This is a genomic window from Bacteroides sp. 3_1_13 (genome assembly GCF_001185845.1).
Lineage (GTDB): Bacteria > Bacteroidota > Bacteroidia > Bacteroidales > Bacteroidaceae > Bacteroides > Bacteroides xylanisolvens.
Window position 1 is genome coordinate 1,548,406 of sequence record NZ_KQ236955.1, and the last position, 57,671, is coordinate 1,606,076.

The 57,671-nt window shown below is 41.6% G+C and carries 33 protein-coding genes and 1 pseudogene (2 of these 34 only partly in view); 29 read left to right on the top strand and 5 right to left on the bottom strand.

Annotated features, from left to right (window positions below; translation table 11 throughout):
- The 10 genes and pseudogenes from HMPREF9009_RS05595 to HMPREF9009_RS05640 form a co-directional block, all read left to right on the top strand.
- Positions 1–643, top strand: the 3' portion of a protein-coding gene (locus tag HMPREF9009_RS05595; protein ID WP_049702264.1) for a type IV toxin-antitoxin system AbiEi family antitoxin domain-containing protein. Its footprint begins 164 nt before the window's first position; the window shows 643 of its 807 coding nt (coding positions 165–807); its start codon lies off the left edge, out of view; its stop codon occupies positions 641–643.
- Entirely contained in the window at positions 640–1,440 is an 801-nt protein-coding gene (locus HMPREF9009_RS05600; RefSeq protein WP_004298164.1) for a nucleotidyl transferase AbiEii/AbiGii toxin family protein, read from the top strand. The genes HMPREF9009_RS05595 and HMPREF9009_RS05600 overlap by 4 nt, the downstream gene beginning before the upstream one ends.
- Positions 1,441–1,681: 241 nt before the next feature.
- Positions 1,682–2,293 (top strand): annotated as a pseudogene (locus HMPREF9009_RS05605) (glutaminase domain-containing protein); the annotation flags it as partial.
- A gap of 17 nt (positions 2,294–2,310) precedes the next feature.
- A complete protein-coding gene (locus tag HMPREF9009_RS05610) occupies positions 2,311–3,855 on the top strand; it encodes an IPT/TIG domain-containing protein (protein ID WP_049701669.1) in 1,545 nt (514 codons plus the stop codon).
- 32 nt (positions 3,856–3,887) lie between these two features.
- On the top strand, positions 3,888–7,013 hold the full coding sequence (locus HMPREF9009_RS05615; RefSeq protein WP_049701670.1) for a SusC/RagA family TonB-linked outer membrane protein: 3,126 nt from the start codon (positions 3,888–3,890) through the stop codon (positions 7,011–7,013).
- A 14-nt stretch (positions 7,014–7,027) separates the two neighbouring features.
- A complete protein-coding gene (locus tag HMPREF9009_RS05620) occupies positions 7,028–9,079 on the top strand; it encodes a RagB/SusD family nutrient uptake outer membrane protein (RefSeq protein WP_049701671.1) in 2,052 nt (683 codons plus the stop codon).
- A 21-nt stretch (positions 9,080–9,100) separates the two neighbouring features.
- Positions 9,101–10,120, top strand: a complete 1,020-nt coding sequence (locus HMPREF9009_RS05625) for a DUF4973 domain-containing protein (protein WP_049701672.1) — start codon at positions 9,101–9,103, stop codon at positions 10,118–10,120.
- A gap of 220 nt (positions 10,121–10,340) precedes the next feature.
- On the top strand, positions 10,341–11,693 hold the full coding sequence (locus HMPREF9009_RS05630; protein ID WP_049701673.1) for a sulfatase family protein: 1,353 nt from the start codon (positions 10,341–10,343) through the stop codon (positions 11,691–11,693).
- Positions 11,694–11,730: 37 nt separating this feature from the next.
- Positions 11,731–13,416 carry an arylsulfatase gene (locus HMPREF9009_RS05635; RefSeq protein WP_004322425.1) on the top strand — a complete coding sequence of 562 codons (1,686 nt, stop codon included), beginning with the start codon at positions 11,731–11,733 and terminating at the stop codon, positions 13,414–13,416.
- 135 nt (positions 13,417–13,551) lie between these two features.
- On the top strand, positions 13,552–14,970 hold the full coding sequence (locus HMPREF9009_RS05640; protein WP_008024188.1) for a glycoside hydrolase family 28 protein: 1,419 nt from the start codon (positions 13,552–13,554) through the stop codon (positions 14,968–14,970).
- A gap of 193 nt (positions 14,971–15,163) precedes the next feature.
- On the opposite strand, the gene HMPREF9009_RS05645 is transcribed toward HMPREF9009_RS05640, so the two are convergent.
- Positions 15,164–17,725 (bottom strand): hypothetical protein, encoded by a 2,562-nt coding sequence (locus HMPREF9009_RS05645; RefSeq protein WP_049701674.1) that lies wholly within the window; start codon positions 17,723–17,725, stop codon positions 15,164–15,166.
- Between the two features lie 9 nt (positions 17,726–17,734).
- On the bottom strand, positions 17,735–19,519 hold the full coding sequence (locus HMPREF9009_RS05650; RefSeq protein ID WP_049701675.1) for a glycoside hydrolase family 2 protein: 1,785 nt from the start codon (positions 19,517–19,519) through the stop codon (positions 17,735–17,737).
- Positions 19,520–19,820: 301 nt separating this feature from the next.
- On the opposite strand from HMPREF9009_RS05650, the gene HMPREF9009_RS05660 reads away from it, so the two are divergent.
- From HMPREF9009_RS05660 to HMPREF9009_RS05680, 5 genes are all read left to right on the top strand, one after another.
- Positions 19,821–21,413, top strand: a complete 1,593-nt coding sequence (locus HMPREF9009_RS05660; RefSeq protein WP_049701677.1) for an arylsulfatase — start codon at positions 19,821–19,823, stop codon at positions 21,411–21,413.
- A gap of 18 nt (positions 21,414–21,431) precedes the next feature.
- A complete protein-coding gene (locus HMPREF9009_RS05665) occupies positions 21,432–22,802 on the top strand; it encodes a sulfatase family protein (protein ID WP_049701678.1) in 1,371 nt (456 codons plus the stop codon).
- 55 nt (positions 22,803–22,857) lie between these two features.
- Positions 22,858–24,234 carry an arylsulfatase B gene (locus HMPREF9009_RS05670; RefSeq protein ID WP_004305236.1) on the top strand — a complete coding sequence of 459 codons (1,377 nt, stop codon included), beginning with the start codon at positions 22,858–22,860 and terminating at the stop codon, positions 24,232–24,234.
- 34 nt (positions 24,235–24,268) lie between these two features.
- Positions 24,269–25,648 (top strand): sulfatase family protein, encoded by a 1,380-nt coding sequence (locus HMPREF9009_RS05675; RefSeq protein WP_049701679.1) that lies wholly within the window; start codon positions 24,269–24,271, stop codon positions 25,646–25,648.
- Positions 25,649–26,209: 561 nt separating this feature from the next.
- Positions 26,210–27,736 (top strand): sulfatase-like hydrolase/transferase, encoded by a 1,527-nt coding sequence (locus HMPREF9009_RS05680; protein ID WP_008024201.1) that lies wholly within the window; start codon positions 26,210–26,212, stop codon positions 27,734–27,736.
- Positions 27,737–27,838: 102 nt separating this feature from the next.
- Here HMPREF9009_RS05680 and HMPREF9009_RS05685 read toward each other — a convergent pair whose 3' ends face one another.
- Positions 27,839–29,395 carry a sulfatase family protein gene (locus HMPREF9009_RS05685; protein WP_049701680.1) on the bottom strand — a complete coding sequence of 519 codons (1,557 nt, stop codon included), beginning with the start codon at positions 29,393–29,395 and terminating at the stop codon, positions 27,839–27,841.
- A 131-nt stretch (positions 29,396–29,526) separates the two neighbouring features.
- Positions 29,527–31,341, bottom strand: a complete 1,815-nt coding sequence (locus tag HMPREF9009_RS05690; protein WP_049702265.1) for a glycoside hydrolase family 2 protein — start codon at positions 31,339–31,341, stop codon at positions 29,527–29,529.
- Between the two features lie 413 nt (positions 31,342–31,754).
- On the opposite strand from HMPREF9009_RS05690, the gene HMPREF9009_RS05695 reads away from it, so the two are divergent.
- The 10 genes from HMPREF9009_RS05695 to HMPREF9009_RS05740 all read left to right on the top strand — a co-directional run bounded on the left by HMPREF9009_RS05695 (position 31,755) and on the right by HMPREF9009_RS05740 (position 53,243).
- Positions 31,755–33,311, top strand: coding sequence for a DUF6377 domain-containing protein (locus HMPREF9009_RS05695; RefSeq protein ID WP_232313570.1), 1,557 nt, complete (start codon positions 31,755–31,757; stop codon positions 33,309–33,311).
- Positions 33,312–33,662: 351 nt separating this feature from the next.
- Positions 33,663–35,600 (top strand): glycosyl hydrolase 115 family protein, encoded by a 1,938-nt coding sequence (locus HMPREF9009_RS05700; protein WP_317129552.1) that lies wholly within the window; start codon positions 33,663–33,665, stop codon positions 35,598–35,600.
- Between the two features lie 149 nt (positions 35,601–35,749).
- The gene (locus HMPREF9009_RS05705) at positions 35,750–38,914 is read left to right on the top strand and encodes a SusC/RagA family TonB-linked outer membrane protein (protein ID WP_049701683.1); all 3,165 of its coding nucleotides are present in this window, start codon (positions 35,750–35,752) and stop codon (positions 38,912–38,914) included.
- Positions 38,915–38,935: 21 nt separating this feature from the next.
- Entirely contained in the window at positions 38,936–40,834 is a 1,899-nt protein-coding gene (locus tag HMPREF9009_RS05710; protein ID WP_049701684.1) for a RagB/SusD family nutrient uptake outer membrane protein, read from the top strand.
- A gap of 24 nt (positions 40,835–40,858) precedes the next feature.
- Complete coding sequence (locus HMPREF9009_RS05715; RefSeq protein ID WP_032852725.1) at positions 40,859–43,630, top strand: SusC/RagA family TonB-linked outer membrane protein; 2,772 nt, start codon at positions 40,859–40,861, stop codon at positions 43,628–43,630.
- Positions 43,631–43,642: 12 nt separating this feature from the next.
- Positions 43,643–45,424 carry a RagB/SusD family nutrient uptake outer membrane protein gene (locus HMPREF9009_RS05720; protein ID WP_008024214.1) on the top strand — a complete coding sequence of 594 codons (1,782 nt, stop codon included), beginning with the start codon at positions 43,643–43,645 and terminating at the stop codon, positions 45,422–45,424.
- Between the two features lie 28 nt (positions 45,425–45,452).
- Positions 45,453–46,373, top strand: a complete 921-nt coding sequence (locus HMPREF9009_RS05725) for a DUF1735 domain-containing protein (protein ID WP_008024216.1) — start codon at positions 45,453–45,455, stop codon at positions 46,371–46,373.
- Positions 46,374–46,532: 159 nt separating this feature from the next.
- On the top strand, positions 46,533–48,545 hold the full coding sequence (locus HMPREF9009_RS05730) for an alpha-glucuronidase family glycosyl hydrolase (protein WP_225450215.1): 2,013 nt from the start codon (positions 46,533–46,535) through the stop codon (positions 48,543–48,545).
- Between the two features lie 156 nt (positions 48,546–48,701).
- Positions 48,702–50,267: a sulfatase family protein gene (locus tag HMPREF9009_RS05735; RefSeq protein WP_053095300.1), complete on the top strand. Its 1,566-nt coding sequence runs from the start codon at positions 48,702–48,704 to the stop codon at positions 50,265–50,267.
- 27 nt (positions 50,268–50,294) lie between these two features.
- Positions 50,295–53,243: a glycosyl hydrolase 115 family protein gene (locus HMPREF9009_RS05740; protein ID WP_049701685.1), complete on the top strand. Its 2,949-nt coding sequence runs from the start codon at positions 50,295–50,297 to the stop codon at positions 53,241–53,243.
- Between the two features lies 1 nt (position 53,244).
- Here HMPREF9009_RS05740 and HMPREF9009_RS05745 read toward each other — a convergent pair whose 3' ends face one another.
- A complete protein-coding gene (locus HMPREF9009_RS05745; protein WP_008024224.1) occupies positions 53,245–54,348 on the bottom strand; it encodes a glycoside hydrolase family 43 protein in 1,104 nt (367 codons plus the stop codon).
- Between the two features lie 164 nt (positions 54,349–54,512).
- Between HMPREF9009_RS05745 and HMPREF9009_RS05750 the strand changes: the two genes are divergently transcribed.
- The 4 genes from HMPREF9009_RS05750 to HMPREF9009_RS05765 all read left to right on the top strand — a co-directional run.
- A complete protein-coding gene (locus HMPREF9009_RS05750) occupies positions 54,513–55,502 on the top strand; it encodes a glycoside hydrolase family 43 protein (RefSeq protein ID WP_049701686.1) in 990 nt (329 codons plus the stop codon).
- Positions 55,503–55,607: 105 nt separating this feature from the next.
- Complete coding sequence (locus tag HMPREF9009_RS05755; RefSeq protein ID WP_004299529.1) at positions 55,608–56,180, top strand: RNA polymerase sigma factor; 573 nt, start codon at positions 55,608–55,610, stop codon at positions 56,178–56,180.
- A gap of 113 nt (positions 56,181–56,293) precedes the next feature.
- Entirely contained in the window at positions 56,294–57,496 is a 1,203-nt protein-coding gene (locus tag HMPREF9009_RS05760) for a FecR family protein (protein ID WP_049702267.1), read from the top strand.
- A 158-nt stretch (positions 57,497–57,654) separates the two neighbouring features.
- Positions 57,655–57,671, top strand: the beginning of a protein-coding gene (locus HMPREF9009_RS05765; protein WP_049702268.1) for a TonB-dependent receptor. Its footprint extends 3,415 nt past the window's final position; 17 of the gene's 3,432 nt are visible here — the first part of the coding sequence; the start codon lies at positions 57,655–57,657; its stop codon lies beyond the right edge, outside the window.

A 57,671-nucleotide genomic window follows, 5' to 3' on the forward strand; every position in this document is an offset into this window, starting at 1 on the left:
TTATGTAATTGTTCCCATACAATATGCTGCCAAACGTATTGTACCGCCAATATATTACATTGAACAGCTAATGAGTTTTCTGAAAAAACCCTATTACATTTGCCTGTTAAATGCTGCTGAATTATTAGGTGCTGCCCATCAACGTCCACAAAAGTTTTCAGTAATGACTATTCTTCCCAAATCGTCTGTTTCAGAAAATAAAAATAGTTTTTTGAGTTGGATATATCGCAAACAGATTCCTGATAGACTTTTACAAGAAAAGAATTCAGAAACAGGAACTATTCTTTTTTCTAATCCAGAGTTAACAGCTATTGACCTTGTACAATATGAGCAATATGTAGGTGGATTATCACGAGTGTCTACTGTATTAGCTGAACTTGTTGAAAAGACAGATTTCTCTAACGCAGTGGAAGATTATTTGTTTGATAATACATCCGTAGCAACTATTCAGAGACTAGGTTATATTTTGGATTGTATTCTCAATGAATCAGAACAGGCAGATACACTATATGAACAGTTACGGATTTATGATAAACGTTTGAATTATATACCTTTGAGTTCACGCCATCCTCGAATTTTGAAGGGTGCGAATAGACGTTGGAAAATAAATATAAATATTGATATAGAAATAGACGAACTATGATAAACAGAGCTGCTATAATGCAATGGAGAACACATGTTCCATGGAATGCAAACGAACAAGTTGAGCAAGATCTTATTATTAGTCGGGCATTAGTTGCCATCTTCAGTGATGATTTTTTAGCTTCCAAACTTGCTTTTAGGGGTGGAACTGCATTACACAAATTATATCTTTCTCCGCAGCCTAGATATAGTGAGGATATTGATCTTGTACAAATCGATGCAGAACCAATTAAATCTACTATGTATAGACTAGGTGAAGTCTTGAATTTCTTGCCAGACCGAGTCACAAAACAGAAAAGATTTAATAACACAATGCTTTTTCGTATGGAATCGGAGATACCACCGACTGTGCAAATTCGATTGAAAGTGGAGATTAACTGTTTTGAACACTTCAACGAATTAGGGCTAGTCAAGATTCCTTTTTCTGTAGACAATAGTTGGTTTACAGGACAATGTGAATTAACGACTTATAGACTGAATGAACTGTTAGGCACTAAGTTACGCGCATTATATCAGCGTAAAAAAGGTCGTGACTTATTTGATTTATACAAAGCTCTCACTTTACATGAAGTAAATCCGGATGAAATTATTCGCTGCTATAAACGATATATGGACTTTGTTGCCGGACAACCACCTACTTACAAACAGTTCATTTTGAACATGGAAGAAAAGATGAACGATATGGATTTCTTAGGGGATATCCAAAATCTAATACGTCCTAATGAGATGTTCAATCCTCAAGAAGGGTATGAGCTTATTAAAGAAGTATTGATTGAGCGTTTGAAAAAAGACTTTTAAATTCATATACTTTATTACATACACTTATCTATTTTTGATTTTGTTTTTTGGGGGAGGGAAAGACAAAATAATTCATAATTCAAGCACATTATTCATTAATATACCTGATAAAAAATAAAAGCTATTTTTTATCAGGCAAAATCTCTGGTTTTTACCTGATACATCTTCTTATAACAATACAAAAACAACACAATAATGAATAATACACTAAATTACAGCAGGTTACATACTTATATCTTAGTTTGGACAGGACCCGGAAAACCAACTTTGCACGGATGACTTCGCCGGACATTGGGCTCATAATGCCAATCTTTCCGTGAAAGCAATTATGGGTGTAGCCGGATACAGCGAAATGGCTCGTATGCTCGGTTTGAATGATGTGGCAGATAAATATGCAGCGACAGCCAAACAAATGGCAACAAAATGGGAAGAAATGGCCAATGAAGGCGATCATTACCGTTTGGCTTTTGACCGTAAAAACACTTGGAGCCAAAAATATAATATGGTTTGGGATAAGTTGTGGGATTTGAATTTATTCCCTAACAATGTAATCGGAAAAGAAATTAGCTATTATTTAACAAAACAGAATCCTTACGGACTACCATTGGACTCCCGCAAAGAATACACCAAATCCGACTGGATCATGTGGACGGCAGCTATGTCTCCGGATCAAGTAACCTTTGAAAAATTCTCTGATCCTGTCTATAAATATATCAATGAAACAGTATCTCGTGTACCTATCAGTGACTGGCATCATACTGACAGTGGTAGGTGGGTCGGTTTTAGAGCCCGTTCGGTGATCGGAGGATACTGGATGAAAGTATTAATGGATAAAGTTCAGAATAATCAATAATTTAAATCTAATTTATTATGAATGGTAGAACAATGAGACATGGAAGCATGGAACTTCTATGGAGGATGCTATTTGTGCTCTTTATAATCTGTTTGGGCAGTTGTAAAGACGACAAAGACGCAACAGTAGCACCTTATGATCCGAATCAGCCGATAGAGGTGACGGATTTCACACCTAAGTCGGGAGGTGGAAAAAAGAAGATGATTATCTATGGTAGTAATTTTGGGACAGATCGCTCCATTATATCTGTAAAAGTAGGAGGAAAAGAAGCACTAGTCATTAGTTCTAAGGGGAATAGTATATACTGTCAAACTCCTGAACGATGTTTCGAAGGAACTGTTGAAGTGAAAATTGGAGAACAAGCAGTCGTAGTATCAGAAAAATACCAATATGAGCCTCAGACAGTAGTAACGGATTTGTGTGGGGAGGTAAATGAATTAGGTCAGGGAAATATTGAGACCGAACCACGTCCGTTCAATGATTGTGGAAAGATAGAATATCCTTATTGGTTCTCTTTTGATCCTCAACATCATCATATCCTTTATTTGTCTCAAACGGGTACTGATAAGGAAAAGAATAGACCTTTACGAGTTCTGGACTTAGAAAAAGAGATGATCTATACAAAGAAAGTTAATAATATAGTTCGTATGACTTCCATAACATGGACTGATGAAGGTAATATGGTAATAGCATGTCCACAGGGTGGTGGCAGTTCCAATAGGAGTAATATTATATTAAAGCGTGGTAGTAGTGCGGACGGTCAGGACTTTAAAGATGCTAGTTGGACGATACTGACACGCGGTAATGCTTGTAACGGTTCGATGATTCTTCCGGAAACCGGTGATATTTATTTTAATCATCGTGCCACAGGGCTCGTATACAGATACAATATAAGTAATGAAGAAAATTGGAATGCTAATCCACCAGTTCCCGGTGGAGACGGATTATCTGAAATTCTGGCGTTCAGCGTTCCGAATAGTGGTGTTGATTTTAGTTTTGTGCCTCATCCTACAGGCAAATATGTCTACATTATCATGCATGAATCGCATTATATACTTCGTTCTAATTATGATAAAGAGACAGGAAAACTGGTTACTCCATACATTGTATGCGGACAATCCGGACAAGCTGACTATAAAGATTTAGTGGGTATTAATGCCCGTCTGAATAAACCGGGACAAGGCGTATTCGTATATAATAAAGAATATGAAGATGCGGGAAAAGAGGATCATTATGATTTCTATTTTACAGATACCAAAAATCATTGTATTCGTAAACTGACTCCAGATGGAGTTGTCTCTACTTTTGCAGGACGTGGTTCCGCTTCAACCAGTGCCTATAAATGGGGAAAGCAAAATGGCGAAATACGTGAAAGAGCTCGTTTTAATGAACCGGTTGCTTTGGCTTATGATGAAGAGACAAAAACTTTTTATGTAGGAGATACGGGAAACTTTAAGATTCGAAAGATTGCAAAAGAGCAAGAAGCGGATGAACAAGGAGAAGGAGGATCAGATGATGAACAGACTGGTGAAAACCAAATGGATGAGATTTTTCCAGAATAACGAGAACAAATAATCGAATAAAAAACAAACACATGAGAAGAAAAAGTTTTATCACTATTTGTCTATTATGGATCTTTATGTCCCTTTCTGCTCAGGAAAAGAAAATAGAGGTTACGGGAGTAGTGACAGATATGAACAATGAACCGTTAATCGGTGTTAATGTGACCGTAAAAGATCAGGCTGGTTTAGGGGCTATTACAGATATTAACGGACGTTATAAAATTAATATTGAAGAGTTCTCTAGACTGGTGTTTTCATATATCGGATTTGACAGGCAAGAAGTGTTGGTGAAGAGGCAGCGTGTGATCAATGTCACTATGAAAGAATCAGAAGCCAGCGAGCTTGATGAAGTTGTTATAACGGGAACTGGGGCGCAGAAAAAATTGATAGTGACTGGTGCTGTAACTACTGTGAATGTAGATGACTTGAAATCTAATCCTTCAGCAAATCTGTCGAATGCTTTGGCTGGTAATGTGGCAGGTGTACTTGCCATGCAAACTTCCGGTCAGCCAGGTGTAAACACTTCCGAATTCTGGATTCGTGGTATTTCTACTTTTGGTGCCAATAGTGCTGCACTAGTGTTAGTGGATGGATTTGAACGTGATTTGAATGATATTAATATTGAGGATATTGAGACGTTCACGGTATTGAAGGATGCTTCCACTACGGCTATCTATGGTCCCCGTGGTGCTAACGGAGTAATACTTATTACTACAAAACGGGGTAAAGAAGGTAAAATTAATATCAATGCAAAGGTGGAAAGCTCTTATAATACACGCACTATCACACCTGAATTTGCAGATGGTTATAGTTATGCGATGTTGATGAATGAAGCACGTATTACTCGCAACCAGGAACGGATCTATCGCGATGATGAAATGGAAATTTTACGATTAGGTCTTGATCCGGATCTCTATCCGAATGTAGATTGGATGGATACATTGTTGAAAGACGGAGCCATGACTTACCGTGCTAACTTAAATATGAATGGTGGAGGTAGTACCGCACGATATTTTGTATCTCTTAGCTATATTAATGAGGAAGGGATGTATAAGACAGATGAAGCGATGCGTAAAGATTATAATACTAATCCCAGTAGTCAACGTTGGAATTATCGTTTGAATACGGATATTGATGTTACGAAAACAACACTTGTGAAAGTCGGTGTGTCCGGTTCATTGAAAAAACGGAATGCTCCGGGACAAGGTGATAATGTATGGTATTCTTTGTTAGGACAAAATCCGATTAGTATTCCTATTATGTATTCTGATGGTTCCATACCTGCATTCGGTGAGGGTGAGAATCGGAAGAATCCTTGGACGCTTGCCACACAGACCGGTTATAAGGAGATTTGGAATAACAAGATACAAACGAACATCTCATTGGAACAGAAATTAGATTTTGTTACTAAGGGACTGCGTTTTGAAGGTCGATTCGGTTTTGACACTGACAACCAGAGCTCGATTACTCGTAAGAGAATGCCGGAGACATGGCGTGCCCAACGTGAGCGCGATGACAACGGAGATATTATATTAAAACAGCAAAGTATCGAGAAACCGATGGAACAAACAAGCTCGTCAACTGGTGATCGCCGTGAGTTTTTTGAGGCTATTCTGCAATACAATCGTGCATTCAAAGCACATCATTTAGGCGGAACGTTGAAATATAGTCAAGATGCATACCGGACTACAGTGGATATCGGTACTGATGTAAAGAATGGTATTGCCAAGCGTCATATGGGTGTGGCAGGACGTTTCAGTTATAACTGGAATTACCGCTATTTTGCAGATTTCAATTTCGGCTATAACGGTTCGGAAAACTTTGCAGACGGGCATCGATTCGGCTTCTTCCCTGCCTTTTCCGTAGCTTGGAATGTTGCTGAAGAGAAATACATCAAGAAGCATCTGAAATGGATGAATATGTTTAAGCTGCGTTATTCTTACGGAAAAGTGGGTAATGATAAACTAGGTGAGCGTTTCCCTTATTTATACACTCTTGCTAATGAATATACGGAAAAGGTAGATGGTAAAGATGTGGTGAAATATTATCCGGGATGGACCTGGAGTGACTATGACTCTGAAGACAATAAATACAACGGCATGTTGTATACCCAGTTGGCTTCGGAAAGTGTTACTTGGGAGATTGCAACCAAACATGATGCGGGTGTAGATATGTCTTTATTTAATGATAAGTTTACTGCTTCTGTTGATTATTTTCACGAACAGCGTGACGGCATTTATATGGAGAGAAAATACCTCCCCAGTATAGTCGGTGTAAGAAGCAATCCGAAAGCTAATGTGGGAAGTGTTTTATCACAAGGCTTTGATGGAAATTTTGCTTATAAACAAAAAATAGGCAAAGTAAACTTAACCGTCCGAGGAAATATGACTTATAGCAAGAACGAGATATTAGAAAAGGATGAAGAAAATGCTGTTTATCCTTATCAGACAGAAGCCGGTTATCGAGTGAACCAGGCAAAAGGTTTGATTGCGCTCGGCTTGTTCAAAGATTATGATGATATCCGTAACAGTCCGAAACAAGCTTGGAATAAAGTACAACCGGGTGATATTAAGTACAAAGATGTCAATGGAGACGGTATTGTAAATGATGCTGATATGGTAGCTATCGGCGCAACTACTAAACCAAATCTGATTTATGGTTTTGGTGTTTCAGCACAATGGAACGGATTTGATTTTAATGTTCATTTCCAAGGTTCGGGTAAATCTTCTTTCTTTATCAACGGTACCAGTGTGCATGCCTTTAGTGACAGCCAATGGGGTAATGTTTTTACTAATCTTGTAAAAGATCGCTGGGTAGATCCGGAAACGGCAAAGATTCTAGGCATTCCTGTCAACGAAAATCCGAATGCTTCTTATCCGAGGCTTACTTACGGAGGGAATGAAAACAACTATAAAAAATCCACATTCTGGTTGCGTGATGGTTCTTACTTACGTCTGAAGACATTAGAAGTTGGCTATACTTTACCTAAATCAATTGTAAATAAGATGAGATTCAATAAAATCCGCATATTTTTCATCGGAACCAATTTATTGACATTTGCCAAGTTCAAAGAATGGGATCCGGAAATGGGTAGTTCGAATGGAGAACAATATCCGCTGGCTAAAGTCTTTACTTTGGGATTGACTGTTAACATCTAATAAATGAATGTGAAATGAAAAAGATATATAAACTATATATTGGTGTTTTATTAAGTGTGATTGCCGTTTCTTGTACGGATAGTCTGGATTCGGACAAATATTTCACTGACCGGAGGTCGTTGGAAGATGTGTTTACTGATAAAACATATACGGAAGAATGGCTGGTACATGCTTATTCTTTCTTAGGAGGCAATAATATGGAAGTCTCTACCAGAGATAATATTCTCTGGAATTTTGCCGATGATATTTATTTCGGCGGCAATAGTCTCGGTGATTATAAGAAATTCAAAACCGGAACTTATGATGAAAATTGGTATCAATCATGGGGGGCTAGTTATAAAGGTATTCGTCAGGCATCCATCTTCATCAAAAATATTGACATGAATACAAAGTTTACGGAAGAAGAAAGAGCCGATTTGAAAGCCCAGGCTCGTTTCGTACGTGCATACTATTATTGGTTGTTGTTACGCAGGTATGGACCTGTGCCTTTGTTGCCTGACGAGGGACTTGATTACACAAGTAGTTATGACGATTTGGCTGTTCAACGCAACTCGTATGATGAATGTGTAGAATATATAGAGACCGAAATGCGTTTGGCAGCTCAAGATCTGCCTTTGACCAGAGCGGTGAACCAAATTTCACGTCCAACGAGAGGTGCAGCATTAGCCGCACGTGCCAGAGCATTACTTTATGCGGCGAGTCCGATTAATAATCCTCGTCCGGAAGATACAGATAAGTTTTCGGATTTGGTAGATTATGATGGAAGATGCCTGATCTCACAGGAATATAATGAATATAAATGGGCTAGAGCTGCAGCTGCTGCAAAAGATGTAATGGAGCTTCCTGGAAGTAACAGTGGACATCGTTACGAACTATACCATAAAAAAGCAGTCACTACATCGGAGCCGGGATATCCTGCCACTGTCGCTCCTTGTCAAGACGGTGATTTTTCGGAGAAGACATGGGATCAAGGTGGTTATAATGATATAGATCCTTACGCATCCTATCGTGAAGTTTTCAATGGCTCATTGGCCATGTACCAAAATCCGGAACTGATTTTTAGTCGTGGACGTAATCAGGGAGACAACAGTCTCGTTGCAATGGTGAGGCTCCAAATGCCCAAGGTATTTGGTGGTGGGAGCAATGCTTATGGCATGACAATGAAAATGTGTGATGCTTATTATATGGATAATGGAGAGGAATTCAATAGAGAACAGTTTAAAGAAACATATCCTGCAGATAAGCGTTTTGTGACCAAAGAGGAAGCCGAAGCTGAAACCTACCCTCATTTGAAAGAGGGAGTATATAAGGAATATGCTAATCGTGAACCGCGTTTCTATGCTTCCGTTTCGTTTAATGGTTGTGTGTGGTCCTTGTTAAAAAATGCAGAAACGGTAGATTATAAAAAAGATGTTGAGAAACAAGTTAATTATTATTATGGTATCAACACAGATGGTTTCTCGGGGACAGGTGTCTATTTGCGTTCCGGTATTGGCATCATGAAGTATGTGCATCCGGATGATACTAATCGTAAGGAGATTAAACCGAAAGCAGAACCTGCTATTCGTTTTGCTGAAATCCTGTTGATTTATGCTGAAGCGTTAAATGAACTTGAAGAAGGAGCCAACTATGATGTCTCTTCATGGGATGGTTCTACTACTTATTCTATTAAGCGTGATATTGATGAAATGAAAAAAGGAATCCGCCCGATTCGTCGTCGTGCGGGTGTACCAGACTATGATCTTGAGACTGTATACAAGAGTCAGGATGAATTCCGTAAAAAAATGAAAAAAGAACGTCAAATAGAATTGATGGCAGAAGGACAGCGTTATTTCGATTTGCGTAGATGGAAAGATGCAGAAGTGGAAGAGTCGAAAAAGAATTATGGTTGCAATTTCTATATGTCGGATTCTAAGGACCAAAAAGAACAGTTCTATACTCCGATAGAGATTACAGATCTACCGACTGCATTTTCTCGTAAATTGTATTTTTGGCCGATTAGTCATGAAGAATTGAAGCGGAACAAAAGGTTGACACAAAATCCAGGATGGACATATAATGATTAGTTCAAAACAACAGAATATGATATGAAAAATATATATGCTTATTTAATGATATTGGCTACTGTCACATTGAGTGCTGCCTGTAATAATGAATGGGAAGACGAACAGTATGAACAATACGTATCTTTCAAAGCTCCTATAGCTGCAGGAGGCGATGGTGTGACTACTATTTATGTCAGATATAAGGACAATGGAAAAGTGACCTATCAGTTACCTGTCATTGTCAGTGGATCTACGGTGAATACACAGGACAGAGATATTCATATAGCAGTGGATGCAGATACGCTAAGAACGTTGAACATCGAGCGCTTTAGTCTTTATCGTCCGGAGTTGTGGTATACTGAAATGGAGGAAGACAAATATGAATTTCCCGAAACGGTACATATCCCTGCCGGTTCGTGTGTAGAGCAATTGAACATCGATTTCAATTTACAAGGCATTGATATGTTGGAAAAATGGGTTTTGCCTTTAAGTATTGTTGATGATGCATCATCTAACTATCAAAGTCATCCGCGCAAGAATTATGCAAAAGCTTTATTGAGAGTGGTTCCTTTTAACGATTATTCCGGTTCGTACACGGCTTCTTCCATGAAAGTGTACACCTATATAAATGGCAAGCCTGACAACAACGCGAGAACGACGAACAAGCGTACAGGATATGTGATAGATAACAATTCCGTATTCTTTTATGCAGGCCTGATTAATGAGGATATGGATAAAGACATACGTAAGAAGTATAAAATTAATGTACATTTTAAAGAGGATGGAACATTGGATATGGAGCCGGACGATCCAACAAACGAGATGGAATTCAAACTGATAGGAACACCTATCTACAGTAGTACATCGATTATGGACGCTACCCGTCCTTACTTGGAACGCCGTTATGTTCAAATTATGTTTGAATACGATTTTCAAGATTTTACCTATGGTGGAAGTGGTACGGAAGTTATTCCTATCAAGTATAGAGTAGAAGGAAGCATGACGCTTCAACGGAATATCAATACGCAGATTCCGGATGAAGATCAACAGATTGAATGGTAATCTTATAAATGAGTAGAGGTAGGGAAGATATTAGGAATAGTGTCTTCCCTATTTTGTTTATATATGGGGTTAGATTAGCTGTTCCTCATCTCTGTTTACCTGTTTTTTTCCTTTATTGATTTGTATTTTTCCCTTTCTCTTAAAAAACTTCTCTACTTTTGCTACATAAGTCAGTCACACGAAACCGACAAAAAGCATAGTTAATTAAATCAGAATAATTATGAACATCAAAAAACATTTGCCTTGGTTGGGAGCTTTATTACCCGTGGCCAGTATGCAGGCAGAGACAAAACCCAATGTGGTCGTCATCTATGTAGATGATATGGGAATCGGAGATATCGGTTGTTATGGAGGTAAGTTTGTTCCTACTCCCAATATTGATAAGATAGCGCAGGACGGATTGTTATTCAATCAGTATTATTCATCCGCACCGGTCAGCTCACCTTCACGTTGCGGATTGACAACAGGCAAATTCCCGATTGAAGTAGGAATTAATACCTTTTTAAATAATAAAGCCAGCAATAAGAAGTGTGAACAGCGTAACTTTTTGAGTGACAAGAATCCTTCCATGGCACGTGCTTTCCAAAGTGCAGGTTATGCCACCGGACACATAGGTAAATGGCACATGGGAGGCGGGCGCGACGTGCACAATGCACCTTCTATTAAAAATTATGGTTTTGACGAATATATATCGACGTATGAAAGTCCGGACCCGGACCCGGCAATCACTGCTACGAACTGGATATGGTCGGCCAAAGACAGCGTAAAACGCTGGAGACGTACCGAGTACTTTGTAAATAAGAGCATCGACTTTGTCAAACGTCATAAAGACCAGCCTTTCTTTTTGAATCTCTGGCCGGATGATATGCATACTCCTTGGGTACCGGAATTTAAGCAAAAGGATAATAAAAGCTGGAATACGGAAGAAGCCTTCATCCCTGTTCTTGCTGAAATGGACAAACAGATCGGACGTTTTATCAAAGCATTGGATGAGTTGGGATTGTCGGAAAATACAATCGTGATTTTCACTAGTGATAATGGACCGGCGCCCAGTTTCCAATCCGTTCGTGCTGCTTATTTAAGAGGAACGAAGAACAGCCTTTATGAAGGTGGAATTCGTATGCCGTTCCTTATAAAATACCCCAAGAAAATAAAGGCTGGACAAGTGAATAATGAGAGCGTACTGTGTGCAGTCGATTTATATCCCTCTTTATGTGCGATAGCCGGAATTGAAACAGAGAAAGGTTATCAGGGAGACGGACAAAATTATGATAAAGTTCTTTTGGGTAAATCGAAAGCTAAACGTAAAACGGATTTGATGTGGGATTTCGGTAGAAACCAATTCTTTAAGAAACCGGGAAATGCAAACGACAGAAGTCCTCATCTGGCTATACGCAGTGGCAACTGGAAGCTATTGATAAATAGCGATGGAAGCGATGCACAGCTGTACGATATTGAAAAAGACAAATTCGAGAAGAACGATGTGGCGCAGTCGCATCCGGAAGTCGTAGCTAAGTTGAGCAAAAAAGTATGTAAATGGTTTGAGGAAAACAAAGACAAAGGAAAAGAGTAATACAGTGAAAAACAAATTATAAACCAATATTAAACTTATGAATTCTAAATTATTACTATTACCGACCGCCTTGATGGTTGCTGGCCATTCTGCAGCAGAGGCGAAAGGCAAGAAATCGGACAAACGTCCTAATATCTTGGTAATTCTTGCAGATGACCTTGGCTATTCCGATCTGGGATGCTATGGTAGCGAGATTCATACTCCTAATTTGGATAAACTGGCACAAGAAGGAGTACGCTTTAATCATTTCTATAATGCAAGTCGTAGTTGCCCGACTCGTGCTTCCCTGTTGACGGGACTTTACCAGCACCAAGCCGGAATCGGACGAATGACCTTTGATGCTCACTTGCCGGGCTATCGCGGAACACTCTCACGCAATGCCGTTACCATTGCCGAGGTGTTGAAAGAAGCAGGATATACCACCAGTATGGTTGGAAAATGGCATGTTGCAGAGACTCCACTCCGTAAAGACCAACGCGAATGGTTGGCACACCGTGTCTTCCATGATACATTCTCTGATTTATGTCATTATCCCGTCAATCGTGGGTTTGATTCTCACTATGGAGTAATTTATGGAGTGGTGGATTACTTTGATCCGTTCAGTCTGGTAGAAGGTGAAGTGCCTATAAAGGAAGTACCCAAAGGATATTATATAACCCAAGCTCTTTCTGACCGCGCTGTGCAGGAAGTGGAAGAATATGCAAAGGATGACAAACCATTTTTTATGTACTTGGCTTATACTGCACCGCATTGGCCGCTGCATGCACTTCCTGAAGATATTGAGAAATATAAGGATACTTATAAAGTAGGTTGGGAAGCTATCCGTAATGCCCGCTACGAACGTCAGAAGCAGTTGGGTATTTTCCCGGGAATGGATAACTTTTTGTCCGAACGTCAGTTTCATGACAAATGGGAAGACAATCCACATGCAGAATGGGATGCCCGTGCGATGGCCGTTCACGCTGCAATGATCGACCGTGTAGATCAGGGTATTGGACAAATTATCGAGGCTTTGAAAAAGACCGGACAGCTTGATAATACACTGATTCTTTTCTTGTCTGATAATGGTTGCAGTAACGAAGACTGCCAGAACATGTCTGGTGGAGAGAACGACCGTCCGGATATGACTCGTGATGGAAAGAAAATCATTTACCCGCGTAATAAACAAGTATTGCCTGGACCACAGACTACATACGCTTCATTGGGAGCCCGTTGGTCTAATGTAGCGAATACTCCATTCCGCTTTTGGAAAGCTAAATCTTATGAGGGAGGTATTTGTACTCCGATGATTGCTCACTGGCCGAAAGGAATTAAAAAGAACGTGGGTGGCATGACATCTGAAATAGGGCACGTGATGGACATCATGGCTACTTGTGTCGATTTAGCGGATGCTGAATATCCAACTACCTATAAAGGACATGATATTCTTCCAATGGAAGGAAAGAGCTTGCTTCCTATCTTCAAGACCGGACATCGCAAGGGACACGACTATCTGGGCTTTGAACACTTCAACGAACGTGCTTTTCTTTCCAATGATGGCTGGAAATTGGTTCGCCCGAAAAATAACTCTCAATGGGAATTGTACAACCTGAATGAAGACCGGAGCGAGCAACATGATCTGGCTGCTAAATATCCGGAGAAAGTGGCAGAAATGTCAAAAGCATACGAAGCATGGGCGAAGCGTTGCATGGTAGAACCTTACCCGGGACAGAAAAAGAAATAACTGTCATTCCATTTAAAACGGAATGAATAGAACATTGAAAGAATAATGGGGATGAGGTTGTTCTTGATTAAGAATCATTCATCCTCATTGATATATCTAAAGATCTTATTCTTTTGGGAATAAAAATAAGTACAAATGAAAGTTCCATATAATAATTTGGATATGCAGATGCAGAAGAGTTTCTTAATAGTGTTTATTTTAATAGTGACAAATACAGCAAATCTTGCAGCAAAAAGTTCACCTTGGGATATAGCGGACAAAATAGTAGCAGAACTTAATCCGGTGACTTTTCCTGATAAGACATACAACATTGCTGATTTTGGTGCTGTAGCAGATGGGAGAATGCCTTGCAAAGGTGCTTTTGATAAGGCTATAACACAATGTAGTGATCAAGGCGGCGGTAGAATAATTGTACCTGCAGGAACTTATTATATGAATGGACCGCTGGTATTTAAGAGTAATGTCAATATCCATTTGGAAGATGGTGCTATATTGAATTTTAGTAGTAACCAGGAAGATTATTTGCCCGCGGTAATTACACGATGGGAAGGTACGGAATTGTTTAATTATTCTCCGCTGATTTACGCTTATCATGTACAGAATATCGCTTTGACTGGAAAAGGCACGATAAATGGCAATGGTTCCAAGAAATTTTCTGCCTGGGCTGATAATCAGAATATAGACAAGGAAATACTAAGACGAATGGGACGTGAAAACCTGCCTATTTACAGGCGTATATTTGGAGAGGGTTTCAGATTACGTCCAGGGTTTATCGAACCGTATGGTTGTGTAAATGTGCGTATTGAAGGTATCACAATCAAAGATTCACCGTTCTGGGTGATCCATCCGATATTTTGCAATAATGTTATTGTTCGTGATGTAACGGTTGACAGTCATAATCGGAATAACGATGGTTGTGATCCTGAATCATGCAGCAACGTTTTGATTGAAGGTTGTACTTTCTCCACGGGCGATGATGCTATTGCTATTAAGTCGGGACGGGATAATGATGCTTGGCGTATTGGACAGCCTACTGAAAATGTCGTCATTCGCAATTGCACCTTTTGGTCAAAAATAAACGGGGTATGTATCGGAAGCGAAATATCGGGAGGTGTACGTAATGTATTTATAGAAAATATTAGTATCCTTAAATCATCGAATGCCATCTATTTCAAATCGAATCTTGACAGAGGGGGATATATCGAAAATATTTATGTTCGCAACATACAGGCTGACTCGGTGCGCACAGCTTTGGTTCGCGTAGAACCGAATTATAAGGGAGAGCGATCGGGATTTCATCCTACCTTGTTCAACAAGATTACGGTCGAAAACGTAACTTGTGGGCAAACGAATGAGTGTGCTATATCCATGGCTGGATTCCCGGAACTACCTATAAGAAACATTACGTTGAAGAATATCACCGTAGATAAGGCTGTGTCGGACTATCGCTTGGAGCATGGTGAGAATATTATTTTCGAGAATGTGAGAGTAAATGGTGAAAAATTACCGGAAAAACCAGAAGCGAAAAAGATTAAGAAACTTCGTGTTTTATAAGATATACTGTCATTATTAAGTGCCAAACATACTTGTAATGGGATATTCTTTGAATTAAAAAAATATATAAGGCAACTGACTCGCAATGAGCTAGTTGCCTTTTTGAAAGTGAAAATTACTCTTGTTAGGATAGAAAAGTGAAAATTTTCAGAATGTTCTTGTTCGTATACTTACTCTTTTGTAGTAAGGAATATTATTCTATTTGTCCAATGGTAGAATACCTCATACTTCCTATCTGTCCATCTTTTCCCAGCGTTTCCGCTTGAATAATCAATGGAGTGGAATATTGATTATTATAGCATTCAATCACCGCTTTTCCATTTTCATCAGCTTGTACGGATGGATTCCAGTATAACGTCCGTCTTTTATCAACTTTGTCCATATACAGTTCCTTGGTCGGGTAGGCAGGAGAATAATATTCCAAAGGACGGGTATATCCCTGGATAACGGTTTGTCGGGTACCAAGTACGGCACTCTGACTTTTATTCAACACATCGCGTCTGGGTAGGGGAATCAGGTAGAAAACACTATATTTATCCAGTTTGCTTATATCGACTCCCGTGCTATCGGTCACCTCGGACATCTTTGTATTTTGGATAATGTCGTCATCGATACCTCCAGTGCCTTTGCTAATAATGATAGAGGCCAATCCATCCACCTCGGTCAACATCATTTGAGTTTCTGTTTCGGACAAAATGTGATTATCCATAATATAGCAGATCGGTTTCTGCCGATAAGTAAGCTTGTCATTGCTACGATCCCAATCGAATTGCGGACTCAACTTTTCCATTAATTCCGGAATAGTTGTGACAATCTTCCCATTGTCACGTAATAAATCTACAGAACGGCGTACGTCGTAATAAGCGTCGATGCTTTTCTCATTGATTTTAGTAGCCATATTACTTCCTTGCCGGCGTTTACTTTTTATTTCCACCTCATCCAATACATAAAGTCCTTCTACCTTTCGGATAGAATCCATGTATAGAGAATCAAAACTCTCGGCTTTCTGTTGCCAGTAGGCCAAGTCTTTCCATTCTGGATGAAGCTCCTTGTAGCCGTAAGCCCGCGGAGCGGGGGAGAAATTACGGTCGATCAGGATAGAAGCATCCTTATTACGTTCTTTACCGACTTTCCGGGTTTGGATCACTGCCTCCGTCGTTCCTTCAAAATCTTCCACCGGAATGGTGAAACGGCCGTTTTCATCGGTCACGGTTCCTCCGGTTATGAATTGATCGTCCTTCTTTACGATCACGCTAAGCGCAATATCTTTCAGTTTATTTTTGAGAATGGTTGATTTCACCTGCCCGTTCAGTGCTAATTGTGTTTCCGGCAATTGAAGCGGAGTGAAAGGAGCGGTAGAGATGGCCTGGCTCATGTCGTATTTACGCCATCCGTGCACCATCAATAAAACATCCAGTTCGGTTTGCTTCCGCGGAGACGGAGACGCAAAGTAATAACCGGGTTGATGGATATATCCTTTTAAATCGGAGGTTAATAGCAGGTCAGTGAAAATATTGTTGTCATACTCCAAATAATCCGACCGGACACCATCCCGGATGCTGACCGACAATTCTCCGGACACAGGTTCCCCCTTAGCATTCTTTATTTGCAATTCACAACGGATGGGAGCGTAGGGAGCATACACCTCTTTCAATTTTTTTGTCGATATTTGCAGGGGAGCACGCGGATTGGCAAAGACAAAACGTTCGCACAATGTATTGCCTGCCCGGTTGATGAGGCTGACTTGCAGTACGCCTGCCGGTAGCTTACGGGTGGGTAGAATAAACTCCTGCAGAGCATCCGACCGGCAACTAATCAATTGATGAACATACGGGCGTCCCTGATGACTGATAAATACAGCCAGTGTATCTTGAGGAGTAGCGGCATTACAGAAAACTCTCACCAAAAGGGCACCGGCATTACTGACAGTGCTCAAAACATACCCGTTAGGCAATGCCTGTGGAAGGGTAAATTCATACTTCTTCCCTTGAAAATCGACTTTAGCAACAGCCGGTTGTGCGGAAGGTGTATATTCAAAATGCCCCATTCCATCGTGCAAAGTCTCGAAAGAAGTGATTTCTGCCCCTTCTTTGGTATAGATCGTTCCCGATAATTCGATATTCCCTTCATTTTTACTCTCCGCCTTGAAAGCCACTTGCGAAGTCACCCCCTCCACTAATTGTCCTCCTTCAGGGAAAAAGCGTACATTTAACTTCTCCTCTGTTTCCGACGGACGGTTCTCCATCGACGAACTAAGTTCGTAAGTCGTGATACTACGTTCCAGCTTATCACTATTTGTCAGTTGATAAATAGGAAAAGTGCGCGAAAAGTACTGTGGTTCATTAAAAGCAAGCATCCAGCGGGTATAGGCACGTACCTCGTAATAGCCGGATAACATGGAAGGGGGAAGAATGAATTGTCCGTTTCCTTCTCCCTGTGTCAGTTTGATGATTTGTTTATCTGCTATATGCCCTGTCTGGTCTACCAACTCTACATATAGAGGACGACTGATCTGACTGAAAGTCTGTTGTTCAGCAAGAGTGACATAAGCCTTGAACCAGATCGTATCTCCGACGTAATAACTCGTATTGTCAAAATGCAAATACGCCTTCTCCCGTGGAAAGTTGTTGGCAAATGTTTGTGCCTGGTTCATGTATTGTTGGAATACAACCTTGGCGGGAGGTACTTCTCCTGACACATACGCGGTCAGGAGATTACATACAATGAGTATCAGTATGAATAGTTTGTTCTTCATGATAGCTTACTATTTTATCTTTTTCGGTCTGCTTGGAATCTTTTCGAAGATAGTCTTAATACGCTGCATATCCAGCTTGGGACGTCGGTCATAATAATAAATTCCATTTTTCTCTAAATCAATGTCGGTCAATTGCGTGTAGCAAAATCCTGTAACGTCCGGTGAGGAAGCTATTGTCTGTATCAACCCTTCCAGCCGTTCGTAGAATCCTTCTTCGTTGGTGAGCATACCTCCATACCCCCATGAGTTATCCCGTTTGGTAGATTCTGTCCAAAGTATACCTCCGAATTCTCCGATGAAAAAAGGCTGGTTGTTGTAAAATGCCATTCTGTTGTTAGGCTTCAAGTGCTGTGCAAAACGCATGGCATCAGATTCGTAGTTTCGGATGCTCCATATATCACTCATGAAATGCACATCTCCTGCAATACCGTTCACAGGACGTGAAGGGTCTATGGCTTTGGTCAGTTGATAGGTACCGATGCACAGGCGCATCATTGTACCCGTCAGGAGGGTTAATGCGTCTTCAAGCGGCTGATTGAAGGGAACCCAGGTGATGATTGACGGGTGGTTGCGATCCCGTGTGATAACTTCTGCCCATTCGCTAAGGAAGTTGCGTGATGCTACTTCGTTCTTGATATTCATCCCCCAGTTGGGAGATTCTCCCCAAGTTATAAATCCCAATTTGTCGGCCCAGTAATGGAATCTTTCTTCAAATACCTTCTGATGAAGACGTGCTCCGTTGAATCCGGCAGCTTTGCTTAATAGAATATCATTTTTCAGAGCTTCGTCGTTTGGAGCAGTCCAGAGTCCATCCGGATAATATCCCTGATTTAAGACGAGGCGTTGAAAGTAAGGTTCATTGTTTAAATAGATCATTCCATCTGCCGTATGCACCTTACGCATACCTATATAAGATTTTACCTCATCTACGGTTTCTCCGGTCGGACTTTTGATACTGTAGACAATATCATAAAGGTGTGGATCTTCGGGACTCCAGAGTTTCATGTTTTTAATGGGAAGGATGACAGGAGTTCCGTTGTTACATTTTACAGTTTTTTGAACCACCTTTTTCTGATTGTCATACAAGGTGATTTGAAGCGTCCTATCATTGGATGCCTGATAAAATTCGGGTGTGATGATTAACTGCTCTTCATCAATATCCGGAGTGGTTACGGCTGATTTCAGACCATAGTGAGAAACAGCTTCCATCCATACGGTTTGCCAAATACCTGTGACACGGGAGTAGAAACATCCATAAGGAGATATCCGGGTAGATTGCTTACCGATAGTTTGAAGCCCTGAACGGGCATCATCCGTGACATAAACAACTAGGTTGTGCTTTTGTCCCGCTTTGACAGCAGGAGTTACATCCATTGAAAAAGAAGAACTTCCTCCATAATGACTGCCTACATAATGCCCGTCAATGAAGACTTCTGCATAATAATCGACCGCTCCGAAGTGCAGTATGATTTTCTTTCCCTCCCAGTCGGAAGGTATGGATATGGGACGTTGGTACCACATCTGATTGATAAAATCGGTATAATTCACTCCTGACAGTTTACTTTCAGGACAGAAAGGGACGGTAATCGTATTACTGAATTGCTTGGCTGTTGTTAACCGCCGGCTTTTCCCCGAATTGGAGAAATCGAACTCGTATGACCATTCACCGTTGAGATTAATCCATTCGGATCTTTCAAATTGAGGTCTTGGATATTCCGGACGAGGAATATCATTGGCTGCGTTTAATGTAAAGGATAACAATAAGCCGGCCAAAATCAGATGTGCCTTTTTCATTATTTATTTTTTTTGTTTTGCGTTTTGTGCGCAAAGTGTATTAGTTTATACAAAGATAGGACATTTGACATACAAAAGAGGAAACATATTGTTCAATAAAAGAAAAAAGCTGTTCATTCTAAAAAACATTGGTGGTAACATTGAATCAAATGTTGAAAATAGAAGGGAACTATTGTCTTTTAAATAGGGAATTTTCTTTTCGGGTATCACATATACCTGATTTTGTTCTTTATTGATTAGCATTTTTCCTTCCTTTTCCTTAAACTTCTCTACTTTTGTTTTCCAGATAATTGATAATACTATGGTAAAGAAGAATTTCTTAATGACTGCCCCCTTACTGATGGCATCGTTTTGTTCGGCACAAGAGAAGCCGAATGTCGTACTGATTATGGTAGATGATATGGGTTATTCCGATATCGGCTGCTATGGTGGAGAAATACTGACCCCTAATATTGATGCATTGGCATTTAAAGGAGTACGTTTCACACAATTCTACAACACTTCACGTTCTTGCCCCGCCCGGGCCAGTTTAATGACAGGACTATATCAACATCAGGCAGGTATCGGTCAGATGTCCGAAGACCCGTTTAAAAATCCCGGCCAGAAGAGTCCGAATGATTGGGGTGTACCCGGATACAAAGGATTCCTCAACCGCAATTGTGTCACAATAGCCGAAGTTCTGAAAGAAGGCGGCTACCATACCTATATGGCAGGTAAATGGCATTTGGGAATGCATGGAGAAGAAAAGTGGCCCTTACAACGGGGATTTGAACGCTTCTACGGAATTTTGGCAGGAGCTTGCAGTTATCTCCGTCCATCGGGAGGACGCGGCTTAACCCTTGACAACACAAAACTTCCGGAGCCGGAAGCACCCTATTATACAACAGATGCATTTACCGATTACGCGATTCGCTTTGTTGATGAGCAGAAAGATGATAAACCTTTCTTCCTATATCTGGCATTTAACGCTCCTCACTGGCCGTTGCAGGCAAAAGAAGAAGACATTCAAAAATTCACGAAGATCTATCGTGAGAAAGGATGGGATGAAATTCGTGAAGCAAGACGGAAGCGGATGGCTAAGTTGGGAATTATCGACTCGAATACAGAGTTTGCCGAATGGGAAAATCGGAAATGGGACGAACTGACAGAGAAGGAAAAAGATGAAGTAGCCTACCGGATGGCCGTTTATGCAGCGCAGGTGCATTGTGTAGATTATAATGTAGGAAAACTGCTGGACTACCTGAAGAAGAACCGTAAGTTGGATAATACGCTTGTCATGTTCTTGTCCGATAACGGTGCTTGTGCCGAGCCATACGCTGAATTGGGAGGCGGGAAAGTGTCTGAAATCAACAATCCGGCTTGTAGCGTGTTCCCTTCTTACGGAAGAGCATGGGCACAGGTTTCCAATACTCCGTTCCGTAAATACAAATGCCGTTCTTATGAAGGAGGTATTTCTACCCCTCTCATCGTGTCGTGGAAAAGCAATCTGAAGAATAAGAAAGGTGAATGGTGCCGTGTTCCCGGTTATCTGCCGGACATTATGCCGACCATCCTGGAAGCAACAGGAGCCGCCTATCCGGAAACTTATCACGGTGGAAACAAAATATATCCATTGGTAGGCAGCAGCCTTTTCCCTGCTATTCAAAAGAAAGCAGACTCTATCCATGAATATATGTATTGGGAACATCAGAACAATAGAGCGATCCGCTGGGGAAACTGGAAAGCAATCCGCGACGAAAAAGGAAAAGAGTGGGAATTGTACGATGTGGTTAAAGACCGTACCGAACGTAACAATCTGGCAGAACAGCACCCTGAAGTGCTTACCAAGTTAGTTGCCGAATGGGAGAAATGGGCGAATTCAAACTTTGTATTACCGAAACATCCGAAGAAATAAATAAAGGAGGAACACAAAATGAATAAATTACTAGTAAGTGCATCCGTAGCCTTGGGAGCTACCAGCCTGTCTTTCGCCCAGCAAACGGAAAAACCGAACTTCCTATTGTTCATAGCCGACGATTGTTCTCATTATGATTTGGGCTGTTATGGCAGTGTTGATTCGAAGACTCCGAATATCGACCACTTTGCCACACAGGGAGTACGCTTCACACAAGCCTATCAGGCTGTTCCGATGTCATCGCCTACCCGCCATAATCTATATACAGGTGTATGGCCTGTACGCAGCGGAGCTTACCCCAATCACACTTGTGCCAATGAAGGAACATTGAGCGTTGTACATCATCTGCAACCGTTGGGTTATAAAGTCGCGTTGATCGGGAAATCGCATATTGCCCCGAAATCAGTATTTCCTTTCGACCTTTATGTACCTCCTTTGAAAGGTGGGGACTTGAATTTTGAAGCAATTCAGAAATTTATTTCCGATTGCAAGGCGAAAGGCGAACCTTTCTGTCTGTTTGTAGCCTCCAATCAACCGCATACTCCCTGGAATAAAGGCGATGCCTCTCAATTTAATGCGGACAAACTGACACTGCCTCCTATGTATGTAGATATTCCCCAGACTCGCGAGTTGTTTACCCATTATCTGGCAGAGATCAATTATATGGATCAGGAATTTGGTAATGTCCTTTCTATCCTGGATCAGGAAAAAATGACGGATAAATCTGTTGTCGTATATTTGAGCGAACAAGGCAACAGCCTGCCTTTTGCCAAATGGACTTGTTATGATGCGGGGGTACACTCTGCCTGTATCGTTCGTTGGCCGGGAGTGGTTAAGCCGGGAAGCGTAAGTGACGCATTGGTGGAATATGTAGATATTGTCCCAACTTTTGTCGACATAATAGGAGGAAAGCCGCAGGCAAAAGTAGATGGCGAAAGCTTTAAACCGGTATTGACAGGCAAGAAGAAAGCACACAAGAAATATTCTTTCTCCCTTCAGACCACGAGAGGCATCAATGCCGGATCGCCTTATTATGGCATCCGTTCGGTATACGACGGCCGATACAGATATATTGTCAATCTCACCCCGGAAGCTACTTTCCAGAATGTTGAAACAAAATCTCCTTTGTTTAAGGAGTGGCAAAGTCTGGCAGAAACGGATAGTCATGCAAAAGCGATGACGACTAAATACCAGCATCGTCCGGCTATCGAATTGTATGATGTGAAGAACGACCCGTATTGTATGAAAAATCTGGCGGAGGACGCGAAACAAGCTTCTACCATCAGCCGCTTGGATAAAGAGTTGAAACGCTGGATGAAGGATTGTGGAGACGAAGGACAACCTACCGAGATGCGTGCCTTCGAACACATGCCGGGAAAGAGAAAATGAACCGTCACACATCAAAACGAATAAAACACAGAATGTTATTTATAAATCGTATATCATGAAAAAAGAATTTTTTGGTTTGCTTTGTGGATGTACTCTGCTTCCGGCATTTCTTCATGCGCAGACAGAGCGTCCTAATATTGTGATTGTATTGGCCGACGATTTAGGTTGGGGAGATGTAGGATTTCATGGTAGTGAAATCAAGACTCCCTGTCTGGATGCTCTGGTAGGCGAAGGAGTGGAACTCGAACGCTTTTACACTTCTCCCATCAGTACGCCCACCCGTGCGGGACTGATGACGGGACGTTACCCGAACCGGTTTGGTGTCCGTTCGGCTGTTATTCCGCCCTGGCGTGAGGACGGACTGGATGAGAATGAAGAAACGATGGCCGATATGCTGGCACGTAACGGATATAAGAACAGAGCCATTATTGGTAAGTGGCATCTGGGACATACCAAGAAAGTGCATTATCCGATGAATAGGGGCTTTTCGCATTTCTATGGTCATCTGAACGGTGCGATAGATTATTTCGACCTGACGCGTGAAGGTGAACTGGACTGGCACAACGACTGGGAAACCTGCCACGACAAAGGATATTCTACCGAATTGATAACCAAAGAAGCCATCCGCTGTATCGATGCATACGAGAAAGAAGGTCCGTTTATGTTGTATGTGGCCTATAATGCACCTCATACACCTTTGCAGGCACAGGAAAAAGATATAAAACTCTATACAGACAATTTCGACAGCCTGACACCGAAAGAACAGAAAAAAGCGACTTACAGTGCAATGGTTTCTTGTATGGACAGGGGAATCGGTGCTATTGTAGATGCCTTGAAGAAGAAAGGAATTATGGACAACACTTTCTTTATCTTCTTTAGTGATAACGGCACTGCCGGTGTTCCGGGATCCTCATCAGGACCTTTGCGTGGACATAAATTTGACGAGTGGGATGGAGGCGTACATGCACCTGCTGTTCTTTATTGGAAGAAGGCAGAGAAACAATATAAGAACTTGAGTTCACAGGTGACAGGTTTTGTTGATCTTGTTCCCACATTGAAAGATTTGGTAGGAGATCACAGCCGTCCGAAACGTGAATATGACGGTATCAGCATCCTCCCTGTATTAAACGGTAAAAAGGCCTGTATCGACCGCGATTTTTATCTGGGACACGGAGCAGTAGTCAATAAAGACTATAAACTGATAAGAAAAGGTATGAAACCGGGACTGGATTTGAAACAGGACTTCCTGGTTGATTATAAAACAGATCCTTACGAAAAGAAAAATGCCAGCGCAGGAAACGAGAAAATTGTGAAAGCTTTGTATGAGGTTGCCCTGAAATATGACACGATCACTCCTTGTATACCGGAAGTACCTTACGGTAAAGGTCGTGACGGATTCAAAGCTCCTAAAGAATGGAAAGTAGTACGTTGAATCTGTTAACCCTATGAATTGAAAATAATACAAGATGGAAAAATCAATGATTAGTTTATGCCTCTTAGGCGGATTGGCGATAGGGAATGGGTTTGCCCAAACTCCTTCGAAGCCTAATATATTATTAATCATAGCCGATGACTGCTCTTATTACGATATAGGCTGTTTCGGAGCGGTCAACAACAAGACTCCCCATATAGATGCATTGGCTCGACAGGGGATAAAGTTCAACAGTGCGTATAATTCTGTTTCGATGAGTACGCCTACCCGGCATTGTGTTTATACAGGTATGTATCCGATGCATCATGGCGGTTACGCCAACCATAGCTCGGTTAATACCGATGTAAAATCTCTCCCTACTTATCTGGGAAATCTGGGTTATCGAGTTGGATTGGCCGGGAAGTGGCATATCAAACCTTTGGCTAACTTCCCGTTCGAAGATGTACCGGGATTCCCCAAAGGATGTACAAGCCCAAACACTGACTATCATACCAAAGGTATCGAGAAGTTTATGGAACGTGATGCTTCCCAACCTTTCTGCCTTGTCTTGGCATCTATTAATTCGCACGCTCCCTGGACAGGTGGTGACGCTTCCGTCTTCGACCGGAAGAAACTTCAGTTGCCGCCACAGTTTATCGACACGGAAGTAACACGTGAATACTATGCCAGATATTTGGCAGAAGTCGGCTTGCTTGATCAACAGGTGGGTGACGCTATGCAGATTCTGAAAGAAAAGAATCTGCTGCAGAACACTCTTGTCATTTTCATATCCGAGCAAGGTACGCAATTTGCCGGAGCCAAATGGACCAATTGGAGTGCCGGTGTCAAGTCGGCGATGGTGGCTTCCTGGCCGGGTGTCATTAAACCCGGTACGGAGACTTCCGCTATTGTGCAATATGAAGACCTTCTTCCTACATTTATCGATGTTGCAGGCGGAAAGGTGCCTGACGTAATAGATGGAAAGAGTCTGGTAGATGTATTTCAAGGGAAAACAAAGACACACCATAAGTATGCTTATCATGTTCACAACAATGTTCCGGAAGGTCCGGCATATCCAATCCGTTCTATTTCAGACGGACGCTATCGTCTCATCTGGAACTTGACTCCGAAGGAAACATACGTAGAAAAGCATATTGAAAAGGCAGAATGGTATCTCTCGTGGAAAGCACAGGACACGGATCAGGCACATAAAATCATGAATCGCTATAAGAATCGTCCCGAGTTCGAACTATATGATATCAAGAAAGATCCGTTCGAAATGAATAATCTGGCGGATGTGAAGAAATATAGTAAGAAGAAGGCAGAACTGACGATGGAACTGCAAAAATGGATGAAACAGCAAAATGATACTGGAGCTGATAAAGACCGGCCGCGTGCTCCTAAGAATAGGCAGAAGAAAGCAGCCAATGTATAATATTCGTAATGCTACCGCTTGTTGCTCTCTGAAAGAGATTTATCTTTTTTATTTCTCATTTCTCATAAAATCTAGATAATGAGTTTATAATCAGTGGTATATAGTATGAGAAATGCTTTCTATACAGGCATTTCTCATACTTTTTACAGATATTTTAACGAAAAAACGGCTATTTCTCATTCGTTTTTCAATGATTTCTCATACATCTGCCCTGTATTCATCCTGCATTTCTCATACATTTCTCATGATGACTGCATAGACGATGGTTGCTGATCTTATTTACATTGAAAACAGATGAAAGGTACTTATCATTCAAACAACCCTATGCCAGCATGTTTTTCATTCGTTATCGTCCAGTTATTGATAGAGCATCTCTATCGTTCCACTAGAGTGACGAGGGTTGTTCACTAGAGTGCATAGATTCGTTCACTGGAGTGAAAAGACTTGTCTACTGGAGTGGAACGATTGAAATGTCAGTCAGATAATCCGGGCATGTCGGTTGGAAAACATGAAGAGATAGGTTATATCATACATAAACTATAGCTTTAATACATTCAATATATGAATAAACTAATCACAATCTCCTCTGCACTTCTTACAGCTGCTGCTGTAAAAGCGCAAACGCCCAATATTGTATTTATATTGGCGGATGATTTGGGTTATGGAGACATCTCGGCCTTTAATCCCGAATCTAAAATCCATACTCCTAACATTGACAAACTGGCCGAGCACGGGATTGCCTTTACGGATGCCCATGCTTCTTCCGCTTTATCCACTCCTTCCAGATATTCTCTTCTGACTGGAAGGTATCCGTGGCGAACCAAGCTGAAACGAGGTGGTCTTGATGGCGATTCGCCTGCAATGATTGATCCTGAACGTTGCACAATCGCGCAAATGTTTTCTGCCAATGGATATAATACTGCTTGTATTGGCAAATGGCATTTGGGCTGGAGTTGGGGATATACAGGAAATGGCAGAAGCATGAAAGATATAGATTTCTCGCTTCCGATCAAAAACGGACCTACCGACAGAGGATTTAATTACTATTTCGGCATACCGGCATCATTGGATATTTCTCCTTATGTATATGTAGAGAATGATGAAGTGACCTCCATCCCCGATCATGTGATAGAACCCCAAAAGAAGAATCTGGCTTTACTGATGCACGGAGGATTGGCAGGGGCCGATTTCAAGCCGGAAGAATGTTTTCCCAACATCATTCGTCATAGCCTGAACTACATCAATGAGCAGAAAGACAGCAAGAAACCATTCTTTTTATATTTGCCTATTACTGCTCCTCACACCCCTATATTGCCTTCGAAAGAGTTTCAGGGCAAAACCAGTATCGGTCCTTATGGCGATTTCGTAGTCATGATAGACGACATGGTGCGCCAAATCGTAAAAACATTGAAGAAGAACAAGCAACTGGATAATACCATCATTGTCTTTGCTTCGGATAATGGGTGTGCCGGTTATATCGGAGTGAAAGATATGGAAAAGAAAGGACATTTTCCTAGTTACATCTACAGAGGCTACAAAAGCGATATTTACGAAGGCGGACACAGAATTCCCCTTATTGTCTCCTGGAAAGGAAAATATGGGAAAGAGACAAACAACTCTCTAGTCTCATTGATAGACTTTTATGCCACTTTTGCCCAAATGCTTAACCACAATTTGGAGACAGAAGAAGCTGTTGACAGTTACAGTATGTGGCCGATATTGAGTAAGAAAGGTGCTTCTGCACGTAAAGACCTGGTGCACGAAGCGGGAGAGGGGTATTTGTCTTTGCGTACTTCCCAACTGAAATTGGTGTTCTACGGAGGTTCGGGTGGCTTTTCCTATCCTGTCAAACCTTCTGATGTGGCGAAGTTCCCTCCGATGCAATTGTTTGATATCGTGAAAGATCCTTCGGAAAAAGAAAACATTATCGGTGATAAGCGTTACGAAAATGAGGTGAAAGAAATGAAACGGGCTATGAAGCAATATGTAGAGAATGGCCGTTCTACTCCTGGTGAAAAAGTATCGAATGATACGAAGAATAGTTGGAATCAGGTAAAGATCTTCATGCAGGAAGAGGAGGGAATATAATATACTGTATACTTTTTTACTAGTAGGCATGGATTACACGGATCTTACGGAAAGAGAATAAACTTGTCCCTATTAATCCGTGTAATTCGTGCCTGAATGATGTTAGTCAGTGAGCAAAGGTGCTGGGAAGGTACGCATTGCTCCACTCAAACGCGGATAAGTTTCCCAGATGTCATCTTGAGTCGGATCATCTAAGTAGCGTGTATCTTTGGTCTTTTTAAGTAATTTGTCCATTTCTTTACGTAGATTATTTAGCTTTTCAGTGCATTTACCATTTCCAACTAAATTATGAAGGCAACCGGGATCGGTAGATACATTATACAATTCTTCATAAGGTCGTTTCCCTGCTGCTTTCAGAAAATAAGGATATATTTCTCTGTCATCTCTGTTGCTGACAATGAAGTCCCATGCCGGACATTGGTCTATGTCGTAATAAGCACTATGCATTGCTTCTAGTTTCCCTTTTTTATCAATAGCGCAAGGGTCACCTGCAGGCCATCTCTCCGGACGGAAGTTTCTGATATAAAGAAAATCTTTTGTTCTTAATGCACGGCTCGGATATCCCCAATTATTATATCGCGCAGAAGCATGACGTTCTCTTCCTGCAAAAACCATCGTTCTTCCTGTGTCTTTTCTCTTTTTCTGAAGATAGGGTAGTAGACTGATACCTATCATTTGCCCTTTATTTGGTATACCGACTGCATCAAGGATCGTTGGGGCCAGATCGACACCACTTACAAATTCATCGCTGATACCTCCTTCGTTAATCTTACCTATCCAGCATATAGCCATTGGAATATGGATACCATATTCAAAACAAGTTGCTTTGGCTGCGGGGAAAGGCATTCCATTGTCTGCCATGACAATAATCAGGGTATTCTCTAATTCGCCCTCTTCTTTCAATGTGTCAAGGATACGGGATAATTGGCTGTCATACCATTCTATTTCCGTTCCATAGTCTAATAAATCTCCTTTTATGGCCTCCTTATCGGGAAGAAAAGAAGGAACTTTTGCATCGGCCAGTTTTCTATTGGCTTTTTTCCAGCTATTCTTTTCATAAGGACGATGCGGCTCACGTGAACCGACCCAGAAATAGAAAGGCTGTTTCTCCTTTCTGGCGTGGAGAAATTCTTTAAAGTTTTGATAATAATCGGTATTGGACACTCCTTTGAAAGGAGGTTGAATGTGTCTTTTATTGTATTCCGGACCTGCAGGGTTATGCTTTCGTCCCGATATTTTCCAGTCGCCGGGGCCCCATCCTTTCCCTGTGCAGCCAACATGATAACCTGCTTCCGCCAAAATATCAGGAAAGCATTTATATTCGGCAGGGAAGGAGGAAGCATGAGTGCCTGCTTCTGCTATTTGCCAGGGATAAAGTCCGGTTAAGATAGAAGCTCGCGAAGGGCTGCTTCCAGGAGAAGTAACGAACGCATTGTTGAATAACCAGCCGTTACGGGCTACAAAATCAAATGCCGGTGTTTTAGCTATGGGTGAACCATAGGCCGATGCGTGCGGGTAAGACTGGTCGTCAGAAATGACAAATAGTATGTTGGGTCTGTTGGTTTCGGCTGCATTGAGTGACGGAATTACTAAGGGACCGACTAAGGTGGATAAGAAGATATGCTTGCTGTTCATAAAAATCTCCTTTAAATGAAACATTGCTCTCTGACTGATGACAATGGGAGAGCTTTCTTATTATAAATGAAAATACAGCACCTCGAATTTAAAAATTCAAAGGTGCTGTCTTGATATTCAACAAGGAAAAGAGTATTTATTTAATTTGCTATTTCCTATTTATTCAGAGAGTTACAGATCTGTTGGTTGATTTCTCTGACTTTAGCTTCATTCATCTTGATAACTTTACGGTCATAAGTCATCAGACCGTTGATTTCACCTTCTACGTCTGTTGTCTGGGTATATACGGCAGCAGAGAATCCTTTCTGGATCAATTCCAACAGATGTTTGCCATACTTAATGTATTCGTTCGTTACTTCGTCCGATGTATTGAACTTCACATAACCCCAGTTTTTCTTGTCATTCACCCAAGTGTTTCCTTCTACTACCAAGCCGATACCTCCATATTCACCCAATACGGTAGCGCGTCTCGGATCGTAAAGGAACATGTTCGGGCCCGGATAGTGGTGAAGGTCGAGAATATCGCCACAAGTATAGTGATTACCACCACTGGCAGGATTCACTAGGCGGCTAGGATCGTATTCTTTAGTCCATGCTACGATTTCCGGAGTCTTGAATTGTCCCCATGCTTCATTGAAAGGAACCCATACGGCGATACTCGGATAAGAATACAGACAGTCGATGATTTCTCTCCACTCTTTGCGGTAGTTAGCTTCAGAAGCAGCAGAACGAATCACTTCCGTACCGTTGAAATAGTTGCGTGCCTGCCACTGTGGGCTAGGACCACCGTTCGGCATATCTTGCCATACAATCAATCCTAATTGGTCGCAATGAGTGTACCAGCGTGCAGGTTCTACTTTGACGTGCTTACGTACCATGTTGTAGCCGAAGTCTTTCGTCTTCTTCAAGTCATAAACCAATGCTTCATCTGTCGGTGCAGTATACAAACCGTCAGGCCACCATCCCTGGTCGAGCGGACCGAACTGGAAATAGTCTTTGTTGTTCAATTGCAGGCGAGTGATACCATTCTGACCTTTGCGGATAGAATATTTACGCATAGCCGTATAACTCTTTACCTGGTCTATTGCTTTTCCGTCCTTATACAGAGTCACTTCCATGTTGTAGAGGAAAGGAGAGTCCGGAGACCACAGTTTAGCATTAGCCGGCATTGCCAGTTCAACAGGTACTCCGTTCAACGCTGCGCCTTTGGCTACAAGGTTCTTGCCATCGAATACTTTTACTTCTACTTTGTCTGCAGAGGTCGTATTAGCGGCAATTTCTACCTTAACAGAATTATTGTCAATATCAGGAGTAGTTTTCAGATTAGTGATGTATTGTGTTGCTACCGGTTCCAACCACACTGTTTGCCAGATACCTGTAACCGGAGTGTACCAAATGCCATGAGGATTTGCTATTTGCTTTCCTCTGGGTTGTTCGCCACGATCTGAAGGGTCCCATACTTTTACTACCAGGTCATTATTTCCTTTATTAAGTACAGAAGTAATATCGAAATAGAAAGGAGTGAATCCGCCTGTGTGTTCACCTACTTTTACATCATTCACCCAAACTTCTGCTTTCCAGTCTACCGCACCGAAATGCAACAGGATTTGTTTACCACGCCAGGCAGAAGGAACGTCGAAAGTACGTTGGTACCACAGTTCTTCTTTCTCGTTTATCATTTTACCTACGCCTGATAAAGACGATTCTACGGCAAAAGGAACAAGAATATCGCCTTGGTAAGCAGCAGGTGTAGGATCACCCTTCTTTGTGATTGCATATTTCCAAAGCCCATTCAGGTTTTTCCAGTCACTGCGTTCCATGATAGGACGCGGATATTCCGGCAATACGTTTTTAGGGTCAAGCTGTTCTCCCCACGATGTTTTGATTTTGTCACCGGCAGGTTTCCATTGAGCAAAAGTCGAACTGCATAAAGCCAATGCAAGCAGCATTGTTAGAAAATTCTTTTTCATGTTCATGGTATAAATATAGTTAGTTATTAGATATAAATTCTTTAAAAGGATATTGCAAAGAAAGGGGAATTAAAAGAGAATAAAGGAAATTTGCCGTTCAAAAAACAATAAATTCTCTTCTTTTTGACCAAATTAAAGAGTTTTTGGTGGTATAAAAGGGGAATTGACTGATTTTTATTCTTTATTGAACCGTTATTTTTATATGATATTGGAAATAATGTACACCTTTGTAATGTAATATCAGGATACAAAAATATAATAGTCTTAAAAGTTTCTTTTATATGAGATTTTATATATTTTTGTATGACCGATGATTGTTAATCTATTCTTATTTGATATTTATGCAGGAACATAGACAAAAATACGTTTGGGACTTTTGGATAATATTCTTTATTATTATTTCTATATTTTATATGGGTTGTACAAGTGGAAAGCCATTTCAATATAGGGAGGAAGTTGCTAAACAAATGTCACTCGCTTTGCAACAGAAAGATGTGTATAATCAAATGAAATTGAATGATATAGATTCTATCCGGAACTTCTTGAATACTAATTCGAACAGGATGACATGTGAAGAAAAGTTTCAGGTCAATGTAGATTTGTATAATGAATTTAAGTTATATTCTTTTGATTCGGCCTTTCATTATGCTACCCAGTTGTGTAGGATAGCTAATGATATAGACAGCTCCGCATATAGAGTAGATGCCAGAACCCGATTGGGATATATTTTAGCGCGAGGAGGCTTTTTTAAAGAAGCTATCGATTCGCTTTCCTCTATTCGAATTGATAAAGAAGTACTGCCTGCAAAGGTCTTGTCAGACTATTATATTAGCTTTGGACGTGTTTACCACGATTTGGCAGATTATACTAAGGATAATGTGTTTTCATCCAGGTATAACCAAATAGGGAATGAACTTTTGATGGAAAGTTTGCCTTATCTTTCCGATTCGTCGACAATCTATTATGTAAGAGGAAAAGTAGCTCTGAAAGAAGATAAGTTAGCTAAATCCAAACAACTTTATCAACGCTCTTTGGAACTATGTGATACTACTGATACGGAAACGCTTTCTGTTCTTTTGTCCACGATGGCGTATGTCAACCGTAAACTGGAACTGAATGATGAGGCTATTCACTATTATGTGAAGGCAGCTGTAAATGATATCCGTAGTGCCACAAAAGAATCAGTGTCTATGAGAGGACTGGCGACTATGCTATACTACTATAAAAATGATGTGAATCTTGCTTCCGAATATATAAATGAGGCTTTTGAAGACGCAACTTTTTATGGAACGCGTCATAGGATTAACGTTATCGGAACATTATTCCCTGTTTTTGTTGGGGAAAAACTGGGTATAGAGCAGGTTAAACGGCAGACTTTTCAAGATAGTTTTATTTTAAGTTCTGTTTTTGCGGTTGTATTAATAATAGCTATCATTTACATTTTGATGCAGATGAAGCATCTGCGGCGTTCTCGCCAATTATTGGAAAAGTTGAATTTGAAATTGTCGGAAGCAAACCGGATTAAGAACTCTTATATAGGACATTATCTGGATGCTACTTTTAAACTGGTCAACCAGCTCGATAATTTTGTATTAGTAGGACAGCAAAAACTGGATAGCAAACAGTATGATTCTCTTTCCTCGATGATTCATAATCTGAATTCGGATTTTAACAGGAAAAGTGCATTTGCCGATTTTGACCGGACATTTTTGTCTCTGTTCCCGACATTCGTCGAGAGCTTCAATTCATTGCTTCAACCAGATGATAAGTTTGTTCTGGAAAATAAAGGTGCATTAAATTCTACCTTGCGTATTTTTGCCTTGATCCGGTTGGGAATTACAGAATCTGAACAGATTTCGGAGATTTTGGGGTATTCTGTGAATACAGTTTATAATTATAGAGTTCGCACTCGAAATAAAGCAGTTGATCCTGCAAATTTTGAAAAAGATGTCAGAAAAATAGGTCTTTAGGGTTATATAAGGATGTGCGAATCCCTATATTTTCACCCTTGTTGTGAAATGATAAATAATTGATTAATAGTGCTATATGGGTTATAAAACCCTATATTTTTATTATACAGCGGGTGTAACCTTATACTTTTCGGTAGGTAATTTCTAATTTTGCCTATGCTTCGATTAACGAAGAATGTAAATGGCTTAAATCAACAAAGAACCGTGAAAAGTATGAAGAACTACAGCAGATTATTCTTATTACATCTAATTGCTTTATTTGGGGTTTCCATCCCGTCTCTGGCAATAGATACAAATTCCTCTTTAAAGCTGCAGAAAGGAAATTTCAAGATTCTACTATCCAAGAACGAAATGGAGCCAGTAAAATTGGCAGCAAAAACTTTATGCAAAGATTTTGAGAAGGTGATGCATTATAAACCTGAAATCTTTCAGAATACTGATGATACACAGCAAATCGATATTGTTATTATAAATGAGGCGGTGGATAACCCTTTGTTTCAGTCACGATTTATCCGTCCTTTGGATGGTTTTGAATCTCACAGGGTATATTGTAGCCCGGAAGAAAAGCGCATTTATCTTCATGGAAAGGATATGCGTGGAGCTATTTATGCCATTTATACTTTTAGCGAGTTATTTTTAGGAGTGCCGCCCTTATGGTATTTTTGCTCGTGGGAACCACAGTATAAGAAACAGGTAGAGATAAAATCGAGCTTTGACTATTTTAAGAAGTCACCACAAGTCAGGTATCGCGCATGGTTTCCTAATGATACAGATTTGTTCAAACCTTGGAGGCGGTTGTCAAAAGAGAATGATGAGCTGTGGCTTGAAACGATGCTTCGGTTAAAACTGAATACGGTAGAATTAGAGGCAACGGTTACTTATCCTGATTATAAACTGAATAGTCAGGCTGCTTTATTACGCAAATATGGACTTGTACTAACTTCTCACCATCATGTTGCTTGCAACAATAATTTAATGAATTGGGCAGGATATTGGCGAAAAGTACGTGGCGTCGAACCACCGGAGCTACTTTTGTCGAATGAGAAAGCTTTGATTGAGTTTTGGCAATATAGTATAGAGACGGTATGTCGCAACAAACAGGAAAACTTGTGGCAGATTGCTTTTCGTGGTGTAAATGACCAACCTTTTTGGGCCGCCTTCTCTGATGCGCCGAAAGATGATAAGGAACGTGCAGATATTATTAACCGTATGATCCGTATACAGCTGGCTATGATAAAAAAAGCAACCGGTGAAGAGGATCCTTTCGTGCGAATGACCTTTTATGATGAGCTTTCTGATTTGTTGGCTAAAGGTTATTTACAACCTCCAACTGGTAAAAATATGCTCTGGACTTTTGTTGCAGGACGGAGAGATCATTATCCTTATGATGATTTGGTCTCATTCGATACGACGAAACAAGTGAAGCTAGGTTATTATATGAATCTCCAATTTACTTCAACCGGCGCCCATCTGGCTCCTGCAGAAGGCCCTTGGAAAATGGAAGCCAATTATCGTTATGTGAATACCCGCGGTCCGCTAACTTTTTCGGTGGTTAATGCCGGTAATTTAAGGGAGTTTGTGATGGAAATGTCCGCTAATGCTCGTATGATGTGGGATATGCAAGCATATAATACAGATTCTTTCTTGATTGATTTTTGTTCTCAATATTTTGGACAAAAATATGCTGAAGAAGTAGCCAAGCTTTATCACGACTATTACTATGCTTATTGGCAGCAGAAACCGTCTGAATTTCCGGGAATGGAACGTCAGTTTTTATTCCAGGATTTGCGTTATTCCCGTGTTTTCGATCAGATAGGTAAACGTTTTAGCGATTTTTCTCCGAATCCGCTCTATGACATAGGATTTGAACGGGTTCCCGGACGTTCATTCCGCATTGATGGCAATAACCAAGTTGATTCATTGATTGCAGGTATGAAAAAGACAGCTGTGCGTTTTGAGGAAGTCTCTCAACGTTGTGAGAATCTTTTAAAACGTTTGCCAAAGCAAGACCAACGTTTTTTTAGGGATAATTTGGCTGCTCCTTGTCATTATATGGCAGCATTGAGCCATTCATTATATCATTTTGTCTCTGCTTATAAAGAAAAAGAAAGTAGTAAGCGCGCAGAAAACCTGGATATTGCTATCCGGCGATTGGAAGAGGCGCGTGATGCACTATATGATACCCAAGAAGGAGTGTTCTCAACTTGGTATGCCGGCGACTCGGCAGATGGTAAATTTAATATTCCAGCCAAGCTTAAACTATTAAGAGAACTGCGTAACAAAATATAATAAGGCAAATCTTTATCATATTCTTTCTCTCCTTGGGAAAGAATATGATGAGGTCATTGATTGAATGATATATTTTAATAGGCGAAAGGCGTAATATATTAAAATGCTAATTCGCTTCATAATAAATTTGTTAATTAAATAGAATCACTATGAGACATCAAAGCATGAAACTAAAGTGGATGTGCCTGCTTTTTCTGTCCCTGTTGCTTTCTCCTCCTTTGCTTTGGGGACAAAATCACAGCATCAAAGGGCAAATAGTAGACGCAAAAAGTAATGAGCCTTTGATCGGTGTGAATATCACCGTTGAGGGAACTTCGAATGGAACCATTTCCGATGTGGATGGTCATTTTACATTAACGGCGACTCCCGATGCTGTGCTAAAGATTTCTTATATCGGATATAGGGAGATACTTTTAAAGGTAGCTGACTTGAAAAAGGATGCTATTATCTCTCTGGAAGAGGATAGTAAGCAATTGGAGGAAGTTGTAGTGGTGGGTTATGGAGTGCAGAAGAAAGTCACCAGCGTAGGTTCCATCACGCAAACCGGTGGTAACGAACTGATGAAAGGTGGTAGTGTAAACTCGGTATCCGAAGCGCTGCAAGGAAAGCTTAATGGAGTGGTAGCCATCAATTCGTCGGGCATGCCGGGCGACAATGAGGTTAAAATGTATATTCGTGGGAAAAGTACTTGGGACAATACCGATCCGTTGGTGTTAGTGGATGGCATCGAGCGTAACATGAATGATGTTGACATGAACGAAATCGAAAGTATCTCCGTGTTGAAAGATGCTTCGGCAACAGCTGTTTATGGTGTTCGTGGTGGTAATGGCGTTATCCTTATCACAACCAAGAGAGGTACTGATACGGCTCCGGTCATCAACTTTTCTGCCAATTACACTTTTAAATCACCGACCACAAGCATGAAGCTTGCTGATCACGTTACTGCCATGCAGGCCTATAACATGGCAATGGCCAACGATGCCAGTTGGGACAAGTTGATACCACAATCTACCATTGATGCATGGAGCAGAGCCTATGCAGAAGGCAACTATGGAGCTTACAACGATGTGTTTCCCTATGTTAACTGGTGGGATGAATTGATAACGGGCGGATTTACTCAAAACTATAATATCAACATACGTGGTGGAACCGACTATATGAAATATTTTGCTTCGGCGGGTTATCAGGGTGATGGAGATATTTACGACCTGAAAAAGAATGACGACTTTGATCCGCGGCATACCTACAAACGGTACAATTGGCGGTCGAATTTCGACTTCAACTTCACCAAGTCTACCAAGCTATCCATTAACATAGCCGGTAGCATGGGTTATCGTAACAAGTCGATTGATAACGACAGTCCCTTTAATCGTATTCTGACCGAATCCACTAGCGACCATCCGATTATGTATTCTGATGGCAATTGGGGTGATGATGAAGAAAAGAATCCGGTGGCCAACATGAATCTGGGAGGTGCCAAACTTCGTAAAACGTTTCAGGGGTGGTATGATGCATCTTTGGAGCAGAAACTGGATTTCATCACCAAAGGATTGAAAGTGGCTGCAAAAGTATCTTATTCGTCTTCGTCGACTACCAATACCGATGTTTATCGTGGAGGAGGCTCTGCCGATCAAGCCTTAAAATCCATTGTCCGGTATCACCGAGTCTATGATTATGCCAATCCGGTGGTCAATACCGATGGGACCATCACCTATCCGATGATAGAAGATAAAAGGCTTCCGACTTCCGAATCGGTGCCTCTGCCTCCCGGTGTGACTATGTGGGACGGATTGGATGCCTATACGCGTCGTTTCTATTATGAATTTTCTGTTGCTTATAATCGATCTTTCAACGATCATAATGTAAGTGCGCTTGCTTTGGTCAACCGTAAAATCTATGACGAAAGGTACACGGAGAACAATACCCAATATATGCGTTTCCCTAACTACAATGAAGACTGGGTGGGGCGTGTCACCTACAACTGGAAAGAGCGTTACCTTACGGAAATGAATATCTCGTATACTGGTTCCGAGAAGTTTGCCCGTGGAGAACGGTTTGGTTTGTTCCCTTCGTTCTCCTTGGGATGGCGGCTTTCGGAAGAACCGTTTATCAAGAAAAGCATAGGCAAGGTACTTACAAATGCCAAGTTCCGTTATTCGTGGGGTAAGGTAGGCTCCGATGCAGGTGCCAAGAGGTGGAACTATATACAGCAGTTTACTTCGGACGGCAACATCACGTTGGGTACAGATGCTTCCGGTCAGATTTGGGGGCCTTTGTATCATGAAGGAGATGTAGCCAACCTCAATTCCACGTGGGAGAAATCAACGAAACAAAATCTGGGTATTGAGATTGGATTGTGGAACAAGCTTGACATCACGCTCGACCTTTTTGACGAAAAACGTAAAGACATTCTGATGGAGCCTCAAACTACTTCTTTCATTACGGGAGCCAAGTTCAATGCATTAAACATTGGTTCCACCAAGAACCATGGGCTTGAATTAGAACTGCATTACAACGATAAAATAGGTTCCGATTTCCGTTATCATGTAGGTTTCACATTGGCCTCGAGCGAGAATAGGGTAGTATTTCGCGATGACCCTGTCAACGGTCCCGACCATTTGAAAGAGGCGGGAAAACCTATCGGGCATCAAAACCGCTATTTGGCAGTGGGTAATTATGAAACTATCGACGATGTTTTCAATAACGCACAGACCGGTTCCATCAATTCGGTAGCTCCCGGTCAGGTGGTGCCTGGCGACTTTATCTACATTGACTTCGATTCCAATGGAATTCTCAATGGTCAGGACAAAGTGGCAGTAGACGAGCTCAACTATCCGTTACACACGTATGGCTTGAATCTGGGCTTTGAGTGGAAAGGGCTGAGTTTTAGTGCTATGTTTTACGCGCCTACCGGTGTTTATAAATTGGTAAATTCTGTTTATTCCGCTTCGTTTAAATCCGGGAAAATTAATGCGCAGCCTGATGTGATGAATGCGTGGACACCCGAAACTGCCAATACTACCGGTGTGAGAGCACCTGCTTTACACCTGACAAATGACGGTGCTTTTAACGGAACCGAAAGTACTTACCGCTATCAAAACTTCTCGTACTTGAGACTGAAAACCATGGAATTAGGATACAATTTGCCCAAGAAGTGGTTGAAAACGGTAGGGTTGAAGAGTTTGCAAGTCTACGTCACCGGAAACAATCTGCTCACCTGGTGGGGCGGCGACGACCGTATTGATCCCGAGGGCGAACAAGTCCAATATCCTATCTTACGTTCGTTTACTTCGGGCGTGCGAGTTTCATTTTAATCTATTAAAACGATGAATTCAATGAAGAAAACATATAAATACGCAGTGGTTGGAGTACTCTTCCTGTTTTTGGCAGGTTGCGAAGACTTTCTGGATAAACGCGAAGACTCCGGTGGGCTGACGGAAGAGGCTGTATATAGCAGTTATGAGTCCATCCGTGGATTTTTGGATCAAGTATATCCTAAATTGGAAGCCTATAACACATTTGAAGGTGCAGATGATGGAAAGAATCAACGCACGTATGTAGGTGTAATGGCGGATGAAATGTCTGCGACATACAATAAAACCGTTTTTGCCAAGTTTTTTTCCGGCTCATGGCTAACTACCGATAAGGCCGCCAATGTGACAGAGATTGGAAATGGTAATAATACTCCTATTGGCAAAGCACTTCCCGCCATACGTATAGTGAACCGGGTCATTGCTAATATTGATAAAGTACCATTGACGGGAGAGCAACGTAATGAAATTTTAGGGCAGGCCTATTTCTATCGTGCTTGGTTCTATTTCAACGTTATCAAGCGCTATGGAGGCATGCCGATTCTTGATGTACTATTTGCCGGTGGTGATGATGACATTCCTCGTGTCACTTATCACGAAAGTAGCGCATGGATGGTGGGTGATATAGACCAAGCTATTTCTATGCTGCCCGATACATGGCCGGACAATCAGTATGGCCGTCCTACTAAATTAGCAGCTCTGGCATTCAAAGAGATGGCTTTGCTTTATGACGCCAGTCCATTGATGCAGAACGACCTGAACTCTGTTCAAATAAAAAGCTATGATCAGGAACGTGCAAAGGCGGCTGCAAAGGCTGCATGGGCAGCTATCACCTATATGAAGCAGAATGAAGCGAAAACAGGTGTACGACTGGCAACTGCCGATGAGTATATGAACCTGTTTTGGTTTCCCGATACGGAACTCAAGCGTGTAGAGACTATCTGGTGGCGACGCAGAATACCCAGTGATAGCGATCGTTCCAAGACCGCACGTGCTTTCTGGCTTTATGCTGATATGACGGGAGGAACCGGCTCGGAATCATTCGCTATTTCTTGTCCTACACTGAATGCGGTAAATATGTACGAGCGCAAAGGAGCAGATGGTATTTATTATCCGATTAATGATACCCGGTCGGGTTACAAATTCGACCCGGAACATGCTTTCATTGATCGTGATCCTCGTTTCTACAACAACATTCTTATTCCTGGTGATACTTGGGGAACCTATGCAAGTGGCAAGCCCTATTACATTCGTTTGTGGAGAGGTTGCACAGCCTACAATAACTATGGAAGTTCGAAACATACCAACGGACGACAATTATCAGGATTTATGTGCCGGAAGTTTTTATGGCCGGAAGCAAACTATCGCCATGATCAAACGTTAGGAACAACCAAACCGTTCCTGCAAAAGATTGCTCAAACCGTCTTTATCCGTGCTACGCAACTTTACCTTGATTTTGCCGAAGCCTCTTTTGAAGCTACCGGAAGTGCGACTGCTAAAGTAGAAGACTGTGGTATGTCGGCAGAAGAAGCCCTTAATACTATTCGCAATCGTATTGGTGTGACGGATATTCCTTCCGACATCGTGTCTGATCCCGAAAAGTTCCGCGAAGCCTATCGTCGGGAACGGGGAGTAGAACTGATGTTTGAGAACCACCGTTGGTGGGATGTTCGTCGTTGGATGATCATGCACACACTGTTTAACGAACCTTATCCGATAAAGGGAGTTTACTTCGATCCTGTAGGCAGTTATGAAGATTCAGCTGACGGAAAGTCTGGTACACGTCCGGCAAGTTTTACTTATACGGTGTTTGACATGGAGAAGGAAATTCGCGGATTCTCGAATATGCGCAACTATTGGTATCCGTTGCCGCAACACGATGTGGATGCACTTCACAATTTGCAGCAGAATCCCGGTTGGTAATAACACTTTAATATTTTGATATTTATGAGAAATAGTTATAATAGATTCTTAAAAGGATTGTTCGCAGCCATCTTCTTTCTGGGGATAACATCTGTTGCGAATGCCCAAAAAGAACAGCCGGATTCGGTAAGTGCCGTGAGCCGGGTCAATATGGATCACCTGAAGAAGTATCCTACCTTGCAACTGTCGAATGCGTTGCAAGGACAGGCTGCCGGACTGATAGCGATCCCTAATGTGGGAGGTATCGGTTATGATAACTCTACTTTCTATGTGCGAGGTCTGCACAACAATGGAACGAGCGAAGCTATCGTGATTATTGATGGTATCAAACGTCCGATTGACGACATCCTGCCCGAAGAAATCGAATCTATACAGATTTTAAAGGATGCCACTGCTAAAATTATGTATGGAGAGCAGGCTACGAATGGAGTGATACTCGTTCGTACTAAACGGGGAAAAGCCAACGAACGCGTGATTCGTGTAGGATTGGAGTACGGCATACAACCGGTTACCCGTATGCCGGAATTTCTTGATTCCTACAACTATGCTACGTTGTTCAATGAAGCTTGTGTAAACGATGGTATACAGCCTTTTTATTCGGCAACTGATCTTGAAGGTTATAAGAATTCGAAGGGGGTGAATGATTTGCGCTATCCTAATGTCGATTATTATAAAGAATTTCTACGTGACGCAAGTACATTCCGCAAGGCTACGATCGAATTGAACGGAGGTACAGAGAAAGCGACTTATGCCGTGACAGTAGGCTATACCGGCAGTTCAGGTTTGGAAAAAGTCAGTGATCGTTCGAATTTGAATCGTATCAACGCGCGAGGTAATTTGGATTTGCGCATTACCGACTTTCTGACTGCTTCGGCTGATGTAGCAGGACGGATTGAGAAGAAAGATTGGGGGGCTGTGGATGGAGCCACGCTGTTTAGTGAAATCTCTACCCTTCGTCCCAACGAATATCCTTTCATGATTGCTCCGGAAGATATTAATGGTCGCGATGGAGTCACCACCGACGAATCGTCTTTGATATTCGGAACCAGTGTCCGCAAGACCAACAACCTGTATATGGATATGGCTTATGGAGGTAACACTTCGGAACGTTATGTGAATAGTCAGACCAATTTAGGATTGAAGTTTGACCTGAAATCATTGACTGAAGGTCTGACGGCAAATGCTTATATGACATTTGATAATTATAGTTACTTGCGTCAACAGTTACGTAATGCTTATCCTACTTATTCTATCGAACGCTACCTTGACGATGAAGGGGAGGAAGTGCTTCGATTCACGGAGCGTAAGAAGTTGAATTTGCCAAAAAAGCAATCTATCTCATCCAACGATACATATCGTAACTTTGGATGGCGTGCTAACGTAAACTATGAGCATTCATTCGATTTGCACGATGTATTGGCAGAAGCCGCTTTCCGTTATACTACTGAAGAGAAAACCGGTAATACACAAGATGTGAAAAATGGTACTTTTACCTTTCGTGGTAATTACGCTTACAATAAGCGTTATTTTGTGGAAGGCGTTCTTTCAGCTATGGGGTCGAACCGCTTTAGCGGCAGTAACCGCTACTTCTTTGCTTATGCCATTGGGGGGGCATGGATGATTTCTAAGGAAGACTTCATGAAAGATGTAAAGGCTGTTAACTCGTTAAAGTTGAAGATTAATTACGGACATTTGGGATATGCCGGCAATACGGGGCATTTCCTTTATCGTACCAACTGGAAGAATGGTGATAAATTCGAACACAAACCTAGTACCGGAGGTCCAACTACCGATTTGGTGCGTTATGGCAATCCGGACTTGAAATGGGAATATTCCAACGAATTGAATATAGGCGTAGAGGGAACCTTCTTCAACAACCGCCTCTCGGCTGACGTGAACTATTTCCGTGAAATGCGTAAGAATATCATAGGAAAGAACACCGTTAAATATGCTGCTGTAGTGGGAGACTTTATTCCTGCCGAAAACATCGGTGAAGTAATGAACCAAGGCATAGATGCGCAAGTAAGGTGGCAAGATAAAATAGGTGAGATTCATTACAATGTGGGGGTGAACCTTACTTTTACCAAAAACAAATTGCGTAAGAGCGATGAATTAGATAACATCGAAGACTATCGTAAGAGCGTGGGACGTTCCACCAGTACAATTTTTGGTTTGCAGGCAGAAGGATTGTTTGGTAAAGACGTGCAGTTGGCTGGGCATCCGTTGCAAAGCTATGGTGCCTATCAGGCCGGTGATATCGCTTATGCCGATTTGAATGGTGACAATATGATTAATGATAATGACGTAACCGATTTGGGACAAAGTTTCCCCACTACCACGATGGGTATTGATCTTTCGTTGAATTACAAAGGTTTTGGCCTTTACATACTGGGTACAGCTACGACAGGCGTCACGAATATACTTTCCAGTTCGTACTATTGGAACAACGGACTGGATGGATATTCCGTATTGGCGCTCGACCGTTATCATCCGGTAAACAATCCTACCGGGACCCAGCCCAGACTGACTACCACCTCCGGAGCAAACAACTCCCGCAATTCCTCTTTCTGGTCGGAAAACGGGTCGTTCTTCCGTCTGAAGAATGTGGAGTTGAGCTATACGCTTGCCAATAAAACGGGCAAGTTTATAGGAAAAGATTTCAAATTCTTTGTGAGGGGAACCGATTTGTTTGTACTTTCGGGCATCAAAGACTTAGATCCCGAACGTATGTTGTCCGGCTTGACCAACTATCCGACTTACCGAACCATTACGGGCGGAATATCCATTAACTTCTAAATGAAAGAAATGATGAAAAGATTTAGATACATAATAGTCCTTGCATGGGTTACAGGCATCGTAAGTGCCTGCACCGATCTCGATACCAAGATGAACAATCAATGGTCGGTGGATGATACATGGACCAACGCTGAAAAGGCACAAGGTGTGCTACTCTCGGTTTATCAGGATGTTTTGACCGTCCCTGATGCATGGGATGGCAACTTTCTGGATGCGGCAACAGACAATGCCATGACACGTGTTTACGATTCCAGTGTTTATCGTGCCGGACAGGGCGGTTTTAGCCGCACGAACAATCCCTTGGGAAATTGGAGTGCTTGTTATGATCAACTGCAACGTATTCATACTTTCCTCGACAATGGACTTACGGATGAAATACGCTATAGCATTTCTAGCGACGAAATTGATCAGGCTTACAAAAAACGTTTGCGTGGAGAAGCTATTTTTCTTAGAGCATGGTGCAGTTTCAATCTGTTGAGAATGTATGGTGGAAAGACCGATAACGGACAAGTGTTGGGCTATCCTATCGTAACACATTATATTACTCCGGAAGAAGCGGCGCATCCGGAAAGTTTTTCGCGCGATAGTTATGAAGATTGCGTTAAGCAAATTTGTTACGATTGTGACGAAGCAATGGCGTTACTTCCGTTGACTTATTCCGGAGGGGATGCTATATTGGGCGACCAAGCATTTGGTCGTGCTTCGGGATTATCTGCCGCAGCACTGAAAGTACGAACACTGCTCTATGCGGCCAGCCCTGCTTATCAGCCAGATAACATAGTACGATTGAACGGCATGGGCGATTATACGGTGGTGGACGAAACGGCTTACCAAGCCAAATGGGAACGTGTGGCTAATTATGCCGATGAAGTGTTGGCGATGAGTGGAATGAAAAACTATTCGGCATTAGTTCCGAAAGATCTGTACGATGGAGGGGATGCCCAATCGGCCGAATTCCTTTTTCGCACATTTGTGGGACGTAATCATGGTTTGGAGCAACGGCATTATCCGCCTTTCTATTTTGGGAATGCGCAGACTACGCCTTCGCAGAATTTGGCTGATGCTTTCCCGGCAAAAAATGGATTTCCCATAACCGATTCGCGGTCGTTGTATGACGAAACCGATCCTTATGATTGCCAGCGTGACAACCGCTTCGATGTGAATCTTTACTATCAGGGACGTCAATTTGGAGCCAACAGTTCGTATATCGACGTTACTCCAGGTGGAAAAGATTCCGGTTACATGAACGTAAATGCTACACGTACAGGTTATTACCTGGCAAAGTTTATGAATACGGTTGCCGACTTTTTGAAACCTCTTGAAGAACAGGATTCCCGTCACTATAATCCGATGTTGCGCAAAGCAGAGGTATGGTTCAATTTCGCCGAAGCATCCAATGAAGCTTTCGGACCGAAAGTTGTGGGACCCGGATGCACCAAGTCTGCCTACGACGTGATAAAAACTATTCGGGAGAAGTCAGGTGGAATTACCGATGTGACTTATTTGGACGAGATGGCTGCCTCGAAAGAAACATTCCGTACATTGATACAAAATGAACGTCGAATTGAATTTGCGTTTGAAAATCAACGCTTTTGGGACTTGCGGCGTTGGTTGTTACCTCTCAATGAACCTATTTATGGAATGCAGGTTACTCGTGACGGTTCAGGCGATGAGGCATTCAAGGTGGTGAAGGTAGAAGATCGCCCATTAAACGATGTTCGCTATTATTACATGCCATTACCCTATTTAGAGGTACAGAAAAATCCGAATCTTATCAATAATAAAGGATGGTGATTGTGTTTAACTATAATAAGAAGAAAGTATGAAATCTGCAAAACTTTTACTGTCCGCACTCCTGCTGTTAGTTGGGATTACGGCGTGTTATGACGACTATACCCACGATTACGAAGGAGCTGATATGGGCTTTGCTGTAGCAAAGCCGCTGCGAACTGTGATTAGCGACCGTGATATGAACATTTATGTCGGAGTGGCTATTGGTGGGAAACGTGAAATAGACATGAATGATTGGGCGAAATTTACCATTGACCCCTCCTTGCTTGAAGGAACGGGGAAAACGTTGCTTCCCGCCAACTATTATACACTGGCGGATCCGGAATATTTCCGGGTGCGTAAATCGAACTCTCCGGTAGCCGATGTAGGGATCACTTTTACCAATCTTTTCTATGAGGATTCGCGTTGTTTGACGGATTACTATGCACTTCCTTTTCGAATGACAGAGAATTCAATGAATGCTATACGCGAAGGAGCAGAGACTTGTGTTGCCGTTATTAAATACATCAGTACTTATGCCGGTACTTATTACCGCATGGGAAACGTAACCGAAGTTGATGCTGGAGGAAATCCTGTCGGCGAACCAGTAAGTTATGGTAATACTAAAGATATTATCAAATGTGCTACTGCCACTTTTAAAACAATGGAACCGCGTGTAGTGGTGTGCCCGGGCGTAGGTGATAAGTTGGAGACAGTTGGTAGTTTGACGTTGACGATGGATGCCAATAATAATGTTACAGTGGAAGAAGTGAGCGGTAAAGCTGCAATCACTAATGCATCGGGTACTTATAAGATTGAGGGCGACTACGATTATGTAGCGAAAGTAGGTACGCGTGCACCGCAATTCGATCTGGAATATACGTATGAGAACGGTGGCAAATATTATCATGTGGTGGAGAAATTGGTGTTGCGTCAAGATCCGCTTTATGATTTGCGTGTAGAGACTTGGTAATTATAAAAAAGGAGTAAAAATGAGAAAGATATATCTGAAGGGAGTGGCTTGATTTGAAGCTGCGCTCAGACAAAATAAAGTTTTAATACGATAAAATAGAAACTCATGAATCACTGTTTTCGTTGTTTTAGCATAGTTCTGTTCTTCTTTTTGAGCTGTATGAGCTATCTTTTTGGTCAGGAACAGACGTTATCCACTGTAGATACGGGGTATGAACTTTGGATGAATTATAAACCTCTTCCCGAATCTGGCTTAAAACAATCTGCCATTCGGTATGGTAGTCACATTAGTCTGCCCGGAAGCCGATACGATGAAGTCATAAGAGAAGAACTGGAGCGTGCTTTGAAGGCGTTACTGACAGTTACACCAATATTTGTTCAGGATAATGCGGTGGGAATTCAAATGAGTTTCTGTAAAGATAAAGGGCTGGGAGAGGAAGGATATATCATCCGCAGTGGTAAAAAGAGGATAACACTTCAAGCCTATTCCGATGCAGGATTTCTTTATGGTACGTTCCACTTGATTCGATTGATACAATGTGGATATCCGCTTGAACAGTTAAATATCAAAGAAATTCCTGCATTGGAATTCCGTATGATCAATCATTGGGTAGGTCTGGGTGGAACGGTAGAACGCGGCTATGCTGGAAAAGGATTGTGGGCATGGGACGATTTGCCAAAGAAAATCGAACCTCGATATACCGACTACGCCCGTGCGGAAGCATCCATCGGCATCAACGCCGTGATTCTGAATAATGTTAATGCCGATCCGCGCATCTTAGGACATGACTATTTAGAGAAGGTTGCTGCGTTAGCTGATATCTTCCGCAAGTATCACATCAAGGTGTATCTTGCACCCAACTTTGCTGCTCCCGTAAAACCTTCTACGACCAAAGACGTGGGGAAACAATGGGGAGGTGTCGGAATTGGACATCTGGATACAGCCGATCCTCTCAATCCCGAAGTGCAAAAGTGGTGGATGGATAAGGTCAACGAAATTTACAGTCTGATACCTGACTTTGGAGGTTTCCTTGTAAAAGCCAACTCTGAAGGCATGGCAGGTCCGCAAGATTATCATCGTAGCCATGTGGATGGCGCCAATATGTTAGCCCGTGCACTCAAACCTCATGGAGGCATTGTGCTTTGGCGCACCTTTGTCTACAATCCGGAGATTGATAAAGATAGAATGAAACGTTCTTATAAGGAGTTTCAGCCTTTGGACGGACAGTTCGACGAAAACGTAGTGTTGCAAACCAAAAACGGAACGCTTGACTTTCAGCCTAGCGAACCGGCTCAACCGTTGTTCGGAGCCATGCGCCATACTCCTTTGTTCCCTGAACTCCAGATTACGCAAGAGTACTTGGGGCGTTCTGTTAGCTTGGTGTATCTGTTGCCCATGTGGAGGAAAACTTTCCTCGATTTCGATACATATTGTAACGGAAAGGGAAGTACTGTGTCGAATATTATCGCCGGAAAGACATTCCCGTCGCGTATGCTTGGCATGGCAGGAGTAGGCAATATCGGTCGTTCGCGCAATTGGACTGCTCATCACTTTGCCCAAGCCAACTGGTATGCTTTCGGGCGTCTGGCATGGAATCCGGAAGAATCGACCGAAAGTATTACATCCGATTGGATAAAGTCTACATGGAATTGTGACGAAGCAACGCTGGAAGTCATCCGGCAAATGATGATGCCCACATGGGAGAGCTTTGTTTGTGCTCATGCCCCTTACAGTTTGGGATTTACTGTGAAGCGGGAAGACCATTATACGGCGGGGTTCGAACAGCGTGCAAACAAAGAGTGGCATGTGAGCAAAGAGTCTATCGGCACTGATCGTACCACAAAAGGAACGAACTATGTGTCTCAATATTTTAAATACAACAAGGATATATTCAACAGTTTGTCACAGTGTCCCGAACTTTACTTGCTTTGTTTCCACAACGTGCCGTGGTCGCATAAAATGAAATCCGGGAAGTCATTACGTGAAGAGTTCAAATCTAATTTGAAACGAGGCATTGAGCAGGTTGATGTGAACATCGGGCTATGGAAATCTATCCGGAATAAGATTGACCCGGTTAGATATGAAGAAGTATTGGAGAGCCTATATAAAGAGCAAAGAGATACAAAGGTCTTTTACCAGGCGGCTTTGAATTTCTTTAGTCAATATTGGTAATTGCTCTGTGTATAACTATTGATCGTGGTCAATAGGCTCATCGTGTGTTTGTAACTGGACTATTTGTCATTTTTTGTCCTTTATTGAACAGCTATTTTCGTAGTTTGTCAAATGAATTGTCGAACTTTGGGCGTGAACGATTAAAGAATTTATTATATGAATACAAAAGTTTTAGTTTCAATCTCTGCGATTTCCAGTATGGTTAATGTTATTCCAATGCTGGCACAAACACCCAAACCCAATGTTGTTATCATCATGACCGACCAACAGCGAGCTGATTTGTGTGGTCGCGAAGGTTTTCCGATGGCTGTCACTCCTTTTGCCGATTCGCTGGCATTGAGTAATGTCTGGTTTGATAAGGCGTATACGGTAGCTCCTGCTAGTATGCCTGCGCGTTGTTCCATGTTTACAGGACGTTATCCGACTGCTACGCATGTCCGTACGAACCACAACACTCTCGATATGTATTATAAGAAAGATATGCTCGAAGTGTTTAAAGAACAAGGATATAAGACGGCATTAGTGGGAAAGAACCATGCGCATGTGAAAGGGAAAGATTTTGATTATTGTGAGGAATATTTTCATTGGGGAAAGAATCAGCGTGATACGCAGGAAGATAAGGACTTTGCATTTTTTCTGAATAATAAAGCGAGAGGTCAATATTTGGAAGCCACCCCTTTCCCGGCAGAAGCGCAGAATCCGGTGAAAATGGTTACCAAAGCTTTGGCTTGGGCGGAGCAGCAAAAAGATTCCGCATTCTTTATGTGGGTTTCAATGCCTGAACCGCATAATCCATATCAGATATCAGAGCCTTATTTCTCAATGTTTTCTCCGGAAAAGATACCGGCAACTTTGACTAGCCGGAACGATTTATCTAAAAAAGGAAATAAGTATGAGATTTTGGCGGAATTGGAAGATACAGCCTGCCCGAACCTGGCAAAAGATCTTCCTCGTTTGCGTGGAAATTATTTAGGAATGCTTCGTCTGATTGATGACCAGACCAAACGTCTGATTGAAGGATTCAAAGCAGCCGGGCTTTATGAAAATACCATTTTTGTAATCCTGTCAGACCATGGGGATTATTGTGGGGAGTATGGCTTGATTCGTAAAGGTGCAGGAGTGCCTGAATGTTTGACCCGTATTCCGATGATTTGGGCAGGATATAACATTCATCCGCAAAAATCTCCTATGGATGCACATGTTTCTATTGCTGATGTATTTCCTACTATTTGTACAGCAATCGGTGCAGATATACCTCTTGGAGTGCAAGGACGCAGTTTATGGCCGATGTTGACGGGTAAATCGTACCCAAAGAAAGAATTCTCGAGTGTAATTGTACAACAGGGATTCGGTGGTGAAGATTTCACCCGGGATGAACCGTTGACATTTGCTAAAGAGGGGGCTTTGCAACCCAATAAAATAGCTCACTTTGACGAACTGAATACCTGGACACAAAGCGGAACTGAACGTATGGTTCGCAAAGATGACTGGAAACTGGTACTCGACAATTATGGTCGTGGTGAACTGTATAACTTGAAAGCCGATCCTTCCGAGATTAATAATCTTTATAATAAAAAGAAATATGCTTCCAAACAAATGGAATTGCTGGAAGAATTGATGACTTGGGAACTGCGTGTACAAGACCCATTGCCGGTGCCAAGAAATCGTTACCATTTTAAGCGGAATCCATATAACTATCATTTTGAAGATAAAAAGAAATAGAACTGAATAACTAGAACTACTGTATCAATGAGAATCTTTTCGCTATTAATATTATTGGTAGTGGCATCTGCCCTGCAATCACAAGTGGTTGTGAATGAGAATGTAAAACATAGTAAATATACTTTCCCATTAGTCGCATCGAAAATAAAGGCGACCGTGTGTTATGATGCCAATGATTACCCGGTTGTAAAGAAGGTTGCCGAGCTGTTTGTGTCTGATATTGAAAATGTCACAGGACAGAGATTAAAATTGGCAGATGAATGGAAGAAAGGAAGAACAGTGGTGATTGTCGGTACTATTGAAAAGAATCAGGCAATTCGTCAGTTAGCCTCCAATGGGAAAATAGATATATCTCCTTTGGAAGGGGCATGGGAACGTTATCTGATCCAGACAGTTAATCATCCTTTTCCAGGAGTAGATAAAGCGCTGATTGTAGCCGGAAGTGACAGGCGAGGAGCTTCTTACGGTTTGTTTTCTCTTTCGGAAATGGCAGGTGTGTCTCCCTGGTATTGGTGGGCGGATGTCCCTGTGAAGAAACATAAAACACTTTATGTGGATGCTCCCACCACTGTTTCCAAGACCCCTTCCGTGAAATATAGAGGTGTTTTTCTGAATGATGAAGATTGGGGACTGAAACCTTGGGCCGCTAAGACTTTTGAGAAAGAGCGTGGCAATATAGGTCCCCGTACTTATGCCAAAATATGCGAATTGTTGTTACGGTTGAAAGCCAATCATCTGGCTCCTGCCATGCATCCGGTGTCGACCGCATTTTATAAGATACCTGAAAATAAGTTGGTGGCAGATACTTTTGCTATTGTAATGGGGTCCAGTCATTGCGAACCATTATTGTTAAATACAGCTAGTGAATGGAATTCAAAAACGATGGGGCCTTGGGATTATGGTAAAAATAAGGATAAAATTAATGAAGTTCTAGGAAACCGTGTAAAGGAAAACTGTGCTTATGAGAATGTATATACATTGGCTTTGAGAGGATTGCATGATGCGGCAATGGGAGGAGGTGATGTCCCCATGAAAGAAAAGGTCAAAATGCTGGAGAGTGCGTTGAAAGACCAGCGTAATTTGATTGCAGAACATATTGATCGACCGGTTGAAACAATTCCACAGGCATTTACTCCATACAAGGAGGTGTTGGAAATCTATTCGAATGGATTGGAATTGCCGGATGATGTAACCATTATTTGGCCGGATGATAACTTCGGCTACATGAAGCGCTTAAGTGGCCCGCATGAACAGAAGCGCTCCGGGCGTGCAGGTGTTTACTACCATGTCTCTTATCTGGGAGTTCCCCATAGCTATTTGTGGTACAGCACTACTCCCCCGGCTCTGATGTATGAGGAACTCCGAAAGGCTTATGATACGACGGCAGACCGTATCTGGCTGGCTAATTGCGGTGATTTAAAAGGAGCCGAAATGCAAGTGTCTTTATTCCTTGATATGGCTTATGATATAGATAGCTTTAATGCGAATAATGTGGTTACCTATCCCGCCCGTTGGTTGGCAAAGATGTTTGGGGATCAGTATTATAGCGTATTTGAAGATATCACTTCTTCGCATATCAATCTGGCCTTTTCCCGGAAACCGGAATATATGGGTTGGGGATATTGGAATAATTATTGGGGCGGGGGAGAGAAACGTACGGATACGGAGTTCTCTTTTGCCAATTATAATGAAGCAGAAAATCGTCTGAACGAATATAGCCGCATTGGGAAGAAAGCGGAAAATCTTTTGGCATCTTTGGATAAAGACAGTCAGCCGGCTTTTTATCAGTTATTATACTATCCGGTGAAAGGTGCCGAACTGATGAACCACATGACTATAAAAGGACAATATTATCGGCAGTATGTTCGTCAGCAGCGTGCCGCCGCCAATTTGATAAAGGAGAAGGTAAAGAATTACCATGATAGTCTGCAAATCATAACTGAAGGGTATAATTCTTTGTTGAACGGGAAATGGAAATATATGATGTCTTTGAAACAGAATTATGAAGGTTCCAGTTCTTACTTTATGCTCCCGTTGATGGAAGAAAGTTATACACCGGTTGGTGCTCCTAAATTAGCTCTTCAGGCAGAAAGTGAAATTTTGGATAAAGGTGGGATAAGCTATCATAGTTTGCCTGTTTATAACACTTTTTCCCGTAAAAGCCATTGGGTCGATGTGTATAATCAAGGAAGTGGAGATTTGAGTTGGACTGCAAAGCCGTCGGACGATTGGATTATAGTGTCTCAAAAAGCTGGGAAAACTCCGACAGAGGACCGAATCAGGGTATCTGTTGATTGGGAGAAAGTTCCGGTTGGAGAGAGTATTAAAGGTTCTGTGGAGTTTAGTTCTAATGATCAAAAAGAATGTGTATTGGTTTCTGTTTTTAATCCGGCGTCTCCTGTGCGTGATGAGATGCAAGGAGTATATATGGAAGAGAATGGGTATGTCTCTATTCCGGCTGCAGGGTTTCATCGTAAGTTTGAGAGTAATGACATAAAAATGAATATTCTTCCCGGGGTTGGGGTTGAAGGGCATGCTTTGCAATTAGGGAATCCTATATCTCCCTTACAGATGTATCGTGCTGGTGATGTACCTAGAGTGGAATATGATTTTTATACGTTTAATGCCGGGATTTATGATGTGTATACCTATGTTCTACCTACATTCCCTTTGCACGCAGAGCGAGACTATAAATTGCCGGAACATACTAATTCGGACACAAAGTATAGTGTCCGTATAGATGATGGTTCTATTTCTACTCCTTCTACTTCTGCTATTGAGTATTCTCAAGTTTGGTATGATAGTGTACTGAAGAATTGTAGAGTGAATAAATCTACTTTGTATGTGAAGAAGCCGGGCAAACACACCCTACAGATACGTTGTGGTGATCCCGGGGTCGTCATTCAGAAAATAGTCATCGACATGGGAGGATTAAAACGTTCATACCTTGGACCTGAAAGTACAAAATGTAATTAGTCTAATTGATTGGAGAACCAGATGGCTTTGCCATGGGTTCTCCGGCTTTATCCGGTATTCCCAGTATAGGCATCCCATCTTTGTCCCACTCTATTTTCTGCAAGCGGGGAGTACGTGAATCCATTGCACCCGGAGCATCATTTGGTATCTGACGGGCATGATAAAGCATATAACATTCCTTTCCATCCGGTGAAGAGACGAAAGAACTGCCGCCGGGGCCAAAAACTTCATTCTCCGGTTTCTGCTGAAATACGGGTGTCGGATGTTTCTTCCAGGAAGCAGGATCCAACAGGTTGGCATTGGCGTCTGCTGTTAGCAATCCTACACAATAATAGGGAGTCCAGCTACCGCTGGCGGAATAAAAAATGCATACTTTATCTTTATTCTTCGGCTGGAAGAAATGAGGTGCTTCGTTCACATGGATCGGATAGGCTGTTTTGCTGCCATCGGGATTCACCCATTGACACTCCCATTCATATTCAGGTTTGGAAATCAGAACTCTGTCGGAAGAAAGAGTCCACGGATTTTCCATCGAAGCGATGTAAATACATTGTGTCTCGCTGTCAATTCTTCGTTTTTGCCATCCGCACCAAATCATGTAACGCTGTCCGTTGTGTTCGAAAGTACTCGCATGAATTGCCCAGTTGTTATCTTTGTCGGTCGGTATGCGCCCTTTCATGACAAACTTACCCTCTGTAGGAATATCAGCCTCGTTTTCAATCACATAAATCTGGTGATTGTCCATATTACCATCGTCTGCTGCGAAGTAAATATACCATTTGTTGTTGATGCGATGCATTTCGGGAGCCCATAAGTGATGGGAATTGCTTGGATCGGTTGGTATCCATACAGGCTTTTTAAGACTATCGTTCAAGTTTGTAATATCACTGGTTTCCCAAAGCACGATTCTGCTTTCAGCGCCTTGTGTATAATAATATTTCCCTTCATGAAAAACGGCCCATGGTTCTGCTCCTCTTTCACGTAGCGGATTTGTATAAGTAGCTCCTGTTACGGCTTCCTTTTCCGGCTCTGTTTTCTTCTTGGGTTGACAGGATGCACAAATAATGACTAAAAGTACGGCTAGTAATAACAATCTGCTTTTCATGGTATTTTTCATTTAATAATGACACTGCAAAGAAAGCACAAAATCCTGATAAATCATCTTTTTTTTGCAGATTGGTTAGTATTTATCCTTAATTGGTTGGTATTTATTGAATTTCTAGTTGTTTTTTCTCATCTTTGTAGCACGAACTTTAAAATTGATATTGTATGAAACTGAAGCACTTTATTCTTCTTAGTATTATTTGCTGTTCCCAGTCTGTATTTGGACAAAAAGCCAATCAACAACCGAAGACGAGTGGCAATCCTGTATTCCCGGGATGGTATGCCGATCCGGAAGGAATTGTATTTGGGGATGAATACTGGATTTATCCTACGTATTCGGCGCCTTATGACGAACAGACTTTCATGGATGCCTTCTCATCTAAAGACCTGGTGAACTGGACAAAGCACCCGAAAGTGTTATCAAAAGAGAATATTAGTTGGTTTAAACGTGCTTTGTGGGCACCTGCCGTGATTCATGCGAATGATAAATATTATATATTCTTCGGTGCGAATGATATCCAAAGCAATAATGAACTGGGCGGTATTGGTGTAGCTGTGGCCGACAATCCTGCCGGACCATTTAAAGATGCGTTAGGCAAACCTCTGATTGATAAATTTGTAAATGGTGCGCAACCGATCGATCAGTTTGTTTACAAAGACGATGACGGACAGTATTATATGTATTATGGTGGCTGGGGACATTGTAATATGGTGAAACTGGCCCCGGACTTGTTGAGTATCGTACCGTTTGAAGATGGTACTCTTTATAAGGAAGTAACCCCCGAAAAATATGTAGAGGGACCTTTTATGTTGAAACGTAACGGAAAATACTATTTTATGTGGTCAGAAGGCGGTTGGACCGGACCGGATTATTGTGTTGCTTATGCCATTGCCGACTCACCGTTCGGACCCTTCAAAAGAGAAGCAAAAATATTACAGAGAGATCCCAATATTGGAACAGGTGCCGGTCATCATTCAGTTGTAAAAGGGCCGGGAGAGGATGAATGGTACATCATTTATCATCGCCATCCATTGGGTGAAACGGATGGAAACGCTCGTGTGACCTGCGTTGACCGTATGTACTTTGATAAAGATGGAAAAATAAAACCCATAAAGATGACTTTCGAGGGAGTAGAGGCAAGCCCATTGAAGTAAAATCTGAAAAGTTCAGTCCATCCGTAATTAATATTTTAATAAAGATGGGCTTTTTTTGATTTATTGTTTTATTTTTGTCCTTGTAAATCAAACATACTTATTATAATGAACCCAGATATACACACTCTTTCCGACTCCCTTTTGTGGAAAAGGTTTCTCGAGGGAGATTCGAGTGCGTATACCCAAATCTATAATCGAACGGTGCAAGATCTGTTTCGATTCGGACTATTATATACTTCAGACAAAGAATTAATTAAAGATTGCATACATGATGTGTTTGTGAAAATCCACATGAATCGTGCAAAGTTAGCCCCAACAGATAATATTGCAGCTTATTTGACGGTAGCGTTGAAAAACACTCTTTTTAATGCGCTAAAAAAGACAACAGATTCTCTTTCGTTTGATGAAATAGGTGAGAGAGAAGAGACGGTTGACGAATCCCCCTCCACTCCGGAAACTATATATATTAATAATGAACAGGAAAAACAAGTTCAGGCAACCGTACATACTATGATGTCTGTATTGACGGACAGACAGCGTGAAATTATTTATTATCGATATATCAAAGAGATGAGTATTGATGAAATAAGTAAGGTGACAGACATGAATAATCAATCTGTTTCTAACTCCATTCAACGGGCTTTGGGACGTATCCGGGACTTATTTAAGAGAAAATAAGAGAGAATAATCAGCCTATTTTTCCTGTCAATCAAAAAAAAGTGGAAAAAACTTCGGAAAAGGTGAGTATAAAATGAAAGTACAACTGTTATTCATACGTAAAGACAATGAAAATGATGAACTCTGAACAAAAACATACAGATTTTTCCCTATATACTTTTGAAGAATTCCTTCAGAATGATTTCTTTATTTCTTCCATGAATCATCCTACGGAAGAAACACAGAAGTTCTGGGATGAATTTGAACAGATGAATCCTTCCAATATAGATGAATATATAGCAGCAAAAAGATATTTGGAGGTTTTTTCAAAAGAGAAAGAAGAAGTACTTTCAAACGAGGAAACGGATGATTTATGGACTCGTATACAGGCAACCAATATAAATAAGGAGAAGGCGAAACGTAAGAACTATTTCTTAATAGGATTGAGCTCGGCGGCCAGTGTTGCTATTCTTGTGGGATGTTTCTTCTTATTAAAGAGTTATTCTTCGGTGCTGGATCCGGATATTGCCACTTTTGCAGTGAATACCAAAGCTGATTTGCCTCTGACGGAGGAAACACTGTTGATTTTGGCGGAAGATAACGTAGTGAGCCTGAAAGAAAAAGAAACGGAGATTACGTATGATTCCGTAGAAATCAAAACAAATCAGGAAAGTATACAAAAGGAAAAATCGGCAGCTTACAATCAATTGGTCATTCCGCGTGGAAAGCGATCGGTATTGACGTTTGCCGATGGATCTAAAGTCTGGGTGAATGCCGGCACGAGAGTGATTTATCCGGTAGAGTTTGAAAAAGATAAACGTGAAATCTATGTGGACGGAGAAATCTACATAGAAGTAACCAGAGATGAAAACCGCCCTTTCTATGTGCGGACCAAAGATATGAATGTCAGGGTGCTTGGTACTAAATTTAATGTAACGGCGTATGAGTCGGAAGCAATTAGAAGTGTAGTGCTGGCGCAAGGATGTGTTCAGGTAGAGACAGCCCGGACTCCGAAAGCGATTTTGGCTCCTAATCAGATGTTCAGTTCTGCCGATGGAAAGGAAAATATATCACAAGTAGATGTAGAACAGGCAATATCGTGGATAAATGGACTATATTGTTTCCAAAGTGCCGATTTGGGAATAGTCTTGCAACGCCTGTCTACCTATTATGGTGTGAATGTAGAATTTGACCCAGCGCTAAGTAAAATAAAATGTTCCGGAAAAATCGATTTGAAAGACAGCTTTGAAACAGTTATTAATGGATTAACCTTTGTTGCACCAATTTCTTATGCCTATGATGAACAATATAAAACGTATCGAGTAGTAAAGAAATAGATATAAAAAATAAGATAATAAACTAATCTAACTCCCTTATTTTATGGTAATTATTGAAGAGAGTGGATGATACGAACTATCATCCAGATGGGACTTGTGTGCCTATGAATGTTTATATACAGAAAATAATATTATGAGAAATTTTTAACATGTTTAATATGAAAAATGCAATTAG

Bases quoted from the DNA above. Each gene is read 5' to 3' on its own strand.
- HMPREF9009_RS05600 (WP_004298164.1), top strand. From the start codon at position 640: ATGATAAACAGAGCTGCTATAATGCAATGGAGAACACATGTTCCATGG.
- HMPREF9009_RS05610 (WP_049701669.1), top strand. From the start codon at position 2,311: ATGAATGGTAGAACAATGAGACATGGAAGCATGGAACTTCTATGGAGG.
- HMPREF9009_RS05615 (WP_049701670.1), top strand. From the start codon at position 3,888: ATGAGAAGAAAAAGTTTTATCACTATTTGTCTATTATGGATCTTTATG.
- HMPREF9009_RS05620 (WP_049701671.1), top strand. From the start codon at position 7,028: ATGAAAAAGATATATAAACTATATATTGGTGTTTTATTAAGTGTGATT.
- HMPREF9009_RS05625 (WP_049701672.1), top strand. From the start codon at position 9,101: ATGAAAAATATATATGCTTATTTAATGATATTGGCTACTGTCACATTG.
- HMPREF9009_RS05630 (WP_049701673.1), top strand. From the start codon at position 10,341: ATGAACATCAAAAAACATTTGCCTTGGTTGGGAGCTTTATTACCCGTG.
- HMPREF9009_RS05635 (WP_004322425.1), top strand. From the start codon at position 11,731: ATGAATTCTAAATTATTACTATTACCGACCGCCTTGATGGTTGCTGGC.
- HMPREF9009_RS05640 (WP_008024188.1), top strand. From the start codon at position 13,552: ATGAAAGTTCCATATAATAATTTGGATATGCAGATGCAGAAGAGTTTC.
- HMPREF9009_RS05645 (WP_049701674.1), bottom strand. From the start codon at position 17,725: ATGAAGAACAAACTATTCATACTGATACTCATTGTATGTAATCTCCTG.
- HMPREF9009_RS05650 (WP_049701675.1), bottom strand. From the start codon at position 19,519: ATGAAAAAGGCACATCTGATTTTGGCCGGCTTATTGTTATCCTTTACA.
- HMPREF9009_RS05660 (WP_049701677.1), top strand. From the start codon at position 19,821: ATGGTAAAGAAGAATTTCTTAATGACTGCCCCCTTACTGATGGCATCG.
- HMPREF9009_RS05665 (WP_049701678.1), top strand. From the start codon at position 21,432: ATGAATAAATTACTAGTAAGTGCATCCGTAGCCTTGGGAGCTACCAGC.
- HMPREF9009_RS05670 (WP_004305236.1), top strand. From the start codon at position 22,858: ATGAAAAAAGAATTTTTTGGTTTGCTTTGTGGATGTACTCTGCTTCCG.
- HMPREF9009_RS05675 (WP_049701679.1), top strand. From the start codon at position 24,269: ATGGAAAAATCAATGATTAGTTTATGCCTCTTAGGCGGATTGGCGATA.
- HMPREF9009_RS05680 (WP_008024201.1), top strand. From the start codon at position 26,210: ATGAATAAACTAATCACAATCTCCTCTGCACTTCTTACAGCTGCTGCT.
- HMPREF9009_RS05685 (WP_049701680.1), bottom strand. From the start codon at position 29,395: ATGTTTCATTTAAAGGAGATTTTTATGAACAGCAAGCATATCTTCTTA.
- HMPREF9009_RS05690 (WP_049702265.1), bottom strand. From the start codon at position 31,341: ATGAAAAAGAATTTTCTAACAATGCTGCTTGCATTGGCTTTATGCAGT.
- HMPREF9009_RS05695 (WP_232313570.1), top strand. From the start codon at position 31,755: ATGGGTTGTACAAGTGGAAAGCCATTTCAATATAGGGAGGAAGTTGCT.
- HMPREF9009_RS05700 (WP_317129552.1), top strand. From the start codon at position 33,663: ATGGAGCCAGTAAAATTGGCAGCAAAAACTTTATGCAAAGATTTTGAG.
- HMPREF9009_RS05705 (WP_049701683.1), top strand. From the start codon at position 35,750: ATGAGACATCAAAGCATGAAACTAAAGTGGATGTGCCTGCTTTTTCTG.
- HMPREF9009_RS05710 (WP_049701684.1), top strand. From the start codon at position 38,936: ATGAAGAAAACATATAAATACGCAGTGGTTGGAGTACTCTTCCTGTTT.
- HMPREF9009_RS05715 (WP_032852725.1), top strand. From the start codon at position 40,859: ATGAGAAATAGTTATAATAGATTCTTAAAAGGATTGTTCGCAGCCATC.
- HMPREF9009_RS05720 (WP_008024214.1), top strand. From the start codon at position 43,643: ATGAAAAGATTTAGATACATAATAGTCCTTGCATGGGTTACAGGCATC.
- HMPREF9009_RS05725 (WP_008024216.1), top strand. From the start codon at position 45,453: ATGAAATCTGCAAAACTTTTACTGTCCGCACTCCTGCTGTTAGTTGGG.
- HMPREF9009_RS05730 (WP_225450215.1), top strand. From the start codon at position 46,533: ATGAGCTATCTTTTTGGTCAGGAACAGACGTTATCCACTGTAGATACG.
- HMPREF9009_RS05735 (WP_053095300.1), top strand. From the start codon at position 48,702: ATGAATACAAAAGTTTTAGTTTCAATCTCTGCGATTTCCAGTATGGTT.
- HMPREF9009_RS05740 (WP_049701685.1), top strand. From the start codon at position 50,295: ATGAGAATCTTTTCGCTATTAATATTATTGGTAGTGGCATCTGCCCTG.
- HMPREF9009_RS05745 (WP_008024224.1), bottom strand. From the start codon at position 54,348: ATGAAAAGCAGATTGTTATTACTAGCCGTACTTTTAGTCATTATTTGT.
- HMPREF9009_RS05750 (WP_049701686.1), top strand. From the start codon at position 54,513: ATGAAACTGAAGCACTTTATTCTTCTTAGTATTATTTGCTGTTCCCAG.
- HMPREF9009_RS05755 (WP_004299529.1), top strand. From the start codon at position 55,608: ATGAACCCAGATATACACACTCTTTCCGACTCCCTTTTGTGGAAAAGG.
- HMPREF9009_RS05760 (WP_049702267.1), top strand. From the start codon at position 56,294: ATGATGAACTCTGAACAAAAACATACAGATTTTTCCCTATATACTTTT.